48 protein-coding genes (1 of these 48 running past the window's edge) are annotated in these 57,671 nt (G+C 54.0%); 12 read left to right on the forward strand and 36 right to left on the reverse strand.

What is annotated here, in order from left to right:
- Positions 1-49: 49 nt before the first annotated feature.
- From C4520_02760 to C4520_02780, 5 genes are all read right to left on the reverse strand, one after another.
- Positions 50-295, reverse strand: coding sequence for a hypothetical protein (locus C4520_02760; protein ID RJP25056.1), 246 nt, complete (start codon positions 293-295; stop codon positions 50-52).
- A 20-nt stretch (positions 296-315) separates the two neighbouring features.
- The gene (locus C4520_02765) at positions 316-1,722 is read right to left on the reverse strand and encodes an aldolase (GenBank protein RJP25057.1); all 1,407 of its coding nucleotides are present in this window, start codon (positions 1,720-1,722) and stop codon (positions 316-318) included.
- Positions 1,723-2,006: 284 nt separating this feature from the next.
- Entirely contained in the window at positions 2,007-2,753 is a 747-nt protein-coding gene (gene ric, locus C4520_02770) for an iron-sulfur cluster repair di-iron protein (GenBank protein RJP25058.1), read from the reverse strand.
- Positions 2,754-2,824: 71 nt separating this feature from the next.
- Positions 2,825-4,453 carry a hydroxylamine reductase gene (locus C4520_02775; GenBank protein RJP25110.1) on the reverse strand — a complete coding sequence of 543 codons (1,629 nt, stop codon included), beginning with the start codon at positions 4,451-4,453 and terminating at the stop codon, positions 2,825-2,827.
- A 291-nt stretch (positions 4,454-4,744) separates the two neighbouring features.
- The gene (locus C4520_02780) at positions 4,745-5,209 is read right to left on the reverse strand and encodes an N-acetyltransferase (protein RJP25059.1); all 465 of its coding nucleotides are present in this window, start codon (positions 5,207-5,209) and stop codon (positions 4,745-4,747) included.
- A 179-nt stretch (positions 5,210-5,388) separates the two neighbouring features.
- Here C4520_02780 and C4520_02785 point away from each other — a divergent pair, with 179 nt between their 5' ends.
- The 3 genes from C4520_02785 (at position 5,389) to C4520_02795 (ending at position 10,425) form a co-directional block, all read left to right on the forward strand.
- Complete coding sequence (locus C4520_02785; GenBank protein ID RJP25060.1) at positions 5,389-7,104, forward strand: hypothetical protein; 1,716 nt, start codon at positions 5,389-5,391, stop codon at positions 7,102-7,104.
- Between the two features lie 122 nt (positions 7,105-7,226).
- Positions 7,227-8,282: a 4Fe-4S ferredoxin gene (locus C4520_02790; GenBank protein RJP25061.1), complete on the forward strand. Its 1,056-nt coding sequence runs from the start codon at positions 7,227-7,229 to the stop codon at positions 8,280-8,282.
- A gap of 49 nt (positions 8,283-8,331) precedes the next feature.
- Positions 8,332-10,425: a hypothetical protein gene (locus C4520_02795; protein RJP25062.1), complete on the forward strand. Its 2,094-nt coding sequence runs from the start codon at positions 8,332-8,334 to the stop codon at positions 10,423-10,425.
- On the opposite strand, the gene C4520_02800 is transcribed toward C4520_02795, so the two are convergent.
- On the reverse strand, positions 10,422-12,131 hold the full coding sequence (locus C4520_02800; protein RJP25063.1) for a hypothetical protein: 1,710 nt from the start codon (positions 12,129-12,131) through the stop codon (positions 10,422-10,424). The two genes, C4520_02795 and C4520_02800, sit on opposite strands and share 4 nt — an antisense overlap.
- 212 nt (positions 12,132-12,343) lie before the next feature.
- Here C4520_02800 and C4520_02805 point away from each other — a divergent pair, with 212 nt between their 5' ends.
- Positions 12,344-12,970, forward strand: coding sequence for a GNAT family N-acetyltransferase (locus C4520_02805; GenBank protein RJP25064.1), 627 nt, complete (start codon positions 12,344-12,346; stop codon positions 12,968-12,970).
- A 38-nt stretch (positions 12,971-13,008) separates the two neighbouring features.
- Here C4520_02805 and C4520_02810 read toward each other — a convergent pair whose 3' ends face one another.
- The 28 genes from C4520_02810 to C4520_02945 all read right to left on the reverse strand — a co-directional run bounded on the left by C4520_02810 (position 13,009) and on the right by C4520_02945 (position 45,990).
- The gene (locus tag C4520_02810) at positions 13,009-14,112 is read right to left on the reverse strand and encodes a DegT/DnrJ/EryC1/StrS family aminotransferase (GenBank protein ID RJP25065.1); all 1,104 of its coding nucleotides are present in this window, start codon (positions 14,110-14,112) and stop codon (positions 13,009-13,011) included.
- Complete coding sequence (locus tag C4520_02815) at positions 14,109-15,752, reverse strand: hypothetical protein (protein RJP25066.1); 1,644 nt, start codon at positions 15,750-15,752, stop codon at positions 14,109-14,111. Before C4520_02815 ends, C4520_02810 begins: the two co-directional genes overlap by 4 nt.
- A gap of 50 nt (positions 15,753-15,802) precedes the next feature.
- Positions 15,803-17,149 (reverse strand): TldD/PmbA family protein, encoded by a 1,347-nt coding sequence (locus C4520_02820; protein RJP25067.1) that lies wholly within the window; start codon positions 17,147-17,149, stop codon positions 15,803-15,805.
- Positions 17,146-17,946, reverse strand: a complete 801-nt coding sequence (locus tag C4520_02825) for a tryptophan synthase subunit alpha (protein ID RJP25068.1) — start codon at positions 17,944-17,946, stop codon at positions 17,146-17,148. The genes C4520_02820 and C4520_02825 overlap by 4 nt, the downstream gene beginning before the upstream one ends.
- Positions 17,946-19,163 carry a tryptophan synthase subunit beta gene (trpB, locus tag C4520_02830; protein RJP25069.1) on the reverse strand — a complete coding sequence of 406 codons (1,218 nt, stop codon included), beginning with the start codon at positions 19,161-19,163 and terminating at the stop codon, positions 17,946-17,948. The genes C4520_02825 and trpB overlap by 1 nt, the downstream gene beginning before the upstream one ends.
- Positions 19,126-19,749, reverse strand: a complete 624-nt coding sequence (locus tag C4520_02835) for a phosphoribosylanthranilate isomerase (GenBank protein RJP25070.1) — start codon at positions 19,747-19,749, stop codon at positions 19,126-19,128. The genes trpB and C4520_02835 overlap by 38 nt, the downstream gene beginning before the upstream one ends.
- Positions 19,742-20,512, reverse strand: a complete 771-nt coding sequence (gene trpC / locus C4520_02840; GenBank protein ID RJP25111.1) for an indole-3-glycerol phosphate synthase TrpC — start codon at positions 20,510-20,512, stop codon at positions 19,742-19,744. Before trpC ends, C4520_02835 begins: the two co-directional genes overlap by 8 nt.
- Positions 20,512-21,522 (reverse strand): anthranilate phosphoribosyltransferase, encoded by a 1,011-nt coding sequence (gene trpD / locus C4520_02845; GenBank protein RJP25112.1) that lies wholly within the window; start codon positions 21,520-21,522, stop codon positions 20,512-20,514. The genes trpC and trpD overlap by 1 nt, the downstream gene beginning before the upstream one ends.
- 5 nt (positions 21,523-21,527) lie before the next feature.
- Entirely contained in the window at positions 21,528-22,052 is a 525-nt protein-coding gene (purE, locus tag C4520_02850) for a 5-(carboxyamino)imidazole ribonucleotide mutase (protein RJP25071.1), read from the reverse strand.
- Positions 22,053-23,339 (reverse strand): phosphoribosylamine--glycine ligase, encoded by a 1,287-nt coding sequence (purD, locus tag C4520_02855; GenBank protein RJP25072.1) that lies wholly within the window; start codon positions 23,337-23,339, stop codon positions 22,053-22,055.
- 20 nt (positions 23,340-23,359) lie between these two features.
- Positions 23,360-24,937: a bifunctional phosphoribosylaminoimidazolecarboxamide formyltransferase/IMP cyclohydrolase PurH gene (gene purH, locus C4520_02860; protein ID RJP25073.1), complete on the reverse strand. Its 1,578-nt coding sequence runs from the start codon at positions 24,935-24,937 to the stop codon at positions 23,360-23,362.
- Positions 24,938-24,955: 18 nt separating this feature from the next.
- Positions 24,956-25,777: a phosphoribosylformylglycinamidine synthase I gene (gene purQ, locus C4520_02865; protein RJP25074.1), complete on the reverse strand. Its 822-nt coding sequence runs from the start codon at positions 25,775-25,777 to the stop codon at positions 24,956-24,958.
- Positions 25,778-25,812: 35 nt separating this feature from the next.
- The gene (locus C4520_02870) at positions 25,813-27,426 is read right to left on the reverse strand and encodes a hypothetical protein (GenBank protein RJP25075.1); all 1,614 of its coding nucleotides are present in this window, start codon (positions 27,424-27,426) and stop codon (positions 25,813-25,815) included.
- A 119-nt stretch (positions 27,427-27,545) separates the two neighbouring features.
- Positions 27,546-28,367 carry an HAD family hydrolase gene (locus C4520_02875; GenBank protein RJP25076.1) on the reverse strand — a complete coding sequence of 274 codons (822 nt, stop codon included), beginning with the start codon at positions 28,365-28,367 and terminating at the stop codon, positions 27,546-27,548.
- Between the two features lie 20 nt (positions 28,368-28,387).
- Positions 28,388-29,080 (reverse strand): hypothetical protein, encoded by a 693-nt coding sequence (locus C4520_02880; protein ID RJP25077.1) that lies wholly within the window; start codon positions 29,078-29,080, stop codon positions 28,388-28,390.
- Positions 29,081-29,125: 45 nt separating this feature from the next.
- Positions 29,126-30,310 carry a hypothetical protein gene (locus C4520_02885; GenBank protein ID RJP25078.1) on the reverse strand — a complete coding sequence of 395 codons (1,185 nt, stop codon included), beginning with the start codon at positions 30,308-30,310 and terminating at the stop codon, positions 29,126-29,128.
- Between the two features lie 6 nt (positions 30,311-30,316).
- A complete protein-coding gene (locus C4520_02890) occupies positions 30,317-32,665 on the reverse strand; it encodes an ATP-dependent helicase (GenBank protein RJP25079.1) in 2,349 nt (782 codons plus the stop codon).
- A 19-nt stretch (positions 32,666-32,684) separates the two neighbouring features.
- Positions 32,685-35,654 carry a phosphoribosylformylglycinamidine synthase subunit PurL gene (gene purL, locus C4520_02895; protein RJP25113.1) on the reverse strand — a complete coding sequence of 990 codons (2,970 nt, stop codon included), beginning with the start codon at positions 35,652-35,654 and terminating at the stop codon, positions 32,685-32,687.
- 5 nt (positions 35,655-35,659) lie between these two features.
- Positions 35,660-36,700, reverse strand: a complete 1,041-nt coding sequence (locus C4520_02900; GenBank protein RJP25080.1) for a phosphoribosylformylglycinamidine cyclo-ligase — start codon at positions 36,698-36,700, stop codon at positions 35,660-35,662.
- Entirely contained in the window at positions 36,697-38,166 is a 1,470-nt protein-coding gene (locus C4520_02905; protein ID RJP25081.1) for an amidophosphoribosyltransferase, read from the reverse strand. Before C4520_02905 ends, C4520_02900 begins: the two co-directional genes overlap by 4 nt.
- Before the next feature lie 3 nt (positions 38,167-38,169).
- On the reverse strand, positions 38,170-39,072 hold the full coding sequence (locus C4520_02910) for a phosphoribosylaminoimidazolesuccinocarboxamide synthase (protein ID RJP25082.1): 903 nt from the start codon (positions 39,070-39,072) through the stop codon (positions 38,170-38,172).
- On the reverse strand, positions 39,065-40,366 hold the full coding sequence (locus C4520_02915) for an adenylosuccinate lyase (protein RJP25083.1): 1,302 nt from the start codon (positions 40,364-40,366) through the stop codon (positions 39,065-39,067). The genes C4520_02910 and C4520_02915 overlap by 8 nt, the downstream gene beginning before the upstream one ends.
- 111 nt (positions 40,367-40,477) lie before the next feature.
- On the reverse strand, positions 40,478-41,281 hold the full coding sequence (locus C4520_02920) for a 1-acyl-sn-glycerol-3-phosphate acyltransferase (GenBank protein ID RJP25084.1): 804 nt from the start codon (positions 41,279-41,281) through the stop codon (positions 40,478-40,480).
- Positions 41,257-41,742, reverse strand: coding sequence for a hypothetical protein (locus C4520_02925; protein ID RJP25085.1), 486 nt, complete (start codon positions 41,740-41,742; stop codon positions 41,257-41,259). The genes C4520_02920 and C4520_02925 overlap by 25 nt, the downstream gene beginning before the upstream one ends.
- On the reverse strand, positions 41,739-42,440 hold the full coding sequence (locus tag C4520_02930) for a hypothetical protein (protein ID RJP25086.1): 702 nt from the start codon (positions 42,438-42,440) through the stop codon (positions 41,739-41,741). The genes C4520_02925 and C4520_02930 overlap by 4 nt, the downstream gene beginning before the upstream one ends.
- 143 nt (positions 42,441-42,583) lie before the next feature.
- Positions 42,584-43,531, reverse strand: coding sequence for a hypothetical protein (locus tag C4520_02935; protein RJP25087.1), 948 nt, complete (start codon positions 43,529-43,531; stop codon positions 42,584-42,586).
- Positions 43,532-43,723: 192 nt separating this feature from the next.
- Positions 43,724-45,427 (reverse strand): glycosyltransferase family 39 protein, encoded by a 1,704-nt coding sequence (locus C4520_02940; GenBank protein ID RJP25088.1) that lies wholly within the window; start codon positions 45,425-45,427, stop codon positions 43,724-43,726.
- A gap of 98 nt (positions 45,428-45,525) precedes the next feature.
- Positions 45,526-45,990, reverse strand: a complete 465-nt coding sequence (locus tag C4520_02945; protein RJP25089.1) for a DUF3237 domain-containing protein — start codon at positions 45,988-45,990, stop codon at positions 45,526-45,528.
- Between the two features lie 224 nt (positions 45,991-46,214).
- Here C4520_02945 and C4520_02950 point away from each other — a divergent pair, with 224 nt between their 5' ends.
- Positions 46,215-48,329 (forward strand): AsmA family protein, encoded by a 2,115-nt coding sequence (locus C4520_02950; protein ID RJP25090.1) that lies wholly within the window; start codon positions 46,215-46,217, stop codon positions 48,327-48,329.
- On the opposite strand, the gene C4520_02955 is transcribed toward C4520_02950, so the two are convergent.
- Positions 48,315-49,520, reverse strand: coding sequence for a PAS domain S-box protein (locus C4520_02955; protein RJP25091.1), 1,206 nt, complete (start codon positions 49,518-49,520; stop codon positions 48,315-48,317). The two genes, C4520_02950 and C4520_02955, sit on opposite strands and share 15 nt — an antisense overlap.
- A 192-nt stretch (positions 49,521-49,712) precedes the next feature.
- On the opposite strand from C4520_02955, the gene C4520_02960 reads away from it, so the two are divergent.
- Positions 49,713-50,981, forward strand: coding sequence for an MFS transporter (locus tag C4520_02960; protein ID RJP25092.1), 1,269 nt, complete (start codon positions 49,713-49,715; stop codon positions 50,979-50,981).
- 32 nt (positions 50,982-51,013) lie between these two features.
- On the opposite strand, the gene C4520_02965 is transcribed toward C4520_02960, so the two are convergent.
- Positions 51,014-51,784, reverse strand: coding sequence for a ribonuclease Z (locus C4520_02965; protein RJP25093.1), 771 nt, complete (start codon positions 51,782-51,784; stop codon positions 51,014-51,016).
- A gap of 307 nt (positions 51,785-52,091) precedes the next feature.
- Here C4520_02965 and dnaK point away from each other — a divergent pair, with 307 nt between their 5' ends.
- The 6 genes from dnaK to C4520_02995 form a co-directional block, all read left to right on the forward strand.
- Positions 52,092-54,020, forward strand: coding sequence for a molecular chaperone DnaK (gene dnaK / locus C4520_02970; GenBank protein ID RJP25094.1), 1,929 nt, complete (start codon positions 52,092-52,094; stop codon positions 54,018-54,020).
- 22 nt (positions 54,021-54,042) lie between these two features.
- Positions 54,043-54,510 (forward strand): Hsp20/alpha crystallin family protein, encoded by a 468-nt coding sequence (locus tag C4520_02975; protein ID RJP25095.1) that lies wholly within the window; start codon positions 54,043-54,045, stop codon positions 54,508-54,510.
- 198 nt (positions 54,511-54,708) lie between these two features.
- Positions 54,709-55,062 carry an Hsp20/alpha crystallin family protein gene (locus C4520_02980; GenBank protein ID RJP25096.1) on the forward strand — a complete coding sequence of 118 codons (354 nt, stop codon included), beginning with the start codon at positions 54,709-54,711 and terminating at the stop codon, positions 55,060-55,062.
- A gap of 164 nt (positions 55,063-55,226) precedes the next feature.
- Positions 55,227-56,072 (forward strand): zinc metalloprotease HtpX, encoded by an 846-nt coding sequence (gene htpX, locus C4520_02985; GenBank protein ID RJP25097.1) that lies wholly within the window; start codon positions 55,227-55,229, stop codon positions 56,070-56,072.
- A gap of 239 nt (positions 56,073-56,311) precedes the next feature.
- Positions 56,312-57,334 carry a deoxyguanosinetriphosphate triphosphohydrolase gene (locus C4520_02990; protein ID RJP25098.1) on the forward strand — a complete coding sequence of 341 codons (1,023 nt, stop codon included), beginning with the start codon at positions 56,312-56,314 and terminating at the stop codon, positions 57,332-57,334.
- Between the two features lie 53 nt (positions 57,335-57,387).
- Positions 57,388-57,671, forward strand: partial view of a hypothetical protein gene (locus C4520_02995; GenBank protein ID RJP25099.1) — the 5' portion only. It continues 1,027 nt past the right edge of the window; only the first 284 of its 1,311 coding nucleotides appear in the window; the start codon lies at positions 57,388-57,390; its stop codon lies off the right edge, out of view.

Raw genomic sequence — 57,671 nt, forward strand, 5'->3', positions numbered from 1 at the left:
GTCCGAAAATATTGCAAAATGTAGTGGGTAAAATGGCCATCTGAAATCGCTAAGCCATTGATATGTCAGTACTTAATTTTTTGAACTGCGGAAGATGGGCTAATTTCTCAACATCCAGCCTCTCAGAATCGCCGGCCCCAAATTTCTCCTCGACCAGTCTCCAGATGATGCATTGCCGGCGGTGTTTGCAGTGAGTTTTCGGCGAGCGACATTCCATGCACTTCTCGCACATCATGACATCGTATTTCTCACACCGAAATTCGGCGGACGAACCGGGATGCCTGGGGCACTGCATCTGAAAAGCCGCGCCTCCTGCTACTTGACCTGAGCCGCGGCGGCGGGCGCCGAGATTTTTATGGACTGAGGCTTGATATACTTTTTCGCCAGGTCTGCGGTATTCGGCACGCCAAGCTGTTTGAAGAGGAAATCAAATTGCTTTTCCAGCTTTGCGCAGATCTGGTTTTTTATATCGGCTGGCAGATCCCAAATCTGTTTTTTAAACGGACCGAATGCTTTTTTGCGCGTCTTGTAGATAAACTGCTCGTCGGTCTCGCCGGATTTCTTCTCGTCGGCATGTTGCTTGTGAATATGATCGTAAATACTACGCTTCAGGTCGGCAGGGAACGCGGGGTCGTCATAGATCATGTTTTGGAAACCGGTGGCCAAATGGATTTCGGCGGTCTCCTTCTGTCGGAACAGGTGGAAGGCCTCCTCGGGAAGCGTCGAGGCGCCATGCTGGACCGCGCCGGCCATTCCATACCGTTCGCGAGCCACGCGCGAAAGCGTCTCGAGCGTATCGAAATCGACCTTCACTTTTGCGATCGTTCCGTCCGGCAGCGGCACTCCTCCGTGGCTGGTGCCCGTCTGCACGCTGATCTTGCTGATCCCGGTAACGTTGCCGCTGCCGCGCAGCTTCTTATTGTAGTTATCCATGAATCCCTGCAAATCTTCCACCGTGCTGTTCTGGCTGCCGACCTCGCCGATTTCGCCGCCGACCGAAATGGTGACGCCCTTCGGCTGTTTCTCGCGGATGAATAGCGTGAAGTCGTGCGTGAGCGCGGCGTTCGTTTCCTGCTGAACTTCATGTGTCGGCTTGCTCAGGTCTACCAATGTCGAGGCATCAATATCGATGTTGAAGAAACCCGCCTCAATCGATTCGGTTATCAGCCCGCGGAGATAGTTGATTTCTCCTTCGGCTGTCGATTTATATTTTTTCGCGTTCACCTGGTAGTGGTCGCCCTGAAGGAAAACAGGACCGGCGTATCCGGTGGCCAGTGCGGCCCCGAGGACGGCGGTGGCATATTCGACCGGTCGCTGCTCCGTGTAGCCGATTTCCGAGCGCGCAATCTCGAAGATGAACGGGCCGGCTTGGTTGCTGATGGCCGCCTCGAACACCGTGCGCGCAACGTCAAACGTGAGTCCGCGAATATTGATCGCCGGTACCGTGAAGCCGCCGCACTCGCCGCGCCCGCGCGCCATGTACAGATCGTGGATACTCGCGAGGCTGATCCCGCAGGCGTCGGCGCCGGCGCGGATCATCCAGCGACAGAGCTCCTGAATATCTTTATTTGAATTAAAGATGGAATTATATACAAGCGCATATGACAGTTTCCGAAAACTCTCCTGGCTGACGACCTTTAACTGTCCGTCCTTCAGTTCCGCGGCTCCCTGCAGTGCGGATTGCACATCCTTCAGACTTTTGTACAGGGTGACAGCGTTCATTTTCAATCCCCTTTCCGCTTCTCGTTTGTGTCTTCCATTCGCCGGAGGTTCGAGGTGTGACGAAAAATTCGACGACAGCAGCTTCGGAACGGCTCTCAGACTTGTTCCTCCAAATTATATCGCCGAAACCGGTGGGTGTCAATCAGGGAAAGAAAGGTAGTGATCGCGTGGAACCCGCAGCTCAAGCGAGAAGCCCCTCCTGATCGGTCTTGCACGTTTTCCCGACCAGGAGGGAGCTTACTCACTTTACGGGCTCGTGAGGAGGATTTTTTCGGAATCCGCTCTTAGGCAGCCTTGCCGACGCATTCGAGTTCGATCGCTTTCGGAAACAAGATATTGTTTTCCAGGTGGATATGCTCATGCAGGTCCGCCTCGATCGCCTGAAGCCCCTCATAAACCGCGCGGAACGTAGCGCACGCATCTTCCGGAAGCGAGTATTCCTTGGTGAGCTCCCGCATCTTTTCGAGCGCTCCGCCTGCATTCTCATGCTCATGTTCCATCTGGCGGATCGGATTCTGGATCGAACCGCAATGAACAACCGGCTCCTGTCCGCCGTTATGAACGAACGCCTCGATCCGGCGGATGTAGGGGAACAGTATCTGCTCCTCTTTCATGAGGTGCTGTTCGATTTCCCATTGCAGCGAATCATATATGTCCCGCAGCTCGTTCAGCATCCGGCCGTGCCGCTCCGCGTGGGCGCGCTGCACCGCCGCCAACAGGTTGCGAACGCGCGGAAGCTGCGCCTTCATGAAGCCGTGGTGCCGCTGTTCGATATAATCCGCCAATTCGGTGGGCGCCGCCGTTGACCAGTCTCTTGCCTTCCGGTCCCCATTTTCGGGCGTTTTGAGGGCGGCATCAAGCTCCGCGGAAAGCTTTTCAAATGTCACATTCTTTCCACGAAGAGCTTCTTCCAAAGACTCTGCCCCGCCGCAGCAATAATCTATCCTATATTTCTCGAAGACCGCACGCGTCTGCGGATAGTTCACTACCACGTCGCGCACGGTTGTCTTTCTCGTTATGATACCTTCCATGATCCTCCTCCTTCTGTCGGGGGCCGACCCTTTGGTTGGCCCCCCTCTGGGCCGACCCCCAGTACGTCTAATCAGCCAAGGATCGCTTTCAGATCCTGGTCCGGCGTGGCGATCGGCTTGATGTCGAAGTTCTCGACCAGCACGTTGAGCACGTTCGGCGTGATGAACGCCGGCAGGCTCGGACCAAGCCGAATGCCCTTGATGCCGAGGTGCAAAAGCGTCAGCAGAATGGCTACCGCCTTCTGCTCGTACCATGACAGCACCATCGAAAGCGGCAGATCATTGACCCCGACATTGAACGCTTTCGCAAGCGCGACTGCGATTTGGATCGCGGAGTATGCGTCGTTGCATTGCCCGACATCGAGCAGGCGCGGAATGCCGCCGATATCGCCGAGGTCTTTATCGAAGAAGCGGAACTTGCCGCATGCCAGCGTCAGGACCACACAATCCTTCGGCACCTTCTCAACGAATTCCGTGTAGTAATTGCGCCCCGGTTTCGCCCCGTCGCAGCCGGCTACCAGGAAGAAATGACGGATGGCTTTCCCTTTGACCGCCTCGATCACCTTATCGGCGACGCCAAGCACCGCGTTCCGGGCAAAACCGACCATGACCGCTTTGCCGTTAACATCGGCCTGGAACCCGGGCAGCTCGAGCGCTTTCTTGATCACCGGCGCGAAATTGTGATCTGTCACGTGAGCGACTCCCGGCCAGCCCACCAATCCGGTCGTAAAGATGTTGTCTTTATACGTGTCGCGGGGCTTCTGCAGGCAGTTAGTCGTCATCAGGATAGCACCCGGAAAATCGGCAAACTCTCGCTGCTGGTTCTGCCACGCCGTGCCGTAATGCCCGTAAAAATGAGCGTATTTCTTCAGAGCCGGATACGCATGTGTCGGCAGCATCTCTCCGTGGGTATATATGTTGATGCCCTTACCCTCGGTCTGCTTGAGCAACTCCTCGAGGTCTTTCAGGTCGTGCCCGGATATCAGAATAGCCTTTCCCTTCTTCGCGCCGAGCGGCACCTTCGTCGGCACGGGATGGCCATATGCGCCGGTATTCGCAGCGTCAAGAAGTTCCATTGTCCTCAGATTTATCCCGCCGCATTTTAGCGCCATTCCCACCAGATCGTTCGCGCTCAAATCCGTCCGCAAAAGCGCGGCGAGCGCCTCATGAATGAACGCATATACGGCGTCGTCCTCTTGCCCCAGGATGCGCGCATGGTCCGCATAGGCCGCAACGCCTTTTACGCCAAATAGCAGAATATGCTGAAGCGAAACGATATCCGGCGCTACGGCGGGATGTGCTTTCGGACCGACCGCCTCGCCCTGTTTGACCATGCCTTCCAGAGTCGATTCCGGACGGAAATCGGCGGCAACCTCTTTGAAGGCCACTTTGCCGCCAGCCGCCTTTACCTTTCCCTTCAGCCTCTCCCTCAGCTCCACTGCCCGCCGGATCATCCCGACGAACCGCTGAGGATCGAAGTCCACGTTTGTCAGGGTCGAAAAGAGAGCCTGAGCGGTAAATGCATTTACCTCTTGGTCAACAACGCCGGCTTTGCGGCCTTCCACCGCATAAAGGGACAACCCTTTGAGCGCGTGGATCAAAAGGTCTTGCAGATTGGCTACTTCGGGTTGCTTCCCGCAGACGCCCACCTTCGTGCAGCCTTCACCTTTGGCTGTCTGTTCGCACTGGTAGCAGAACATTTGGTTATCCATTTCTTCCTCCTCCATTGTCAATGAAATCATAAGCCCACAGTTATTTTTACATTAGATCCTGTATCCTGCTATCAATATACGCCTCAAACCCCCGCTTTGCTTTGACATAAGTCACATTGGAAGAAAATCCAAAAATTTTTTCGCCATGTCTGGAAGGTGCAGAATTTAACCGATTCCCCCGGGCAATCGCTCCCTTTGGGCTCGGAGAACGGCTGTCCTGTCGCTTGACCGCCGCCATACAACCGCGGCACCAAATAGAAGAATCTACGGCGGGACAATCTATTTGGGTTGCGGATTCGGCGGCACTGGTAGCTTGGCCTTTATGTGCTTCTTGCCTGCATCCGTAAAACCATTGCGAATGTACAGCGGGTACCCCATCTCGCTAGGGGCGTTGACCTGGATTTCGTCGCATCCGCGAGCGGCAGCCTCGGCTATCGCCGCGCGCAGCAGCTTACCGCCGACTCCTTTCCCTCTGAAGCGCTCATCCACGATATTCTCCTCGATGCATGAATACACGCCGTTGCAACGCATTGCCACAGGATACGATAGCGTGGTTGCGCCCGCGATGACGCCCTCTTCCTCAGCCACCAGCACGGCCCCCAGTTCCGGGTTCTCAATGATTCGATCGAATATCCTTGCCTCATCGTTCCAATCACTGTTCACCTCTCCGCTGGGAATGAGGAGTTTCTTCATGAGTGCGATGACTTGGGCCTGGTCTTCGAGTCCGGCTTTGCGTATCTGCATGGCAGTCTCCCGATCCTTTGACGACTTTGAGCAAATCTAAACGTCATTATTATATTACTCCATATCTCTTGTCATCCGCTCACCCGCTTCCGCATTTGCCGCCGCCGGCGAATATCTTGTATACTCTCACCGTTCCTGTAAAGCGATTTCCGGGTAATGTCCTGCAACAGGAGAAAAAAATGCCGAAAGCGGAAAGATTGCCTGTCCAAAGAAAATCAGCGCCTGCCGCCTTGACATTCGGGGTATGCGCCGCATGCGATCCCCGAATCGATCGCGCATCGCGCGAGCGGACCGCCAACATCGTCGAATTGATCGCCGGGATCATTGCACGCCACGTCCGGACTCCCGACCGGACGCCCGTCAAAGTTGTGTGGACACCGCTTTTAATCGATGGAGAACGGCAGGCCGATCTTGTCGCGCGGCAGTTCAAGGAAACCGGCGTCGGCGCGCTCGTCTGTACACCGGACACATGGGCGTTCCCGCAGTTGACTCTCATGAGCCTGCTGGCCCATTTTCCGGCCGATATGCCGGTCAACATCACCTGCGGAAACAGCGCCCCCAAGCCCGGAGTGGTCTACGCTCATGCCGTAAATGGCGCGCTGGCGCAATCCGGCCGCCTTACGCATCTGAACGTCGGCTCCTGGCCCGACGCCGGATCGAAACCGAACCCGTCGGACGCGACAATCAAGGCGCTGATCGATTGGTGCTACGGCGCGCTCGCCTGCGTCGGCCTGAAGGGCAGGCGCGTCGTCGTCTTCGGACACGACTCGATGGGGATGGAAACCGCTCTCGCCCACGTCATTCCCACCCGGAACGTCTTCGGATTGGAAATCACTCGCCTCGACATGAAATTGCTCGCCGACATGTTGAACAAGGACGCCTATGACGCCGCGGAACTGAAGAAACTGAGGTCGTGGCTGAACAGACACGTGGGCAGCCGAATCGACCTCTCGCAGGAGAATGCCGGCAGCAAACTCGATCAGTCGCTGGCGATGTACCTGATCATGCGCGACCTGCTTGCAGATTTGAACGCCGCCGGCGGCGGATTCATGAACCAGCTCGAGTGGGCGAGCGATACCCGCGGAATTCCTCTGCCCGTCTGTGATATCGCCGAATCGCTGATGAACTCAACCTTCGACCATTCCGGCCAAAAACATGTCATGCCGTTCGCCACCGAGGCGGACGTGCAGGGACTGCTTACCATGCTCGTCATGACATGGCTCTCCGGCGGCCATCCGCCGCTGTTCATGGACTTTCGCAAGGTTTGGGAGCCGTGGGAAATCCGGCGTTTGGCGGAAAGTATGAATGTAAAAATCTCTCCGAAAGACATATGGGCGCAGCGCGGTATCGTAGATGGCGATAACTCCGGCTCCGCCAGCTTCGATTGGGCCGGCCGCCCGAAAGAACCGGTTGCCGATATCATGAAAAAAATATCGCTGCCGGGCGCCGAGCCCGATTATTTTCCCGGCGGCGGCAACAGCGTCACGTTCATCACCCCGGGGGGAATCGAGGGAATTGCCGGGCGGCTCGCCTACAGCGCCCTCTCAGGCATGTTCAGCTTCTTCTGGGACGAGGCATTCACAGTCGATCTGCCCGCGAAACTCGCAGGGGCGGTTGCACAAAGCTCGAATGTGACCTGGCCGCACACGTGGGTCGTTCCAAAATACGCGTCCATGCCCGAGTACAAGCAGTACGCCCCGGCCAATCATTTCCACATGACGTGGGACCTTCCGGTCGCGCGACTGCAATTTTGGATGGATATTGCAAACGTGCTGTCGGTCGCTCCGTGGCAGGCGCGGCCGCCGTTTATCGAATCGATTGACCGCCCGGCGCCATTGCTGCACCTGCTGAACGGGGGAGAGGCAACCGCCAAAATGCTGCGGGCAAAGAAATAGAAGTTTTTTGGATAGAAACTGCCCGATTATTATCGATTGCAACTATTACTCGCTTCGGATATAATGCCACGGCCGGGTTATGGGCCGGTTAACACGCCACAACAAGCAGGGAGAAAACATCAATGCACGAGGAACTTTACAAGAATCTGCGCGAATTCCTGGATAAACTGCCGGGAGGTTATCCGGAAACACCAACCGGAGTCGAGATCAAGATACTGAAGAAGCTCTTCACGCCCGAAGACGCAGAGCTGACGCTGAACCTACGACAAACTCCGGAAACTCCTGCAGAAATCTCCAAGCGAACCGGGATTCCCGAAAAGAAACTCGCCGAAAAGCTTGAGGATATGGCCCTCAGGGGGCTTATCTTCCGCGTACGCGAAGGCGACCAAAGGAAATATCAGGCCGTCCAGTTCATTGTCGGCATCTACGAATTTCAACTGGCCACGATCGACCGCGAGTTCTGCGAGTATGTCGAAGAATATTTCCCCTACCTCGGCATGTCCTTCATGCCGCTCGAAACAAAACAACTGCGCGTGGCGCCGATCGACGCCGCAATCGACGCGATGCCTGAAGTCGCCACTTACAACAAGATTCGAGACCTGGTGAAACAGCAGAAACTGATTGCGATGGTCCCATGCATCTGTCGCAAAGAGCAGGGAATCATGGGGAAACCATGTGACCGGCCGAAAGAACTCTGTTTTTCATTCGGGGAATTCGCGCAGTACACTCTCGACAACAAGGTCGGCCGCCAGTTGACAGTGGAAGAGGCGTTGAAGATGCTTGATCTGGCCGAGGAATCCGCGCTTGTGCTGCAACCGAGCAACACACAGGAGCTTTCCTGGATCTGCAGTTGCTGCGGGTGTTGCTGCGGAGGACTCCGACGGATGAAGATGATGGAGAATCCGGCCGATTACGTTCGCTCATATTATACGGCCACAATCGACGCCGATCTTTGTACTGCCTGCGGGACCTGTCTTGACCGCTGCCAGATCGATGCAATCAAGGAGAACGGAGAGGTCATGGAAGTGGATCCGGCCCGGTGCATCGGATGCGGGCTCTGCGTGCCCACCTGCCCCGTCGAAGCCGTTTCGCTATTCGAGAAAGCCGGCGTCGTGACTCCACCGAAAGACTTGAACGAAATGATGGACCGCTTATCAAAGGAACGCGGCCTGGCCTGACGAATCCGACCTGTTCAGGGGACACACTGATCAGTGTGTCCCCCTTTTTTTGATTTTTGCCAAACACGAATGCTATCATGAAAGAAATCTGAATGAGAAGGAAAATCTCTTGCCGCAGCTTGATCTCCATGAAACACATGCCGAATATTCCGCCGAACCTGAAGTAAGAGCCCCACTCTCGCGCCGGCTGATCATATCGTTTCTTTCGATAGCCGCTATCTCGATCCTCTCTTTCCTGTGGTGTCTTCATCTGGTTCAGCAGGCGCGAAGCCAGGGATTTGTCCTGCAAGAGATCAAGCCGCTGATGGACACGCTCATCGGCTGGGGAAAGTCTCTTTATTGGCTTGGGGGCCGGCCGCTTTTCGTTCCGGCGATATTAGGTGTTGCCGCGGCGCTCGCAGTGGCAGCATATGCGGCATTTCGGAAGGACTGCGCCGCTCTTGCCTCCAATCGGCGGCTGCTGATTCTGGCGCTCGCCTTTGCGCTTATGTACATTATCGGCGGCACGTCAAGCTTCGCACTTTATATTGCCGGCATTATCGCCGTCATCCTCTTGGGCTGGTTCAGCGAGTTTCGAAGGGAAAGCGTCGCTGAGCCGGCGCCCATCGAAAGAAAAGAAAAGGCTCTTCTCGGTATGATTCTTCTGCTGGGTCTGCTGCTGCGCATGTATCAGGTGGATGTTTTTCCAAGACTCTACACGGCGGATGAGCAACTGCTCGCGCAGGTGGTGCTTGAACTGGGTGAGCGGCCCTTCGAGTTCTTTTCCGAGCCCCACATCATGAAGCCTCACCTGCTCAGAATTGCAGGGATTCGGCTGGCTTTTATGACACTGGGCACAGGCTTGTTTCAGCAGCGAGCCGTATCAGTTTTCGAGGGGACCACCACAATTCTGCTTGTGTACCTGTTGGGCCGAAGCCTCTGGGGGAACCGGGCCGGCATGTTCTCGGCGTTCCTGCTGGCGATTGATCCCTGGCATATCGGCCACAGCAAAGCCGGTGTGCACAATATCGAGGGCCCTCTGTTTCTTGCGCTGTTGCTGCTGTTGATCATGAGAACCGTACGGCAAGGCAGCATTCGGAATCTCATCTTTCTTGGGGCCGTCGCCGGCGCAACGGTTTACCTCTACCTGTCCTGTGTGATCCTGGCGCCATTCGCTGTAATTGCCGCCATTGCAGGGCGGTATCGCCAGAACAAACTGAAATCGGTCCTCTTGAAAGAAGCCGTCATCATGGTCGCTGCCGCAGTAGTCGTTGCCCTGCCATACTTCACAGTCGGCCGCGAAAATATCCGGGAACTGGAATCGTTCTACACAGCGGGCGGAAATTTTCTGACCGCGGCGAAAGAACACGGGTGGAACCCCCTCTTCGTCCTCTTTGTCAACTCGTGGAATGGCATCGAGCACATAATCAACTGGACGGATCGAAGCATTCACCCTGCGAAAACATTCTATCCGAATCCGGTGGCGGTCGGCCTGGCTCTTTTAGGTGTAGGTACGCTGATTGGCCTGCGAAAGAAGTTTGAACATGTCCTCGTGCTCCTCGTGATTCCAATTGCCTGGCTCCCAATGAGCCTGTCATACGGGTTTGCCGAGCGCCGGCTTTTTTCGGGACTGCTGCCTGTTCCAGCGTTGCTGGGGGGCCTTATCCTGGCGAGGCTGTGGGAGCAGAAGTTCTCAGGATATGCAGCCCGTCGCCTGAGTCGCGCGCTGTTCGTTTCGATTCTCATTGCCGCTGTCCCGCTGACTGCGTTTATTGTGTATTCGGATGCCGATCCGATGTCGGGCGGCCGAGTTCACCCGCGGAAGACGGCAGAGTATATCGGCTCGCTCCCGCCGGAATATTCTGTCTTCGTTTCCAACCCGGTCAAAGACATCCCTTTCCTGGTCTGTCTTGCCAGCTACGATAGATTGAAAGGAAAGGCCGATAATAATGCCTTCAGCTTCGTCTCATTCGAGATGCTCGATGCGATGGCGGAAAAAATAGCGCTGACGCCCAATGTGGCGGTTGTTATGGGTGTCGGCGCGGGAGAGAGAGAATTTCTGCGGAAGGTAAAAGCCCTCAATCCCGATTCGGAGATTGTCGAGGCAGACGAGTTCCTTGCTTGTCTGATTCACAAAAACACACCGGACAGGCGAGAGGATTAGTACAGCTTCAGTACCGCCAGGATATTATCGGCGGACTGATCGATGTCATGGTAGATGACATACCTGAACCCCAACGCCCTCAGCCGCTCCCCCTCCTCAAGTGAAAGCTTTCCCGCTTTCGAGCTCTTGGGAATCAGCTCCCGCCCGTATTCAACCACCTGCGGATCGGTTCGGGAAAGCAGCCCCGCCGGTATCGGCTTCTCATGCAGTGTCTGATAGTACATATACTTCGCCAGCGCCGGATAGCTATCTGAAGGCAAATCCATCACCGCGAATTCCTGTTCGTCTCGTCCAATGTCCATATAAATCTTCGGAACCGCCGGCATCTCCTGCATGAATGGAATATTCCACAACTCGATCAGCAGAAGGACGCTGAAAGCCGCTGCAACCATCGTCCCGGAACGAGCATTGCGTGAACACGCTTGAATTTTGTCAATGAAATGCTTCAGCCCATAGCATGCTAAAACGAATATCCCGATTTGCGCCGGAACAACGAACCGGTAAGGCGTCCTCATCACTCCAAAAAACGGCAAGTACTTGTACAGCGCAAGGTACGGCATCGGGATAGCGAATGACCATTTCCCGAAATGCAGGCGCGTCCCGAGCGAAAGCACCAGGAAGACCAGCAGCATCGCCAGCCAGAATCCGTTTCTGCGCATTGGAGCCTTGACCAGCGCGACAACAGCAAGACCGATAATCGTGAACGTCAGAAATGTGGCATGGCCGGGAACACCGGAAAGATAATAAATGGACTGCGGCATCAGCCGGAAGAGGAACCGGTAGAAAACGTGCTTGTCCGCCGGCAGAATATATCCGAGTGCGTTCGCGGAAAACAGATCGAGCATCTGCTCCGGCTGTGGTTCAGCCGCGCCTGACCTCATCACCGCGATCAAGAACGGCAGGAGCAAGAGCCCGCTTCCGGCAAAAAGAATCGAGAACCTGATGAGACTCTCCCGCCCGAACAACTCGTCCCTCCAGAACAGCGCCGAATAAACGAGGAAAAGCGCAGTCAACAGAGCGAGAAAGTAAACGTACATGTTACAGGTTAGAAAGGTGGCGCCTGCCAGCATCGCGCCGATCAGCGGGTTTCTCCATCTCTTCTCGCGCAACGTCTTGAGCAGAAACATCACGTACAAGGGGATAAACCCGGTGCTTAACAGTGCGATGTGCACGATGTGCATGCTGCGGTAGGGAGCGAACGCGAAGGCCGCTCCCCCGAAAAAAGCAACCAGATTATCCTTTATCAGATATTTCACCAGCGCGAACATCCCCAATCCCGCAATAACAAACGAGAGAAGCGATGCAATATTACATCCCAGAATGATTCCGTGTGGCTTGCTCATGAGGAGTTGGAACGGAATGGTCAACAGGCTGTTCAACAGAGTCAATTCGTGCAGGACCAGACTCGCGCCGTTGGGATAAAAGAGATAGGTTGTACGGAATGGATTCGTCCTCAGGTCGATAAGCGCCTTCTTAACCCACCACGCATCCCACATGACGATGTTATAATCGGAGCTGCTCCCGATAGGACTTACAATGACGCCTGCACTGAGATCGGTAACCTGGGGATAAGTGTAAAGAAGCGTGATCGCCGCATAGAGAAGAGCCGCCGTAAGGTGCGGCGTCCAGCGAAAAGGAGCTCCGGATCGCGAATCTTCCAAAACCTTATCCTGCACTTCTAAACTTGGCTCTTGAGCGCTCTGCACAATCCGGTTTTTCCTCAGATATCCTCAAATCTTGACAGGAAACGCAAGGCTATTATACCATTTTCGTAACATTTGATTGCCATGTTCAGACCGGGCTCCGACGTACGCCTTCGGTCCGTCATATTTCAATAGAACCACCGTCAGCGATTCCCGTCTCTAGCGCAGAACCCGCGTTTGCCAATGGTGAAAGAGAAGCGGCAGGGTCAGGATCAATGGAATTTGTCCCGATAACAGAAAAAGATTACGGCCGGATAGCAGATCTGCACCAAACCTGTTATCCCGGCGACTTTCTGCCCAGCTTCGGGTATCGTTTCCTTGTCGCGCTATACGATGCAATGTTCAAAGCAGACGCTGTCTTCGGATTCGTCGGCAAAGAGGACGGCGAGATAGTAGGCTTCAGCCTGTGTACGGCCGATGCGGATCGATTGTTTCCCGCCACCTTGCGAAAAGGGCTCCTCAAGCTCGCATGGCTTGCCGGACTGAGACTGCTGCAAAAGCCCTCAATCCTGAAAAAACTTTTCGAAACGTTCCTCTACAAGTCGCGCGCAAGCCTTGAAGAGGTAAACGCAGAGATGATGCTCTGGGCGATTGATCCGAAGTGCCGCGGGCGCGGCCTCGGGACGGAACTGTGGGAGGCATGCGAGAGGGAATTATTGAAGAAACGCATAGAACGGTACAAAGTTACCGTCTACGCCGATAACAAACCTGCAAACAGCTTCTATAGAAAAAAGGGCTTCAGGCTGGTGCGCGAATTTGTACTTTACGGCAAGAAGTGGAACCTGTACGTGGGCAGGATTGCGCCCGATAGCTTTCTTCGTCTCACCAAACAAACCAGCTAGTCGAGCCGCCTGCACGAGCTTTCCTGCGGCGCCCTGATTTATCTCCTCGATCTGCGAATCATTTCACAGATGTAATCGATATCGTCTTCAATCAGCGTCGGCGACGACGGCAGGCTGAGTCCGCTCGAAGAAAGCATGTCGGAGACGGGGAACTTTCTGCGCGTGCCGTACATCGGCAGCAAATGCATGGGAATGAAAACCGGCCTCGTATCGATGCCGCCTGCTCTCAGATGCGCCGCGAGGTCGCCAGGGCCGGGCCCGAACGTCTTCTCGATCAGGATCGTGTATAACCAGAATATGCTGCGAGCCCACGGCCGCTCCGGAGGAAGAACGATCCCCTCGATGCCGCCCAGACGCTCCGAATACAGCTTTGCCACGCGCCGCTTCGCCGCCAGAATACCGCCGATCCTCTTCATCTGCGCGCGGCCGACGGCAGCTTGCATGTTTGTCATTCGATAATTATAGCCGATCTCCGGATGAAAATATCTTCTCTTGCCATCCATCGAATGGTCGCGCAGGAAACGAATGCGAGCATCCACTTCCGGATCATTGGTTACAACCATTCCGCCTTCGCCCGTCGTAATAACCTTGTTCCCATAAAAGCTGAAACAACCGATATCGGCAAGCGGGCCGACGCGCTTTCCCTTATACAGCGAGCCGTGCGCCTCGGCGGCGTCCTCGATTACTTTCAGGTCGTGTTCGCGCGCAATCTCCACCACCCGCTCGATATCGAACGGGTGGCCGTACAGATGAACGCCGACGATCGCCTTCGTTCGCCGCGTAATAGCCTTCTTTATCAGTTCCGGATCAATCGTCCAGGTTTCCTTCTCGACATCCACCAGAATCACTTTCGCGCCGGTGTAGGCCACGCTGTTTGCCGTGGCGACAAAGGTGAGATCGGGGACGATTACTTCATCGCCTCTTCCAATTCCCAACGCAACCAGCGCAAGGTGCAGCGCCGCGGTCCCACTCGATGTCGCCGCCGCACATTGACAGCGGCAGAACTTTGCAAACGTACGCTCAAACAGGTCGATGTGTCTTCCCAGCGATGAAATCCAGCACGTGCGGATGCATTCCTCCAGCAGGTCCAGTTCTTCCTGCCCCAGCAATGGCTCATAAACCGGATAATGCTTTTTCTTCATAGCGGTTTCTGCAGTTCTCCCGGCGCGATGGGATCAAGGATGCGTGTACGATAGATACTGACGGAATCGTTCTTGTATATCGACTCCAGGTACGGCGCTTGGTCGGGATCGAAATCGCCCATGGCGCGTTCTTCGCGGCCGTAAAAGATAAAGCCGATGCCGCCGGCCCGGAGGAAATTCTCTCTGTCGCTGTCCGACGTGGTTCCAGTAAAGACCCGATGCGCCGAACGGTACCGCGCATCATGGGTGGGATGGTCATACTGCCCCAGCCACGCAGGTTTTCCGGTCATGCCGGGGATATAGTTGCCAACGACGTCCCCCGAAAGAACCACCCCTTCCCCCGTCTCGCCCTTCAAAAAACGGAGCGCCTCATACTCATCCTCGGTCAGCGAAAATGCTTCCGGATGCGTCTTCAGGCGTGATATCCGATCAATTATATTACAGAACGTACTGGGGAAAGTAAAGGTAACCAACAGCCCGGCCAAAAGAAACGCGGCCGCTTTCCTCTTCTTCTCCGAATCCGTCCACTCGAACCCGAGCGCCGGCAAAACAGCCTGAAAAATGCCGCGTGTCGCCAGAACCGCCAGCGGCAGTTGCAGCCCAAGAACCGCCCGCGCCTCCTGCTGCAGGAGGGGATACGAGTAAAGCAGAACAAAATTTGTCGCCGTCCAGCAAATAAGCATCAGGTCTCCGCTTCTCAGGAGCCGACTCTTCAGGAGGAAGATTATGTAAGCCAAACTCAAAATCAGGAGCGGCGCAAATCCAACAAGATACGTCGCCACACCGGGAGAGCGGACAGGCACTTGCGGCAAGAGAGCCGGATAAAGCAGCGAAAGGCGAAGATAGTATATGACCGGCCATATGGCGACCGCGCCGAAAACGATGGAAACCCGCAGCGGCCGGCTATGCTTCCCCCCAACAAACGAAATTCCCGCATACACCGCAAGCGCCGCCATCACCACAACCAGGTTCACGACGTGAATGAAACCGAGCACCAGTCCGCAGACACCCGCGCCGAAGGCCGGCGCCAGCTTATCGCCTGAGACAGCCTTCTCAATAAGAGCGAAGCATGCCGCGATCAGGATAAGCGCAAGCGCGAGGTGCGGAAACGACATGTGGGTAAAGAACGAGGTCGCTTCGGGCGTCGCGATGTCCGCCGGAGCGAATGGCATGCTTCCGGTGCGGTAGTACGTAATCATCTGGATCCAGCCGGCCCCCGCCCCGAAACAAATCATAAGCAGACCCGCGATTCGCTCGCGCGTCGATTCGACAAAACGGCCAATAAAATACCACGCAACCGGCACGAAAAGAAAAATCGCGGCCGCCCTGGCCGCATGAAAAGCCGCCACATGGCTGAGCCCGAAAACATGTGCAGCTCGTCCGAGCAGCGCCCAGAAGAAACCGTGGTAAATCCTGTCAAGCTCTCCGCCGGCGAATTTATTCTGCAGCAGCAGCTTCCAATCATCGGCCTGCTCCATCATCATGAAATAGAAATTCGAGTCGCGGACGCCGGCCGCGATGCCCATGAACCTGCGGCCGGGCACGTGGTGGAGCCAGCCGTACAGCAGGGGGACGTTGGACAGCGCCAGGAGTGCGGCGGCTACGGCCACGAGCAGGATTGCTTGTTTTCTGGAAGACACGAGGGTTACGTCAGTTTCTCTTTAATAGACACTTTTCTCATTCGGAAAGTTCATTTCCCGCTGACGACTACATCGGTGACGAGAAACGAGGGCGAGCCGTATCGGCTGTAGAATTTCAGGTTTCGCGCGACCGCCTCGATATTCATCAGGACATCCCTTACGTTGCCCGCAATGGTCGTCTCTCGCACGGGGAATGCAGGTTTTCCGTTCTCGATCCACAGCCCGCTTGCGCCGACTGAGAAATCGCCTGAGACCATGTCTATCGTGTGCATGCCCATCGCATCGGTCACTAAAAAACCGCGCGAGCAGTTATCGCACAGATTGTCAGGATCGGTGTCGCCCGGAACAAGATAAAAATTCGTCGCGCCGACTTCGGGCGTCGATGCATATGAGGAGCGGACGCCGTTGCCGGTTGATTCGGTGCCGCCTTTTGCCGCCGTATACGTGTCGTAGAGGAAGCCCTGCAGGACACCCGCCTCAACCAGAACCGTCCGCTTCGAAGCTACTCCCTCTCCATCGGCCGGCGCGGGATACAGCCCGCGTTCAAACATGCCGTCATCTATAATCGTGACGTTCCGGTTTGCCATTTGCCTGCCGACTTTATCGGCGAACAGCGACTTGCCTTTCTGCACCTGGTCCGCCATGAGCGCGTGCCCGATTGCCGCAACGAACTCGGCCGCGACCGGAGCATCAAGGATAATCGGAACCTTCGCCGTCTCGATTTGCCGCGCCCCGAGCAGACTGAGCGCGCGCCTGCTTGCATTCCTGCCGACAGGCGCGACATCGAGCGCGCTGAAATAGAAGGAGTGATCGAAATCCCACCCCATTTGGGCGTCTCCTCCTTCTTCAGCGACCACCATCACGCTCGCGGCGCATGAGGTGCCCCGACTCCACAGCGATATCCCCTTGCTGTTCGCCAGGTGCGCCTCATAGCTTGCATCTGAAGCGGTCGCCTGCCGGACCTTCGTTATCCGCTTGTCGACTGCCCGCGCGGCGCCTTCGAGATTGAGCGCGCGCTCGATCCGGTCATCAAGTCCCACGTCTTTAAGCTGCTCGTCAAACTTCTCTATTTCTATATACCGCGGAGATGGCCTCGGAAGCACGTTGAATTCATCCGGAGAACTCGATTCCGCATTCGCCAGGGCTTGCCTGGCCGCCGATTCTATAGCGGAATTACCCAGATCGGACGTATACGCAAACCCCAGCCGATTCGCGACAAGCACGCGCACTCCAATGCCCGAGCCTTCGCGCACCTTCTGGCTTTCAACCTTGCCGCCGCTCACTTCGACCGAGACCGAGCTTGTCCGGTTGAAGAATCCTTCGGCCTCCGTGGCGCCGGCCGAAAGCGCCGCTTCAATGGCCAGCTTTACCTTTCGCTCATCCGATTTTCTCGTCATTGTTTCACCGCCTTCACGAGCTGCGAAACGAAGTGGGAAACCCGCTCGATAAGATCAGGGGCGGCCGCGTTCTCTTCGATTTTCTTCACTATCGCAGAGCCGACGACAACCGCATCGGCATACCCGGCAACCTCCGCCGCCAGCGCCGGATTCGAAATGCCGAACCCGACGGCGACGGGCATTCCCGAGCGGGTGCGAATTCTTTCGACCATCGAGGAAATGCCGCCGGCCATTTTCTCTTGAAAGCCGGTGACGCCCTCGCGCGAAACGTAATAGATGAATCCGCTGCTGAAGCGCGAGATCAGATCGATTCGCTCATCGGTGCTGGTCGGCGCGAGCAGATACACGGTGCTCAAGTCCTTCATATCCATGAGCGCCTTGTAATCCTTCGATTCCTCCGGCGGCAGGTCAAGCACCAGCGCGCCGTCAACTCCCGCATCCGCCGCCTGCGCCACAAATGTCTCGATCCCGAGATGGTGAATCGGATTGAAGTAGCTGAAGAAGATGATCGGTATCTGCGACTCCGCGCGGATCTGCTTGACCGTCTCCAGCACCTTTTTCAGCGTTGTCCCGCGATGGAGCGCTCGCTCGGCCGCCCGCTGATTAACCGCTCCATCGGCGAGCGGATCGGAAAACGGTATCCCCAACTCGACCAAATCCACTCCGATACGATCGAACTCGATAACCAGCCTGCGCGTCGCCTCGAGCGTCGGGTCACCCGCAGTAATATACGCGATAAAGCCGCTCCGCCCGCTTCGCTTCAAAGCTTCAAATGTTTGCGCAACGCGATTCTGCATTACCTGTCCTTGTTCGCGAGGATTTCAGAAACCACCTGCACGTCCTTATCGCCGCGGCCGCTGAGGTTTATGATGACGCTGTCCGCACGGTTCATTTGCTGCGCGATTTTAACGGCATGTGCGACTGCATGCGAGCTTTCGAGCGCAGGAATAATGCCCTCGACCCTGCCCAGCAACTGAAAGGCGGCAAGCGCCTCTTCATCCGTGACCGCCGTATAGTCGATCCGTTTCCGGTCGCGCAGATAACTGTGTTCGGGTCCGACACTGGCATAGTCCAGGCCCGCAGAGACTGAATGTGTCAACCCGATCTGGCCGTCGGCGGTCTGCAAAACGTAGCTCATGCAGCCTTGCAGAACCCCCAACTCGCCGCTCGCAAAACGAGCGGCATGCTTTCCCGTGTCGATGCCGAGGCCGCCCGCCTCGACGCCGATCATCTTTACCTGTTCATCCTGCAGGAAATCGTAAAACAGACCGATCGAGTTGCTGCCACCCCCAACGCACGCGATCAGCAGGGCCGGCAGCCTTCCTTCTTTCTCGAGAATCTGCCGGCGCGCCTCTTGCCCGATTACGCGCTGAAAATCGCGCACCATCATCGGATACGGGTGCGCACCGAGAACTGAGCCGAGTATGTAATGAGTGGTGCGTACGTTCGTCACCCAGTCGCGCATGGCCTCGTTGATGGCATCCTTCAACGTCTTGCTGCCCGAATCGACCGGTGTCACTTTCGATCCGAGAAGACGCATGCGAAATACATTGAGCGCCTGGCGGCGCATATCTTCTTCGCCCATGTAGATCTCGCATTCGAATCCGAAGAGGGCGGCAACCGTCGCCGTCGCGACTCCGTGCTGCCCGGCCCCCGTCTCCGCAATAATACGCGTCTTACCCATGCGCTTCGCCAGGAGCGCCTGCCCTACGGTGTTGTTGATCTTGTGAGCCCCCGTGTGACACAGGTCTTCGCGCTTCAAATATATTTTTGCGCCGCCGAGCCGTTCCGTCAAGCGGCGGGCGAAAAACAGAGGAGTGGGCCGACCGGCATACTCCGTTAGGTAGTACGAAAGTTCGCGCTGAAAATCCGGGTCTTCCTTGTGCGCTCGATACGCGTCTTCCAGTTCTTTGAGCGGCGACATCAGGGTCTCCGGAACATATTTGCCGCCATAGGGACCGAAGTGACCGCCGCTGTCAGGCAACATAGGATTTTGCCCTCCGAATGAAATCATGCACTTTCTGGGGATCTTTCCAACCGGGTGAAGCCTCGATGCCGCTGGAGACGTCGACGGCGTCCGGCGAAGCGACTTTAATGGCTTCGGCCACGTTTTCCGGAGTCAGACCCCCCGAAAGAATGATCGGGCGCCCAAGCGTCTTCGCTTTCGTTGCGAGGGTCCAGTCAAAAACTTTCCCGGTGCCACCCGCCATTCCCGGCACTTTCGTATCAAGCAAAATATAAGCTGCCGAGGAGCGCTCAATGAGCTCCAAGTCCGCCTCCTTCGCCACCGAAACAACCCGGATGAATTGCGCCGGATGGAATCCGGCATACCAGATGCGCTCTTCGTCATCTCCATGATACTGAATGTAGTCGAGGCCGACCAGGTCGAATATGTCGCGGGCATAAGAAGGATCGGGCTCGACAAATACCCCCACCACCGATACGAACGGCGGCAGACGCCGCCGAATGGCTACTGCAGTCTCCGGCGCTACCTGTCGCGGGCTTGGGGCGAAGATAAGACCAACGGCGTCCGCTCCGTTTGCAGCGGCCCACAGAGCGTCCTCAAGATGGGTAACGCCGCAAATCTTTACCCTAACCATCAAGCAGCTCCCGCATTTTTCGCTGAATATCCGGACTGGTCACCAGCGCCTCTCCCACGAGAATGGCGTCGACGCCGGCGTCCCGCAACATCCTCACGTCGCCTGCCGTACTTATCCCGCTTTCACTCACTAAAATTATGCCGTCGGGAACTCGCGGCGCGAGTTCGAGCGTTGTGGCAAGCCTTGTTTCGAAGGTGCGAAGATCCCTGTTGTTGATTCCGATAATGCCGGCCTTCGCTTCGAGCGCCGCATCGAGTTGCTCCGCGTCGTGAGCTTCAACCAGCGCGTCCAGTCCCAACTCCGAAGAGAGCGCCACAAAGTTGCGCAACGACTTCCGGTCAAGGGCCGCGACAATCAGCAAAACCGCGTCGCCCCCAATCACCAGGCTCTCCCACAACTGGTATTCATCGATCACAAAATCTTTTCTAAGCACCGGCAGCCGGGATACCCGCTTTGCAATGCGCAAATAGGAGGGATCGCCCTGGAAATATTTCCGATCGGTCAGAACCGATAACGCGGACGCTCCCCCGCAGGCATAGACATCTGCAAGACGCGCCGGATCGAAATCCGCGCTCAACAGCCCTTTCGAAGGCGACGCCTTCTTTATCTCCGCGATCAGCTTGATGCCGTCTACGGAACGAATCGCGCCGGCAAAAAAACCGCCTGGCCCTCTCTCGGCTTTTTTCTTCAGTTCAGGCAGGGGCGTCCGCTCTTTGGCCTCGGCGACTTCTCGGCGTTTATGCGCAAGGATGTCATCGAGTATCACCGCGCCGATACCTCGCGCAGCCGCCGCAGTTTTTCCAATGCGGCGCCGGAATCAATTGAGCTTGCGGCCGCTTCGATACCGTCGGCCACAGATTCGACTTTCCCGGCGGCAATAAGAGCGAAGGCAACGTTCAGGAGGACGATGTCGCGGCGGGCGCCTTCTTCGCCTTTCAATATAGCTTCGATGATTCTCGCGTTGGCGGCCGGATCTCCTCCGGACAGCGCCTCCCTCCGCGATCGCTTGATTCCCAATTCGGCGGGATCGAATTCATAGGTCGTCACCTTTCCATCTCTGACTTCCGCTATGAACGAGGTGGAAGTGACGGTTATCTCATCAAGCCCGTCGGCCCCGCAAACCACAAACGCATGACGGGTGCCCAGATTTCTGAGTACATGAGCCAACGGCTCAAGAAAGCTGCGATCGCACACCCCGATTACCTGCGCATCGGCAAACGCGGGATTGGAGATGGGTCCGAGAATGTTGAAAACGGTTCGAATGCCGATCTCGCGCCTCGGCCCGACGGCATATTTCATGGCGCCGTGGTATAGAGGTGCAAACATGAACCCAAAACCCACTTCGTCAATCGACTGCTCGACTGCAGAGGGTTCGGCCTCGATTCGGATGCCCAGTTGCTCAAGGACGTCGGCGCTCCCGCAGAGGCTGGACATGCCGCGATTGCCATGCTTCGCAACCGCCACCCCCGCTCCCGCCGCAACAAATGCGGCAGCTGTCGAAACATTGAAGGTGCCCGCCCCGTCTCCGCCGGTACCGCAAGTATCCACCAGCGGTCGGCGCTTCGGGTTCAAGCGGATGACTTTGTCGCGCATCACCTGCGCGCAGCCGGTGATTTCCTCAACCGTCTCGCCCTTCATCCGCAGCGACACGAGAAAAGCCGCGATTTGTGCGGGAGTCGCTCTGCCACTCATGATTTCGTCCATTGCAGCGGCAGCCTCGCCGGTTGATAGATTCTTCCTGTCGCACGTTTTCTTGAGGAATTCCTTGAACATGACGATCACCCGGCGTGTTTGGAAATTTCCCGCTGCAGCGCTTTCTCTTTCTGTTCGACGGATCCAGCGAGATGAGCTTTATAAGCGGTGAGTTTCTTGCGGAGACGACCATCGCCAAGCGCCAGTATCTGGACAGCCAACAATCCTGCGTTGCGCGCACCGGCCTTGCCAACCGCCATAGTCGCTACCGGCACTCCGGCAGGCATTTGTATTGTTGAGAGGAGAGCGTCGAGCCCTTTCAATGGGGAAGAATCTATCGGCACCCCGATAACGGGAAGCGTCGTATGAGCGGCTATCATGCCGGCAAGATGCGCAGCGGCGCCCGCCCCGGCAATTATCACCTTTATCCCGTTTTCGGCCGCGCCTTCAGTGAGCGCAATGGTTCGTTTCGGCGAACGGTGCGCCGAAGACACCTTCATGTCGTAGCCGACACCGAATTCATCAAGTATGTCGGCCGTTTCGCGCATGATCGCATGGTCGCTTTCGCTTCCCATGAAGATGTAAACCATCTTTTTTACCGCCTTCGGCATTTATGAATCCCTTTCGAGACGCGCCAGAGCTTTCTTGCCGATGTCGGAGCGGAAATATCTGCCCTCGAATCGGATTGTTTCGGCGCACTGGTATGCGCGCTCGATGGCGGAGGGGATGTCCTCGCCAAGGGCCGTAGCTCCGATCACGCGCCCACCGTCGGTGACAACCTGGCCGTCTTTCAATTCCGTGCCGGCATGAAAAACAATGGCGCCGGCCACTTTTCGCGCGTTTTCCAATCCTGTGATTCGCATCCCCTTCTTGTATTTTCCCGGATATCCGCCGGATGCCAGGACAACACAAACTGCGGCATCGTCTGTCCATTCGGCCTGCATGTCGCTCAGCGTGCCGTCCGCACATGCGAGCATGAGAGGAACGAGATCGCTCTTGAGACGCGGAATGACGACCTGCGCTTCAGGATCGCCGAAGCGAACGTTATATTCAAGCACTTTCGGACCGGCTTCGGTCATCATGATTCCACAATAAATCACGCCACGATATTCGCAACCCTCGTGCCGGAGAGCATCGATGGTAGGTCGAATTATCTGATTCTCAATATGTTCGAGAAGCGTCGGACTGACGACGGGGGCCGGCGAATACGCGCCCATTCCGCCCGTGTTCGGCCCTTTGTCGCCGTCGTAGATGGCCTTGTGGTCCTGCGACGCGGGCATTGTCAGAATGTTCCTGCCGTCGGTAAAAGCGAGCACCGACGCCTCTTCGCCCTGCAGAAACTCCTCGATCACGATCCTGCTGCCGGCGCGCCCGAAAGCCCCCTCAACCAGGCACTGATTGACCGCCGAAAGGGCGACTTTCTCATCAAAGGCAACAATGACTCCTTTTCCGGCGGCCAAACCGTCTGCCTTTATCACAACCGGCGTTCCGATCTCATGCACGAATTCGGCCGCCTCTTCGGCCTCGCAGAACGTGTGAAAAGTCCCGGTGGGGATGTTGTATTTCGCCATCAGCTTCTTCGCGAAAATCTTGCTCCCCTCCAGCAGCGCAGCCTCTGCCCGCGGCCCAAAAGCCCTTAGGCCGCGCTCGCTCAGCTTATCAACCACTCCCTCGACAAGCGGCGCCTCGGGACCAACCACCGTGAGGTCTATCTTCTCCTTTTCCGCAAAGGCGACGAGCTTCTCCGTATCGGTCGCCTTGACATTCACGCATTCCCCAAGCTCGGCTATTCCTGCATTTCCGGGAGCACAAAATATCTTTTTCACAAGAGGGCTCTGGCTTATCTTCCAGACGAGGGCGTGCTCTCTTCCGCCCCCTCCGATAACCAATATTTTCATGGCGAGCCTCCTTGCTATTCCTAATGCTTGAAATGCCGCATGCCGGTGATGATCATCGCAATATCATGTTCATTGGCGGCGGCAATGACCTCATCGTCTTTTTTTGAGCCGCCGGTCTGGATGATCGCCCTGATGCCGGCCTCGGCGGCCGCATCAACGCCGTCACGGAACGGGAAGAACGCATCGGAAGCAAGCACTCCGCCCTTGGCGCGCCCGGCGGACTTGTGAGCGGCAATCATACTGGAATCAACGCGGCTCATCTGGCCGGCGCCGACCCCGAAGACCGTGAAATCCTTTGCATACACAATCGCGTTCGATTTCACGTGCTTGCAAATGACCCACGCGAAAAGCAGGTCCTTCATTTCCTTTTCCGTCGGCTTGCGCTTCGTGACGAGCTTGAACTGCGACTGGTCGTACGTCGCCCGATCGAAATCCTGCAGCAGCATACCGCCGACTACGCGCCGCATGTTCGGCGCGCTGTCACGAGCGCCGCCCAACTCGCCGACGGCAAGAACCCTGAGGCTCTCGCCCCACCATTGCCGCGTTTTCAGCACCTCGAGCGCCTCCTTGGCAAACGAGGGAGCGATGATCGCTTCAATAAACGTGTTCGGCTTCGCCATCAACTCCGCCGCCTTGAGATCGATGTGGCGGTTCGCGCCGACGATGCTGCCGAACGCTGACACCGGATCCCCAAGCAGCGCGCGCGAATACGCCTCATGGATGTCATTGCCGACGCCGGCGCCGCATGGATTCGTATGCTTGATAATCACCGCAGTCGGCTCCTGGAAATCCTTAACGATTTCCAGAGCGGCGTCCAGATCAAGAATATTATTGTAGGAGAGCGTCTTGCCATGCAGCATCTCGGCCGTGGACACGCTCGGCTCCTTCGCATTCGGATCGACATAGAAAGCGGCCGACTGGTGCGGGTTCTCACCATACCGCAGGTCCGCCTGTTTCCGGAATTGGATGTTGAGCATTGCAGGATATTTGCCGCCCTTCTTGTCCACAGCGGCAAGATAATCGGCAATCGCGCGATCATATGTGGCCGTATGTTCGAAGACCTCGCACGCCAGATCAAATTTCAGCTTCTCCGGAACTTTGCCGCCTCCCCTTTTCATCTCCTCGATGATCTGCCCATATCGCGCCGGATTCACCACCACCACCACATCGCGATAATTTTTTGCCGCCGCTCGCAGCATCGTGGGCCCGCCGATGTCAATCTGCTCGATCGCGTCTTCCAGTTCGACGTTCGGCTTCGAAATCGTCTCCTGGAATGGATACAGGTTGACGACTACCATGTCGATCAGCTCGATACCGTGCCGGTCAACCTGCTGCATGTGCTCGAGGTTGTCCCTGAGCGCAAGCAGCCCGGCGTGAATCTTGGGGTGCAGCGTTTTCACGCGCCCATCCATCATCTCGGGGAATCCCGTGTAATCGGAAACCGAACGAACCGGCACTCCGGCCTGGTCAAGAGTCCGCTGAGTACCGCCGGTTGAAAGAATTTCAACCCCCACTCCGGCCAGGAATCTGGCAAACTCGACAATCCCGGCTTTGTTGGAAACGCTCAAAAGCGCGCGTTGTATCTTATTGGCAGGCATATATTCACCTCGCTGAGATCAGCTTGAACGAGAAAAATCCGGTAACGAGCATCCGTTCTTGATGTAATTCACCGCATTCCGAAATACCGCCACGCCCATTCCCTCGCGCGGGGTTTTTTCGCGGGTCCAGCGTGGATGATTGGTCTGAAAAAGGTACGCCTCCGGATGAGGCATCAGGCCGAAAATCCGGCCCGTCAAATCGCAGATGCCCGCAATGCCGTCTTGCGAGCCGTTGGGATTGTACGGGTATCCGTCTGCTTTCCCCTCTTCATCCACATATTGAAGCACGACGTGTCCGCCCGCGTGCAGCCGTTCGAGCACGGTTTCACTCGAAGTAACGAGCTTGCCCTCGCCATGACGGACGGGCAGGTACATTCTATCAATCCCTTTTGTGAAAATGCAACGCGAATTCGGGTTCGCCGCCAGATAGACCCAGCGGTCTTCAAACTTGCTCGAATCGTTAAACGTCAGCGTCACCTGCTGATCGCCGTATTTCCGGTCGAGCGCCGGCAAGAATCCCATCTTGACAAGAACCTGGAAACCGTTGCAGATGCCGATGATCAATTTTCCGTCTTCAATAAAACGGAGCAACTGATCCCGCAGATGCTGTATCAGCTTGTTGGCGAGCACCTTGCCCGCGGCGATATCATCTCCGTATGAGAATCCGCCGGGAATCGCGAGAATGTCATAATCGCTTAATGATTTCCCGCCCGGCTCGATCAGGTCGTTCACGTGCACCCGCTCGGCGCGACCGCCGACCCGACGCATGTTAAAGGCATACTCGGTCTCATAATCGCAGTTGATGCCGTAGCCGGTAAGCACTAATACGCTTGGTTTCATAATTCTAATTCAAAGATTTGATATAACCTTGAAAGCTAACTCTTAATAAATCTTTTGTAAAAGACCCAAGTGTTGTGAAAACCTCTCCGTTTATTACGATTTGCGCCTCTGAAAATGACAACATTGATTCCAATTTTTCGGCAGATAGGGCAATTACATCTTTCCCAAGGCTTCTCAGATAGAAGTTTTTCATATTTTTCAGCAAAATGATTGTCTTCACTTTGACGTTCTAACAAAGGTCCGTATCTATTTAATGCAATAAGAGTTTCTTCTGCTCCTTTTGGATTGTCTCCAAAAACACCCAAGGAGCGAAGACAATTTTCTTCAAGTATACGAGCTTTCTCTTTGGAAAGTTTCTTATCTGCTACGGCTTCCTGTATCGCTTTGGAATCACTAAACGGTACCCGAACGGCCGCATACCATGTTCCGTCAACCGCCAAATAATTTTGATCCGATCTTAGCCAAGCCTTCCGAAAATATGAGGCAGAATCAAAGCTAGATACTCCCAATGTGCGAAAAAATGGTTGTAGCTTGGGCCGAAGGATCCCAAATAGATGCAGCCATAAGTTTTCTTCGTGCCCTCTTGTTCGCTCTTGCAGAGCTTTCCTGACTGCGCCCACAATCTCGATTATTTCTGAATCAGAGCGTGGTACTAATCCACCCAAAGCTATATGCCGATATCCCATATCTATGTACTGATGCAAGCAGGATATATAGGAGCGGACACCAACGCCCTGAATGACGCCCATAGGTATAAAAGAATAGTTCTTTTTCTTCCATAGTCCAATGAATTCAGCAGCGTTTTCTGTTGTCAGTTTTACTCTTTCGTACCTGGCAGATAGACTCAATATGCGCTTACGTGAACTTCCATCTTTATGTTTTTTTACTATTTCTTGCAATGGTATATGGTCTACTGACGCGCCTATATCAAAGCCGTATTTGTGGTACATATCTAAAGCTTCCATTGTGGAAAAAGGAGGTTTACTCTCCGCTGTATATGAAAATGCCCCACAATCTCCAAACAGAAGCATGTTATCCGGGAGTTGTAGCACCTCTCTGAGGTTTCCAGATGAGCACCTCCCCTTGGCCATTCTATAAATTGCACCTTTACCCATATTCATGTGAGATAAACTTAAAAGCACGCCATCATAAGGGGCATCTTTGCCGTATATTTCATGGGCGTATGCTTTACGAGACTCACCAGCCTTTATGGGTTCTTTGCCTTCGTCTGGAATAAATGGCTCATCAACGTAATCGTCCCAATCAGGAAAAAAATAAATATATGAGCGGATGCTTTTACCTTTTTTTTCGATAGATGCTGTCTTAGATGGCAGTTTTTCAAGCCATGATTTCATGGCTTTCATTTTCATGCCGATGGGTCCTTTTGCGTAAGTAAACTTCGCTTTTGGGAAGATTTTCTCAATCCCCCTGACCGCATTAAGATAATCTGCACCTAAATTCAGGAATATACCCTCCGGCTGTGATAGCTTTTGAAGCGCTGATAGGACCCTTTTGTTAAATGATGTGGCAGAATGCGAGTCAAAACGCTGGTCGTATTGACTTATTATAGTTGTAGCATCGATCAATCCATATTTGGCTGAGAGAATCTTAATCTGTAATCCCGGAGGCCAGCCTTTAACGAGAAGCATTTTTCTTAGAACTCGAAAGTTAACTCCATCATACAAGCACATGGCCGGAGCTTTTATTACCTGCGGTAATTTAGTTTTTGAACAGGCCACTATCAATAAGTGACCTTCGAGGTGAGTTGTCATTTTTTGTAAATGAATTTGCGCTTGTAATTGTTGGTTAAGTTAAATTGATTATTCGCTAAAATTAAATGTGGAAGTTCCTCAAAGGATGATATTGTAAAATGTGGACAAATATCCCTTACCGCCGGCATCCAAAATGGCTGAAAGCCACCAGCGAAATAGATAGTGTAGAATCCAGCTTCCTTAGCAGGCGCTATATCTCGATCAAGCTGGTCTCCGACCATGTAATTTGACTGAGATGCAACATCAAATTCTGCAAGGATCTCTTGATATATCCTCACTTCTTTCCTTGCAACTAGGATTTTGTGGATGTAATTAGAAAGCTCATACTTATTCAGTAATAATTTGCACTTATCCCGGTTACCTTCCGTTAGGATAACCAGAAGCCCACCTCGCTGGTGTAATTTCTTTACGCCCTGACGCACCCCAATCCGTAATGGCGGAATTTCCGATTTCAGTTTTTTAATGAACAGCATCTCCATTTCGTTAATAAAATCTCGGCCCAGCACATCTGTTCCTGTTCTTACTGCTTCTCTCACCGACACGAGGGGAGAATGTCCCGTCAGAGCTAGGGCTAGGGCATTTATTAGCAATCGCGCAGGATATTCCAAATTATAATTATGCAGTCGCGCTAAATTTTGATCCATCCTTCTCAGAAACGAAAGCTTATCATCCGAGGGAGCAGTAACCTTCAAATGCTTTTCGATCTCGGAAAGCAAAATCAATTGGCTTTTCGCATACACCAAATCAGTATCCCATAATGTATTATCTGCATCCAAGACCACTAGCACTTCTCGGTTCCTTTTAGATTTTGCCTTCATATGAACCCTACTTGAAAAAGCTACAATGTCTCTGGGAAAACAAACATCAATCCACAAATGACTATCCACAAAACAAAAACGATTGTACTTAGCCACAACATAAAAACCCCCAGTTGAAGGGTTTGCAGCTTAATTCGAATTTTATAAGCTATTAAATAAGCCTCATGAATGTAATGCTTTATATACAGCAATTGAAGTTGATTACTGCAATTGTCGCAAAATGCTGCTGCCCAACCTCTGGGGGTAGCCTCAATTATCTTTGGAAAGAACAGGAAGGAGGCTGGATTTTTCAAGTCTGCACTTTTCGGAGGTGAACCTTTCGACCAATCATGAGGTACGTTAAATCGTGGTCTAACTGACCAAATTATGAAAGAAGCTCCTGAAACTACCAACAGACAGAAGAGACCGAATACGGAATAGAAAAGCCACAATGTCCAACTCCACATTTGATAATTCATCAATGACCCATTGTCGTCTTTGGGAAGAAGAGCCACAAAAATTGCTCCTGCGAGAGCGCTTAAGAACGCGGTTGCTGTCAATATCCGGTTGGCCTTTTCGTCTTCATATTCCGTAAGGTGCTTTACCTCCTCGAAAGAGGTTTTCGCAAAACTTAGCAGAGCACCAAGGTCTTCTCTTGCAGGATCAAGATTCTTCAGTTCTGAAAATATGGGCTCTGAAATCTTCCGGCTTTCAGAAGGGCTAGCCTTAGCCATTGATCTCTTTGTCCCTCCCTTGTCTTCCGTTATTCCTTCTCATTATTATGGGACTGTTGGCTTGGATTGCTTTTGAGCAGGACAAAAATTCTTGAAATCACATGCTGTGCAGGTTCTAATATTCTGATTAGTCTTCCAGCATTTTCTGATAGCTACTCCAGCAATTTCTGCAAGCACGGAAGCCTCAATTTCTTCAACAGTTTGATCAAATCTGGATAAACTAGCTCCTATCGCACTTTTATTCACGGGAATAATTCTTATTGAGCGATTTTCTTTGAACGTCCTAGAAAGACTAGGTAAATTGCTGCGTCGGTTCCAGCGTTGGATATTTTCTAGGTCCTTGCCTGTTGCCATTATATCAGTTTGGCCTTGGTTGATATCGTTCTTAAGTGCTAGCATATCTTCAATTGATAAAGCTAATTCATTTATATATATGAGTATACCCGCTATTATTTGCTTTGCGCCCACCTGTTGTGATCGTAGCCAGGAATAGGTGAGAATCTGCCATTCGTGATGTTTCCACGTTTCGTCAACAAAAGAAGGGCGGCGCATGCCTTTGTAATCGACAATGATTTCATATTCATCAAGGGAAGAAACTTTGAAGTAATGCTGAACATCTGAATGCTGATTCAAATAATGCAGAAGCAGACTTCCAGATGGAGCATTTACAATGCTAACAGAGCTTATGACATCAATAACGCCCTTCATTCCATAATAATTTGATCTGCTAAGATTGGGATGATAACTTGGCATGTCTCGACTGCACTTCAATTTCACTTCTGCCTCGGCAATTATTGGAAACAGATGCATTCCCCATGTGTTTATGGCCATTTCTGCTCGCTGGCTAGCAATAAGTTTATGTGGATGATTGGCGTCGGGACAAAACCCTGGTGTCGTTGCAGAAGAATCAAATGGACAAAAAAGATTTGGCGGAGGTGGAAGACCTCTCGCGATCAATCTATCATTAATTTGCGCTTCGACATTACGGATGTCTGATTCCCATAGCCACGGAAATCTTCTCTTTTTTGGCTCGTCACGCCATTCACGATACGCCTCTTCCATCAATCCATGGATAAATTCACCAAACCACAACTGAACCGGAGTCGATGGTGGGAGGGACCCTTTATTGTAATATCTATACTGAAGGCCGCATGTTAAGAATGCCAACAAGTCACCCGTCAAGCTGTATTCAGGAATACTATACGGTTTTGGTCGTACAGAAAGAAACATTTGCTCCTACCTCAAATGTGTCAGGTTTTGTAGTCCCCTGCCCCAATGCCAGGTATTACCTCTATCCCATCCGGTGCCGATATTGCGGATTCTATTTTTGACGGCATTCAGCCCAACTAGCAAGAGGACATCCTGAGCTCTACTGAAGGCAACAAAGTAATGTCTAATAAGATCGTCAAATGCTCTATCAAGGGATGAACGTGTTGACGTTCCCAAGGGAGAAAACTGCCTCAATTCATCTTCAATCTTACATGTTTTGCCGCCATCTCTTGGGAATCTCTTAAAAGCCTGTCGCCAGTGATTTATCCTAAAATCACTTCCTACATCTACAATTACAAATGGGAATTCCAGTCCTTTTGCCTGATGAATTGACATGATATTAACTCTGTCGCTAGGAAGCGTATCAAGTAGGTCCTCATTGACTTCTATGGCTCCGCTGGCTAATGGAACAAAGATGTTCCAAAGCGCCTCTTTAACAAAAGCGTGCTCTAGACGGATATCGGCCTTATTTGGGTCGAATAGGATTTCTGCTCCGAAGCTTCCAAACAAACCACTCTGATTGATGGATCTAGTTATAGCTTCAAGATAAACCAATCCTTCTATGTCGTCTTGCATGCTAGGTATCCAAGTCACAAGCTTATAAACTAGATCATTCAGTGGGACTCTCTCCTTTTTCTGAATTCTTCTCCCCAGAGGAATTCGAGATTGCCAAGATTGAACGAACTGTTGAAGATGTTCCTTGTTTGCGAGGTGGTTATTATTGACATAACCCATGGCATGGTCACGCCACGAGTTGAATGTGTTGGCCGCTGTCGTCGGCAGATTTGTTAAACTCTTTTGAACGGAACTCCATGGATCAACACATTCCAGAATTAGACCACAAAGCACTTGCACTTCTGGAATTTGTTGAAGGGGACATCCGCGTGGATTAAAAACTTCAATTCGGGGCGATGCTTCATGTAGTTCAGTTCGTAGGAGAAAGGGAAGTCGCGGTCTATCAGAGTAATCAAATTCTTGCGGAGAAGAACATAACAAGGCAATATCACCGAGAGAGCCATCTTTGTTCAGCTTAATCGTAGCTGCCTGTCCTTTTTGGGGGATCCGCAGACCTTGTCCTCTCGACACTTCTTCAATGAGTACAGCCAAATCATGAGCTAACGATCCGACGTCGTCTCTAAACATACCTAGAATTGGACATTCTTGTGGTTCTGGAATTTGCCGTACGTGTTTAATTTTAGGTTTAGAGTTTACGCGAGCTTTCTGAAATTGCTGATCCAAGCCAATGAAGTTATTTATAAATTCTACGATAGTCGGAGTCGACCGATAATTTAAAGAAAGATATTTTGGAACTGGTTTGAGATTTAAACATTTGGCCATTCTCTTTTCGAACGACCGAAATAATTCTACTGTTGCACCGCGAAAGCGGTAAAGCGATTGATCGTCATCTCCGACAACAGTAATGCTTCCCTTGTTAATTAAGGCAGCACGTGTCAATTCAAAGTATATCTTCTCTTGAAGTAGGTTTGTGTCCTGATATTCATCTATTAGGACGAACTTTATATTTTGAAGAAAGGAGTTTAACTTTTGGGAAAGAATTTGTTGAAAAAACTCTGCTTCTAATTTTGCAAAATCGTACAAAAGCTTCTTCTGTAATTCTTGATTATATGCAGTGATGGCATCACACGCAATTTGTGCTCCCAAATGCTGAGCCTTCCGTTGGAATGCAGAAATATCTATTTGGTCATGAAAGAAACGGTCTTTAATTTCTCTTAAAGTAGAACTTAACTCAGGAACATTTAACCCGAAGGTTCCACCTCTTAAAGAAGCAACATAATTCAGCAGATTTGGGTCCTTGTATCTGCCATTGGAAAAAAGGCCAGTCCGCATCATCAAGGCATTTGAAACAAAATCTTGGACTACGATTGGCGCAGGAGCACCAGGAGCGCGATAATTTCCTAAAGTCTCTTCAGCTATGCTGTCCAGAGTTCCTGTAATAATCCTGTTGAAATCTAGTGACTTCAACCTTGATCTTAACTTCTCGTATGATGAATCCTTTAGGAAAGCAGCACGAAGTTGGTCTCCCCATCCTAGAATCCTTGACCTAAGTTCAGCGGCAGCTTTACGGGTAAAGGTGGTAACCAATACATTCGAGGGGTCCATTTCATCAAGATATATTAACTTCAGCACTCTAAGTGTAATGACAGTTGTCTTACCACTGCCCGGTCCCGCGATAAGATAAAGCGAGGAACCTTGAGCAGCCTTAATCGCTTCATATTGGCTAAGATTTTTTTCTTTTCGTATGTCTCTCTGAATGAAGGTCAATACGGCTTTTTCAAAATCGGGCCAACTAATCATAGATGCACTTTTTACAACCTCACCAGTTCAGCGGCTGCTGCCATGCCCGCTTCAATTGGAATATATCGGCTGAAAGGATCTTTTGTCTGCCATTTTTCAAGACCAGGAGTGGAGATCGTGTTACTTTTCCCGCTCTGGCAAATGGGACTCCATCCATCATTTGTTCAAACTCTTTCGCTTTTCGAGGAGGAACAGTTATCACGAACCGGCTCTGGGACTCGGAGAATAGCAGGTAATCGGCGCGCAGAGGTTCAGGCTGCGGAACGGCGGACAGATCGGCCGTGATGCCGAATCCGCCGGCAAAGGCGCTTTCCGCAAGCGCGACTCCGAGACCGCCGTCGGAGCAGTCGTGGCACGAGGCGATCAGGCGGCGATCGATCGCATCCGATACTCTTGAATAAATCTGTCTTGCAAGCTGAGAATTCACCCGCGGTACTGAATTCCCGATGAACCCGTGGTGCGCGAAGTATTCGCTGCCGCCCAGTTCATTCTTCGTCACGCCGACCACGTATACGAGGTGGCTTGGCCGCTTCACGTCCATCGAAACGACTTTGCGCACGTCCTCGATCCGCCCGAGCACCGAGAACAGGAGCGTGGGCGGCACCGATATCTTGATGTCGCCGATCATGTAATCGTTCTTCATGCTGTCCTTGCCCGAGATGCAGGGAACATCGTACGCCGTACAATAGTCGTAAAGCGCCATGTTCGAACGGACAAGCTGCGCGAGTTTGTAGTACCCGTCGGGCGTCTTCTCCGATTGCACAGGATCGGGCCAGCAGAAGTTGTCGAGTCCGGCCAGATACCCAAGCCGGCCGCCGACAGAAATCGCATTTCTCACCGCCTCGTCGATAGCGCAGGCGGTCATGTGATATGTGTCGAGGTCGCTGTAGCGCGGGCAGATGCCGCTCGCAACGACCACGCCTTCATATGAATCATACAGAGGCTTCAGGACGGCTGCATCGCCGGGCCCGTCATTGGAGCTGCCGATAAACGGCTTGAGCGCGCTCAAGCCCTGGACCTCATGATCGTATTGCCGTACAAACGACTCTTTGCTGCACACGTTCAGCCGCGCCAGCATCTGCTCCAGCAAACGGTTGTAGTCCTGCGGCTCGGGAAGGTCCGGCTCTTCGTGCTTCGGCGCCTTCCAGCGCGCCTGCAAATTCATTCTCGGCACGCCCTCATGCAGGAAATCCATGTCGAGGTGAGCAACCACCTTACTTTCGTACAGAACCTCAAATTTGCCGGAATCGGCAAATGTTCCAAGCACCGTCGCTTCGACGTCGCGCCTCCTGGCCAGTTCGAGAAAGCGATCGATCTTTTCGGGATCAACCGCGAGCGTCATTCGCTCCTGCGCTTCCGATAGCAGGATTTCCCACGGCTGCAGGCCCTTATATTTCAAGGGCGCCTTCTCAAGTTCGATCCGGCATCCGTTGGAGAAGCGCGCCATTTCGCCGACCGACGACGAAAGGCCGCCGGCGCCGTTGTCCGTGATCGCGCGGTACAATCCCAGATCGCGGGCCTCAAGCAGGAAATCGGTCATCTTCTTCTGCGTGATCGCGTCGCCGATCTGAACCGCCGACGTCGGCGACTCGCTGTGAAGTTCTTCGGATGAAAAGGTGGCGCCGTGAATGCCGTCCTTGCCGATCCGACCGCCGGTCATCACGATCAGGTCGCCCGGCAAAGCGGTCTTTTCATGCGCCGGCTCGCCGAGTATCTCCTTCGGCATGAGCCCGCCTGTCCCGCAGAACACGAGCGGCTTGCCCGCGTAACGGTCGTCAAAGAGGATGCTGCCGTTGACATCCGGAATCCCGCTCTGGTTTGCGCCGTCGCGCACGCCACGGTGCACGCCCTTGAAGATGCGCTTCGGATGGAGCAGGCGGGGCGGGAGAGGCTTGTCATAATCCGGTGGAGCGAAACAGAACGTGTCCACATTGAAAATCAGACGACACCCCTTGCCGGTGCCGAAAGGATCACGGTTGACGCCGACGATGCCGGTTACCGCGCCGCCGTATGGATCGAGAGCTGACGGGCTGTTGTGCGTTTCCACCTTCATGACCAGGTTCCACCTGTCATTGAAGCGGATGACTCCGGCATTGTCGTGGAAAACCGATACCAGCCACGGAACCCGCTTGGAAATCTCGTCGGTCGAACGTCTGATATACGTCTTGAACAGGCCGTTGATTTGGCGCCGGCCCTGTTCGTCCTCATAATCGATGAAGGCGTTGAATATCTTGTGCTTGCAATGTTCCGACCACGTCTGCGCAATGCATTCCAGTTCGACGTCTGTCGGCTGATTCGAAAGTCCGTACCTGCTGCGATCGCGAATCGCGTTTTCGCTGCGAAAATAATTGCGGATCACCCGCATCTCATCGAGACTGAGCGAAAGGATCCCCTCGCGGCTGATGCGTATCAGCTCCTGGTCGGACACAGCAAGATCGAAAGCCTTGACATGGACTGGCTGCGGTGTCCCTGCCAACGGAAGCGGGAGTGAGATGCCGCCGGAACGGCGGAATTCATCGGCGTCGGCGATGCGCCACTGTTCGATCAGGCCGTTGGCCAGCAGCCCGCCGGCGATTCTCTCAACCTGAGCCCGCTCCAGGCGGCCCCGCAAAACATATTGTTTGGCGGTGAAGACGGTGCTCCCGTCCGCGCGCTCTCCAAAGATATCGATCATCGCCTCGCGCGAAGTCTTGCCTACATTATCGGTGACTCCGGGTTTGAAGCCGATTTCGATGACCCACGAGAAATCAGAGGCCAGAGGCTGGTCGAGCGTGGACACATCGATGACGGGATCGGCGAACAGGTGCGTGCGAAGCATGTCGGCGTCGTCGCATCTCAGGCTGGTCAACAGCGTGTATACCCGTATTAGCCGCGCGTCGTCGACGGCGATATGCAGGTCTTCCACGATATTTTTTCGAATGGCGTCGCCCGCGGCATCGAATTGATCGCGCCGCAGCCCGACTTCTATTCTGTAGGTATTAAGATCAATCACGGTTACCGCCGGTACTTTACCTTCCCTGTCCCCGAAACTATTCGCCCGATAGTCCAAACGGTCTCGCCTTGTGCGTCCAGATATGAAAGCGTTTCTTCCTCGTCGGCGGGCGATACAATAACGACCATGCCGACGCCCATGTTGAACGTGCGCAGCATTTCGCCCTCATCGATATCGCCTTCCTGCTGGATGAATTGAAATATCGAGAGCGGCCTCAACGATGCCATATTTATTTCCGCATCGACCGCCTTCGGCAGCACCCGAGGCACATTATCGGTCAATCCGCCGCCGGTGATATGCGCCATCCCTCGAATCAGATTCTTATCGAGAAGCCCGCGCACCGCCCGCGCATAACAGCGGTGGGGCTCGAGCAACTCGTCCGCCAGCGTCTTCCCGAGCGCATCCACTCTTTGATCCAGTCGATACCTTCCCGAATCCACCAGCAGCTTGCGCACCAGCGAATATCCGTTGGTATGGAGGCCCGAAGACTGCACTGCAACTATCACGTCGTCCTTTCGGATGGCTGAGCCGTCAATGATCTTATGCTTATCGACAACCCCAATGATCGTTCCGGCCAGGTCATACTCGCCCGGCTGGTAAAAATCGGGCATCTCGGCTGTCTCGCCGCCGATCAGCGAACATCCCGCCGCCCGGCAGCCTTCCGCCAACCCTGAGATCACCTGCTCGGCAATATCGACATCGAGCTTGCCCATCGCGAGGTAATCCAGGAAAAATAAGGCCTCCGCCCCCTGCATCAAAATGTCGTTCACGCAATGAGAAACCAGATCGATTCCGACAGTATTATGCCGGCCGGTCACAAATGCGATCTTCAGCTTTGTGCCGACTCCGTCAACACTCGAAACAAGAATGGGCTCCCGATAGCGCGCGCTGTCAAACCGGAACAGGCCGCCGAACAATCCGATATCCTGCACCACGTTCGCGGAAAACGTCGAGCGCGCAAGCGGAACGATACGCCGCTTCAGCGAGCTTGCGGCTTCGATGTCGACTCCGGCTTGCTTATAGGTGAACGGTTCTTGTGTCATGTCAGGTTGATGGTTACCGGATTCCGCTTGCGGTCGAGATAATATTTGTCAAAGTCCACCTTCAGGCTGATCGGATATCGGCCGGAAAAGCAGGCGATGCAGTATTTGTTCCAGTCGCCGCCCGCAGCCTCTATCAGGCCTTCCTTGCTGAGGTAGTGAAGCGAGTCCACACGGAGATACTTCCGAATTTCTTCAAGGTTGTGGCTGGAAGCTATCAGTTCCTTCCGGGTAGGCGTATCGATCCCGTAAAAGCAGGGATGCGTAATCGGGGGCGAGCTGATACGCATATGAATCTCTTTTGCGCCCGCATTGCGGATCATCTTGACGATCTTTCGACTGGTGGTCCCGCGCACGATGGAATCGTCCACGACGACCACGCGCTTTCCTCTCAGCGCCCCTTTGAGCGCATTATATTTGATCTTGGCGCCGAAATCGCGGATCGTCTGCGACGGCTCGATAAAGGTGCGCCCGATATAATGATTCCGTATCAAACCCATGACAAACGGGATACCCGATTCATGCGAGTAGCCGATGGCGGCGGCATTGGAAGAGTCAGGCACCGGCAGAACCAGGTCGGCCTCGATCGGGTTTTCCCGATACAATGTTGCGCCAAGAGCGTGGCGTACGCGTTCAACGTCGTATCCGAATATGACGCTGTCGGGACGAGAAAAATAAATCAGCTCAAAGATGCATAGACCGGTCCGAGCGGGTTTCGTTCCACCGATACTCATCGAATGAACACCCGAACGATTGATCAGAAGCATCTCTCCCGGCTCGATATCGCGGATATATTTGGCGTCGACAATATCGAATGCGCAGCTCTCCGAGGCAACCACATGGGCGCCCTTTAGAATGCCGAGACACAGAGGCCTGAACCCATAGGCATCGCGCGCAGCTATCAGGTTTTCCGTGTCCATCGCAAGAATCGAATAGGCCCCTTTGACCCGCCGCAATGCCTCCGCAAAAGCCGATGGTAAATCATGCTTTCTCGAGCGCGCCACCAGATGTACAATCACTTCACTGTCGCTCGTGGATTGAAAGATCGAGCCCTTCCCTTCAAGTTCCGAACGCAAAACGCGCGCATTCACAAGATTGCCATTATGCGCAACCGCTAGCGGGCCTTTCGCGTAATCCACCAGTATCGGTTGCGCATTTTTCAGAAGGCTTGAGCCGGCAGTGGAATAACGTACGTGGCCGATGGCTGTGTCGCCGGGAAGGCTGTCCAGGGTGTCTTTCTTGAAAACATCATAAACCATTCCCATTGCGCGGTGACTGTGGAGGCGATGTTCATGCGCCGAAACGATGCCGGCGCTTTCCTGACCGCGATGCTGCAGCGCGTACAGCCCGAGATAAGCAATTCTCGCGGCTTCCGGATGGCCGAAAACGCCGAAGATGCCGCACTCATGCTTCAAAAACTCGGCTTCCGACGCCGCATCAAAGTCACGGGAATCGCGAGAATGTTTCATGTGCTACACGTTCCTTCCCGTCAGCAGCTTAAATGCCTGTTTGTATTTTTCTTCCGTTCGCGCCACAACGTCCGGCGGCAACTCCGGCGCCGGCGGAGTCTTGTCCCAATCGAGTGTCTCAAGATAATCACGCACGTATTGCTTGTCGAAATTCATCTGCGGTTTCCCCACCTCGTAGCTCTCCGCGAGCCAATACCGGGAGGAATCCGGCGTCAGCAGCTCATCGATCAGCAAAACGGCGCCGTCATACTCGCCGAACTCGAATTTTGTGTCCGACAGGATTAATCCTCGAGACGCGGCGAACTCGCTTGCCTTCTTGTAAATCAGCACGCTCTTCTCAGCAAGCAAATTTGCCTTTTCCGGCCCGATTATCTTCTTGGTCTCCGCAAATGAAATGTTGACATCATGACCGCTTTCCGCTTTCGTTGCGGGCGTGAAAATCGGCTCGGGCAGCTTCTCCGATTCCCGCAATCCGGCGGGGAGCGTGATGCCGCACACGCACTTGCTTTGCTGGTACTCTTTCACCGCCGAACCCGCCAAATAGCCCCGCACCACGCATTCTATGGGAAAAGGTTTGCTCTTCTTGACGAGCATCGATCGGCCCCGAAGAACATCTGCGTATGGCCGCGTGGCACGCGGATATTCATCCACATCGACTGAAAGAACCTGGTTCGGAATGATGTCCTGCACAAAGTCAAACCAGAACTTGGATAACGCGGTCAGCACCTTCCCTTTATTTGGAATCCCATTGGGAAGAATACAGTCAAACGCCGAAATGCGGTCGGTTGCAACCAGCAGCAGGTGGCCGTCCACCTCGTAGACGTCGCGCACCTTCCCGCGCCGGTGCAGTTTAAGACCGCTGAAGTCCGTCCGAAGCACAACGGATGAATTCGATTTCTTACGCACTGTTCAAGCCCGCCCTTTGAAAGATTTGATCAACGAACCGAAGGTGATGCTGCAAATCAAAGCACTCGTCCAATTCTTGCTCCGAAAGGCGCGACATGATATCGCGGTCCGCAAGGAGCGCCCGGCGGAAATCCATGCCCTCCGCCCATACCTTCATCGCGTTCCGCTGGACCAATCCGTACGCCTCTTCCCGCGTCAGCCCCTTCCCCACCAGTTCCAGAAGGATGCGTTCGGAAAAAAACATTCCCTTGGTCTTCTCAAGATTCGCGCGCATGTTGTCGGGATAAACCAGCAGCTTTTTTATGATGCCTGTGAACCGCGCAAGCAGATAGTCAATCAGGATGCAGCTGTCCGGAATGATGACGCGCTCGACCGAAGAATGCGAGATGTCGCGCTCGTGCCAGAGCGCTATGTTTTCAAGCGCCGCCATCGCATTGGCGCGGACGACGCGAGCCAGCCCCGAAATCTGCTCGCACCGGATCGGGTTGCGCTTGTGCGGCATCGCAGATGACCCTTTCTGGCCCTTCTCGAAATACTCTTCCGCCTCCAGAATCTCCGTACGCTGAAGACTCCTGACCTCGGTGGCGAATTTATCGAGAGAACTTGCAATCAAAGCGAGAGCCGTCATGAAGTCCGCATGCCGGTCGCGTTGAATGATCTGCGTGCTCACCTGCGCCGCTTTCAATCCCAGCTTGTCGCAGACATATTGCTCGACGCGCGGGTCCGAATGAGCGAACGTGCCGACCGCGCCGGATACCTTCCCGACGCTAATGACCTGCTTCGCCCGCTCCATCCGCTCGAGATTCCGCTGAGTCTCGGTGTACCAGAGCGCCATCTTGAGGCCGAACGTGATCGGCTCCGCGTGCACGCCATGCGATCGCCCGATCATAACCGTATTCTTGTGCTCGAGCGCTCGTTCCTTCAGTACGCCGAGCAGATCGTTCAAATCGCGGATGACGAGGTCGCTCGCCTCGCGCAGGTTCACCGCGAGCGCCGTATCCAGCATGTCGGAGGACGTGAGCCCGAAGTGCATGAACCTTGAATCCGGCCCGACATGCTCTCCAACAGCGGTGAGAAACGCAATGACGTCATGCTTCGTTACATCCTCAATCTCGGCCACTCGCTCAGCCGAAAAATTCGCTTTCTCTTTTATGGTCGCCAGCGCCTGGGCCGGTATCTTGCCAAGCTGCGCCCACGCCTCGCACGCCAGAAGCTCCACCCGGAGCCACGTGCGCAGCTTGTGCTCTTCAGTCCAAATGCCGGCCATCTCCGGCCGGGAATACCGTGGTATCATCGGTTCAAAAACCTCATCCGTTCACGGATTGCAACTTGCTGGGATTGGTAGGTTTGCATACGGCCTGAACGGGAATGACATCTGTATGATAACAGGTTCGTTCTTCCTGAGTCAAGCTTCTTTCAGGGGCGGGTTCCCCTTGGCTTCCTTCATCTCCAGCATCGCGCGGCGAACCCGTTCCATCAATTCATTTCTGCTCTCATACGTGTATTGTGACGCGTCAATCGGTTCGCCAAAGATCACCCTCACGCGCCCCGGACGAATGCGCCACGTCGTCTTCGGCAGTACATGGTACGTCCCCTCGATGACAACCGGAATCACCGAGACCCCCGCTTTCACTGCAAGCACGAACCCGCCTTTCTTGTATGAACCGAGGCTGCCGTCTGGGCTGCGGGTGCCTTCCGGAAAAATGAGGAGCGGCATTCCCGCCCGTACCATTTCTGCTGCGCGATCAAGGCTGCTGAACGCCTGGGCCCGGTCGCCGCGGTCAATGCTGACATACCCGGCCGCACTCATAATCCAGCCGAAGATCGGGATTTTAAACAGGCTTTTTTTGGCGACGATCCGGAATTGCTGCCGGACTTCCTTTATCAGGACGGGAATATCAAAGTGGCTGTTATGGGTGGACATGATGATAAAGGAGCCGCCGGGCGGGATGTTCTCGCCCCCCCTTGTGTCTACTTTGACGCCGCATGTCCATAACAATAGCCGCGCCCACGTCGCGATGAACCAGTAGCTGGCGTTGCCTTTCGGGTTGATTAGAGCGAAAAGCAGGCAAGGAATTCCGAGTATTGTTGTATACAGGCCGATGAGGAAGACATACATCGCGGCCTGCGCGATTCCGGTGCGCATACCCCGATCCACATCTGCGGCAGCGCCTGCGGAATGACTCAATAGACCTCCTTCTTCCTCCATGATCCTCCGGCGAAAGCGTAAACGATCTCGCGTTTTGATGAATCCGAGAGAAGGAAATGGCTGTCCTTCCTGCAGTCTTCCCTCGTCGCGCTCTTTCGGGTCAGGTAAATGTTCTCTTTGAAACTGACGGTCGCAATATACGGCGTATCGACCGAGTTCGTCCGGCGCATGTTGACCGTCGGCTCCTCGCGCTCATGATACACCCGATAATATCTGCCGCCGCTCTCATACACTTTTACTTTGATCTCGCGCTGATGATACTTGTTGAATTGATTGATTTCCTCGCGGAGCACCTGATCCAATGCTCGTTTGGCGCGGTCCTCCTCGCTGCACGCGGAAAAGGAAAGCAGGAAATGAATCGCAAGAAGCGAAGGAACAACGACAAAAAACCGTCTTCGCAATTTTTGAAGGGCGTGCTCCAGCATGCCTGCTTTAACTTCGCTACTGTCTTTCCGCCTCATTTCCCCTCGTCTCCACTCACCAGAATTTCAATCCGCTCATAGAACCGGGTCTTCTTCAATTGGAAAGTGCTGGTCTTCTGGGGGTCCGCGCCATAATGTTCCCCGAGATATCCGAGCCGCGCCGTGCCAAAATCTATCTGCTCATCAAACGGGTCCCATGCCTTGAAATCCACCCGCACGTTTCCATTCCAATCACGGGAAAATACCGTGAAAAAGAGCTGGTCGTCTTTGACATACACATCTTTAAAAGTGAGCATCTGGCTCGAACTGCGCATGATGATCTTCGGCTGGGGAGCGGTTATCGCAGTGGCCTTGTCATACACGTAATACAACACGATGATTGCGAGAACGGCGATAATTATTCCAAACCCGATGTTTTCCCGGCGCCTCCGCTTCTTTACCTTCGCGATAACATCCGCCCGCCGCCACTCGTCCTCCTCCGCCGCCTCCTCAGTCGCCGGCTCGGATACCTCGATGAGGCCGTCAACCATCTTCTGGACGTAGTCGTCTCCCAGCTTGCCCGGCGAAGATCCCGAGCTTTCCGCGGAAACAGGTTCCGTACCGCCTTCGCGAATGTTGATCTTGCTGAATCCGAATTTCTGCAGTTGCGCCTTTACTTCCGCTGCGCTTTCAGCCGACGTCGTCCCGCTTACAGATCGGCCTTTCCGGTCGACTCCCTCATAAGAAAACTCTTTCACAATCGCACTCCGGGACTGCTGGCACGGTCATCATTCGGGCTGGCTTGCTGGATGATACCACAACGCTGGAAGGCTGTCAACGAAAGGACGATTTGCCGCGAGATCATGTGCAATTGATTGATATCGCCCGCATTACGGCTCGGTCACTGCGTCGTAGAAACGGCGAGCATCGGAACAATCCGCGCCTCGTCTACCGGCTTGCCATCCGCAGTATAAGCCAGGGAGCGGCACGAGTTGGCCGAGAATTCCAACACGAGAACGACATTGTCCTGATCGTTTCCTCCGGCTAGCATAGGATCGTTCTTCTTCAGATCGCCTTTGTTCAGTTTTCCGCCGCTGCCAGCGGTGAGATAGGTAATGCCTTTAACCGGATGAAGCCGCTCGTAGATATGATTATGCCCGGATATGACCATGGTTACACCCTGTTCGAGCAGGATGGGTTCGAGCAACGCGGTCAACACGGGATCGGCCGGATGGTGCTTCGCGGCCGTGTAAAGTGGATGATGCATCGCAACGACTTTCCACCGCGCGTTGCTTTGGCCGAGCGCCTGCTCGAGCCACTGGATCTGTGGGGCATCGTTTTCAATTCCATTGGAATTCAGGAAGAATACTTCTACAAGATTCTCGCCGAACACCTTCGAGTAATACGGGCGGCCGTTCATATTGTACTGAGGAAAATACAGCTGATGCTCCTTCATCCCGCGACGCAGGTCATGGTTCCCGAGAATTGCGAAAAATTGCGCGCCTCGCCCGATCAGGGAAGCGTACGGTATGGTGAATGTCTTCCGGAGGGAGCGGGAAGGCGACCCCCACAGTGGAGTGTTGTCGCCAAGCAAAATGATTCCCTCAAGCGATACCGCCTGATGTACGCGGTCGAGAAGATGCGCGATTTTCGCCTGGCGCCCGACGCCCGAGCGTACATCTCCCAGCGCCGCTAAATGGATTACTGATTCTCCGGCCGGCGCCAATTCTTCAATCTCAAATTCTGCAACCGATGACTCCGCGGAGAATCGATCCGATTCGATGACCCCAAAAACAAAGCCAACAACTATCATGAAAAACACGAGACACCTCAGAAAACGCTTTTTCATCAGAAACTCTTTTCCTTCTGGCGCTGTAAGTGCTTGAACGCGAGAATGAGCGACGGGGAATCTGGATGCGCCGGATAACCTTTGCGAATGGCTTCGCACCTGACATATGCTGAATGGCGTGCAGCAGATATGGCTACATAGTCTCCATGTTATCACAGTTCACGGAATGATGACAATGGGGTGTCGCCGAATTCATCCGGCGTGGTGGACGAGAACACAAACCAGGTCGCGGCTGCCGACCTGCCCGCGCGCGATCTGGTCGAGGATGAGAAAATCACCGGCCTCAAGCAACTGCAGGCGCTTGTGTTCGAGCACCACGTAAATATTCTCGTCCTTCCCGAGCGCCTGCATGACTTCCTCATTCGAATTGAGCCTCGTCATATTTCGGCCCATGTAATAATTGATGTTCGGCCGATACGTCTGATAGAAGTAAAGAGAATCCCCTTCCTCTATTGCGCCCCTGACAGCGGTGCAAAATGAACGGGCCGAAAGATATTTATCGGCGGCCGGAGCTACATACCCGAAAAGGGCCGCCGATATCAGGATGGTCGCCACAGCGACGCCCAGCAAAGCGGATAGAGGGGGGATATTCATCAGGCGGCGCGCTACAAGAAACAGACCCGTTTCTCCCACAATCGCCGCTGCCAGCGCAAACCAGAAAATCTCGCGCAGGTAGACGTACGAGATTATCGTAAACACCGGCAACGCGACCGCAGAGGCGAGCGCGAGACCTGCGCATGGAACCCAATATTCGTTGCGCTCTCTGAGCCGACCTTCGAAAGGATTCCGCTTGATCAAGGCCCAGCTCATAAGCAGGCTCGCCGCCGGGAATAGCGGCAAAATGTATTGGCTGCGCTTGCCGGAGATCAAAGTGAAAAAGACGATGATAGCGGCGAACCAGACGAACAGAAAACGAAGCCCCTGATGCGCTCGCAGGTTGGCTTCTCTTTTCAGCGTTCGCACGGTCAGCGGAATAAAAAACGTCCAGGGCAACAACTGCCACGGGATGTTGTACAAATAGTAGAAAAACGGCCGTCGATGCGAATACGAGTCAAACATACGCCCGCCGGTTTGCTTCGCCAAAACCGAAATCGAGCCGTATACCCCCTCGCTTTGCACATAGGCCGCCCGCCACCACGGCGCTACAACAAGAGCAACCAACGCAAGCCCCGCGACAAGGCAGAGCGTAAAGCGCAGAGATTCCCGCCAGGCCCCCTCCCGCCGCAAGACAATCTCCGAGCCGATAAAAACGAACATTACAGCCACCGGCACGACCAACCCCACCGGCCCCTTCGCCAGCGCTGCCGGCGCCAGACTCGCAAACCCCGCAAGATAGAAGGCGACAGCGCGCCGTGCATAAGCAGCGCAAAACAGACAGAGGGCCGCGCTGATGCTGAGCGCAAGCAGCATGTCGATGACGCCGATACGCCCGATCCCTACGAATTGTGCGCTCGTCGCCATGATCAATGTCCCCAAGAGCGCCTCGCGCCGCCCAAGAAGCCAACTACCGAAGAAATACGTCAAGAGCATCAGGAGCAATGAGGCCGTCGCCGACGGAAATCGCGCGGTCAGTTCGTTTACGTCACCGAGAGGCTTTGAGAGAGCGGCCACAAGCCAAAAATACAAGGGGGGCTTCTCTGTATAAATTTGGCCGTTCAGATGCGGGACGATCCAATCGCCCGAGCGAAGCATTTCACGCGCCACCTGCGCGTAGCGAGGCTCGTCAGGGCTCCACAAGTCATACGAACTCATCCGAAAGAAAAACAGGAAGTATGCGCTCAATAAAATTATGAGCAGGTGCTTCAGCGGAATGCGCCACCAAGGTCCGCCCTCTTCCACCGTTGCAGAAAACCCGTTGACAGGCCAATTGGCTCGCCATTTTGATTCAGTTGTCACCCTTTATCTCACCCAGGCGAGCCCCTTCGCACGATCATTCCGCACCGTGAGAACGACCCGGTGGGTCGCCCGCTTATAAATTCTTCGCAGATTTGGCCTCATTTGATCTTGTATATGCTGTACTTGACTTTGTTTTCTCCTGAAGAGCCCACCCCCACCGCAAATGTTCCATTGAGCCATGAATACTTCGGAGAAGAGGTGCGGAAGGTGGGATTCGTGAGGATTCTGAACTCACCGCCTTGCGGTAGACCACCCTGCGCCAGCTCCTTCTTCACGTCTTCCGGAAAATCGATCAGGCCCTTGTAATAGACATAAATAGCTGCGCCGTCGTCCGTTTCCAGCGTCGCCCGCACATCGAGCTGGCCGATGCCATCCGGCCGGATAACAAACCAATCCGCTCCCACAGGTTTCAGGGTCCCCCTCAGCTTCGGCCCCTCAAATTTGCCTCCCTGGATGTAGAAATGAATCCGCAGGCCCTCCGGCACCTGCCCTATCAATTCGGGCAAGCTCAACTCCGCTTCAATGTCAAATAAGTATTCGGTATCAAATTGGTACGCAGGCATGTGTTTCCTCCCTGTTTCGAGGCGCTCCCTTCGATTCGTTTCCTGCGAGGCAGGCGTTACCTGAGCCAAGTATATAGCACTGTCCAAACCATTATCAACGGCAAATCCCGACGGTAAAGGCAAAATTCCAGACTTGCGCTCGCTATCGGCTAGTCGCAGTTGAATTTTGGGACTATAATTTGATCTAATATAAGTGGAGAAAGTGTCAATCAAGGAGGAAGCGCATGCGAACAAAATATATTCTTATCGCCGCAGGAGCGCTGATCTTGATTGTGGCGATTGTGATCAGCGTGGTCCTGATCCGGTTTGACTACAATACGCTCAAGCCCAGAGCGGAGCGCGCGGTTTATCAGGCGACCGGCCGCGAACTGAATCTTGAGGGCGATGTCAAACTCCATCTGGGTCTTTCGCCCATACTTGCCGTTGAAAGTGTCACCTTCGAGAACGCCGAGTGGGGTTCTCAACCCAATATGGCGACGATGGAACGCCTCGAAGTGCAGGTCGCCCTTATCCCGCTCCTTCGCAGAGACATCCAGGTCAAGAATCTGGTGCTCGTCGGGCCCGATATCCTTGTCGAAACCAGCAAAACCGGCGAATCAAATATATCCTTTGGTCAAAAACCGAAAAAGGAGGAGCAGCCTCCTGAGCCCAAACCCGGCGAGGATGGGGATGGACTGAAGTCATTCACTTTCGAGGAGGTACGAATAGAAAACGGGCGGCTGACTTACAAGGATCAGAGAAAGGATACTACCCACACTGCCACTCTCCTGAGCTTTCAAGCCACTGAAAAAAGCGGTGGTTTAATTCAAATGGAGGCCGAAGGCGCTTATAACGAGAATCCGTTTGAAATGGAAGGTACAGTGGGCTCCCTTGCGGCAATCACCGATCCGCAGGATCCGTGGCCGGTGAAATTGAGGGCCAAGACGCTGGGAACCGATGTACATTTGAATGGAGCCGTTCAGGATGTGCTTGGGGCAAAGGGTATTGATTTGAATCTTATAGCAGAAGGGCAGTCCCTGACTGAAGTTGCGACATTGGCGGGTGTGAAAGAGGTTCCGGATCTTGGGAAGTTTGACTTGTCAGCCAGATTGACCGATCCCGCAGAAAACACCTATAAGTTGTCTGATATCAAAGCGCACCTGTCTAATAGCGATATCTCCGGTACAGCGGAGTTTTCAATGGAGGGTGAACGACCTCGGTTTTCAGCGGCTTTTGAGTCGCAAGTCCTTGACCTTCGCTCAATCATGGCGGAGGAGAAGAACAATTCAAAGAAAACCGAGCCCGCCGGTCAGACCCAATCCACGAAACAGAAGGTTTTCTCAGAAAATGAATTGCCCCTGGATATCGTTAAAAAGGTGGATGGAGAGGCCAACCTGCAGGCTAAACACATCCTCTTGCCACGGCTCGCACTCACCGATTTGGCAACCAAGATCACCCTGAACAATGGAACACTTGCGATACAGCCGATACAGGCTTCAGCCGGCGGCGGGTCCTTCGCCGGCCAATTGAATCTGTCAGCAAAAGCCGAGACAGCCGATCTGAATGTTAATCTGAAAATCGATCAACTCGACCTCGAGCGCATGCTGAGCGAGTTGGGAATTGTGGACCGCATCTACGGTAAGCTCGATGCCGATATCGAATTGACGGGAAACGGTGATTCAGTTGCCGAATTGATGGCCGGGTTGGACGGGAAGACCGTGATGAGCATGGGCGGCGGGCGAATCAATAACAAATATCTATCACTGCTTGAAGGAGATTTTGGATCGGGACTCTTCCGCCTGCTGTACTCGCCGTCGGAAGGAATGGATTATACCGAACTGCAGTGCTTTGTCAGCCGGTTCGACATCAAGAACGGGCTCGCAAAGAGCACCGTCCTCCTCATCGCCACCGAAAGCATAACCGTGGCCGGCGAGGGAATCATTGATTTGCGAACCGAGGAACTCGATCTCGCAATTGTGCCTGCCGCTAAAGAAGGAGTGCTCGCCGAAGCCGGCGCCAGGACGGGAGTTGATATCGGCGAATTGAGCAAATCCTTCAGACTCGGAGGCACTCTGGCGAATCCAAGGCTGGCGATCGATCCCCGGCAACCGGTGACGATCATCAGTCAGCTTTTGGGCGGTAAACAGGAGCCTTCCGGCATCGCCGCAGTTCTCGCCGGCGAATCGGAGGGCGACGATCCCTGCTCAATTGCTATGAACATTGCAGAAACAGGTGAGGTGCCACAGGCAGCCCCCAAAAAAGAAGAAGGGACAATCACGGAGCAACTGCCTGCCGATATGCCGGGCAAAGATGTTCTGGGCGAGGCGGAACAGCAGTTGAGGAAACTATTCGGGAAATGATAACGCTGAGGTCGGCGCGAGAAGGCTTTGTTCTGCAGGCAAACTTATCCTGACAGTCGTCCCTCTATTCTTCTTGCTTCTGATGATCATGCTTCCCTTGTGCGCCCGCACAATCTTTCTCGAAATACTGAGCCCAAGCCCTACGCCACCCGGTTTCGTACTGAAAAAGGGCTCGATGACGCGTGGAAGGTTCTCCGGAGAAATTCCGCATCCGCGGTCGGCGATTCTCAGTATCACCCGCTTCGGGTTTTGATATGGAAAATTTCGCGACCGGATCGCGAGTAAGCCACCACGGGGCATTGCTTCAATAGAGTTGGTGATGATATTGGAAAGACCTTGCGCAAGTTTTTCCTTGTCTCCCATCACTCTTACCGAATCGACATCCAGCTCTTTTCTCACTTTGGTATTCTTGAGCTTGTAGCTTACCTTGTCCAGGGCCTCGTCTACCACCTCGCTGACGGTTAACGATGAAATCTGTAGATGCAAAGGAAGTGCATAATCCACCAGATAATTGATGACTTCGGCCAGAGCATTGACTCCGTAATGAAGCTCCCCCAGTATTTCGATCGTATTCCGCTGCCCTTTCACTTCCTTTGCCAACATCTCGATTCCCATTTCAATCACCTGCAGCGGATTTCGCACTTCATGAGCCACAAAAGCCACTGCACGCTCCAGGGCCGCCAGCCTCTCCGCGCGACTGAACAATTCATGTTTACTTCTTAACAAAGTGATGTCACTGGCAACCCCCGCAAATTTCACCACCTTCCCGTCCTTGTCGGTAATGGGAAAACCCCGGTCTCGAATCCAGCGGATGGAAGCATCCGGCCGCACAATCCTGTATTCCATTTCTTCCTGATATCCACCCTTCATCCAATTAAAAACCCGCGGACGGTCGCGCGGATGAATGGCTTCCAGGAAAGAATAAGGCTCCTTGTGCAGGCTTTCGCGGGAGCGCCCCCAGATCGTCTCATACGCCGGACTCACATAAATCATCTTCTTCGGATATGGCGTGCTCATCCAGAAAACATCCTGAATCGTCTCCGTCACCAATCGAAACTTCTCCTCGCTCTCTTTCAACTCCTTGACGGCTAGCTCGCATTTGGTTGAGATTTTTTGCAGTTTATCCAGTTCCGCTTCGAGGTGAGCAACACTTTCCAGCAGTTGCTCCTTTGTTTTCGCCGTGCGCACCATCGCGTTCTCAACAAATGCGTCTCTCGCTGGGAGAGCACGCAGGTCGTTACGTAAAATATCCTGTCCCTATTTTTGCACGAATGAGCCATTATTGCCACCGAAGCAAAGATCAATATGCCGATTTACTGAACCGCCCGCATTGCTTCTCGTATGCTATAATGACAAAAATCTCACGGTCCCGGCCCGGCAGATATGAAAAATTCTTCGAGAGCACCTCAAAACTGGCTGTATCTCGCTCAACTCAGCGTCAATTACCTCGGCTGGGTGTTCTGCTGGAACGTCGCCACTACCTACATGTCCCCAAACATCTTGCTCGGACTCGTAGACGATTCAGTAAAAAACACCCGTCTCGGACTGATGAGCGGCGCAGGGAATATCATGGTGATCATCCTGATTCCGCTCATTGGCGCCCTCAGCGACCGAACAACCAGCGAGATGGGCCGCAGAAGACCCTATTACATCGCTGCCGCATCCATGATGGCCGTCTTCATCATGCTGATGGTCTACTCGGGAAACTATCTGTTCCTGCTCGCCCTGATAGTGCTCATGCATGCCGCGGCCGCGCTGTGGTTTCCCAACCGCGCGCTCGTCCGCGACATCGTCCCCATCGAGCGCCGCGGCCGTGTCTCCGGCTTGATCCAGATAGCCAATCTGATCGGGATGATGTCTGCCCATGTTCTCGCACCACGGCTGGTGGAGGCCGGACGGCTGCTGCTTCTTGCCATTATCGCGGGCGCTGTCAACGTTGTCTCCAATCTCTGGGTCGCACTCGCCATAAGAGAGCCTGCTCCGGCCTTTCGGTCGGCGCGGCCGGCGGATTCATGGAAGGAAATCTATTTCCCGAAACTCGAAAGCGGCGACGGCCTGAAGAGACTGGCCGCCTTTAACCTCCTGACGCAGATGGGAATGGTGGCTATGGTATGTTTCCTGCTCTACTTCATCAAGGACCAGGTCGACCCGGTCCACTTCAACAAGACTTTCGGTACCGTCGTCCTCATCGCGATGACTGCGGCCATCCCGTCTTCGTTTGGCTCGGGTGTCATCGCCGACCGATTGGGACGCAAACGAGTGTTGCTTATCGGTTGCTTGCTCCAACTGGCTTGTATCCTCAACTTCCTCATTTCTCCGCGTCTGCACTCCACACTCTATATCAGCGGACTCCTTTACGGCCTGGGCAATGGCGCATACCTGAGCATGTATTGGACGCTTGTTTCAGATCTGGTTCCCGAGGCCGATGCGGGAAAGTATATGGGATTGATGCAGTACACGTTCCTCATTCCGTGGGCCATTGTTCCCCCTGCTCTGGGTCCGATGGTCGACAGATTCGGCGCCTCGTCAGGACCTGGATACAACATTCTGTTCGTCGTGATCGTTTTCTTGCTGGCAGGAGGACTGATCATGATCCGAAAAATCCCGGAAACATTTAAAACCGCACCAGCCCCTGTCGCTGATTTTTCTTGATTCCCGCCGATCTTCTGTGAAAGTTTGACTTCTTACCGCGAGCGGCTTCTACCCAGCTCAAAAGACATCCCGTCTTCAGCTACGACCACTTCACCGTGATACGCCCTTCGGCACTGGCCGGCCAAATCGTAACCGGCGGCAACCGGATATATATGCGTCAGCGCCAATTTCCTGCAAGCTGCGCGCTCCGCCATCTCGCCCGCTTTCTCCGGAGTTAAATGGCCGGGAACCGCTATCTCATTTGGATAAGAGCATTCCAGTATGAGCAAATCGCTTCCGTCCGCCAATCGAATTATGTTTTCACTGTAATCAGTGTCTCCTGAATACACCAGAGCGGCGCCGTCAGCCTCAAGACGATACGAATATGCCGGCTGCGTATGCTCGGCCTTTGTCAGATCCAGCCGCCATGTCGCCCCCTCGAGCGGCTCTCCATGCAGCTCCTCGATGAAGAGTTCGTATCGTTTCGGAGTAAGCCAGTCTCCGTAAGCTGTCACAAGATTCTCATAAAGCCTCTGAATGCCGGGCGGCCCAAAGAGCGCCAATGAATTCGTGCGGTTGACATCCGGAATGTTCAGCGCAAACAGAAGCGCCGCCAGATCGCCCACGTGGTCGGTGTGAAAATGGGTGAAAAACAGCATGTCCAATGCCGCCCAATGAATCCCGGCATGCGCCATTGCCCTTACGGCGCCAGGACCGCAGTCGAAAACCAGCAATTCTTTCCCCACATTCACCGCAATACAGGGCGAACCGCGGTCTGGATTCGGTATCCCGCAGCCTGACCCCACGATGGTTACTTTCACAATGGCTCCTCCATCTCTCCTTCTATCACCCTATTCAGAATTTATCAAGATATTATAGCTCTCCCAGCCTCTTGCGATTCCGATTTCCTGCCATTAATTTGTCATTTTCCCACATTTATCATGTTTCAATACGAAACAACAAGCGGCCTCACTCTCGACGATCTTACCATTCAGCGCCCCCATGAACAGATATAACCACCTGACAAGCAAAGAGTTACAAATAAATAATATAGTTGGCACACCGGTTGCAATCAATACAGTCGAGAAAATAACTCTGAACATGGACTCTTAAACTAAGGAGATGATTTTAATGGCAAAAGTTATCGGCATAGATTTGGGTACCACGAACTCGTGTGTTGCAGTGCTCGAAGGCGGGGAATCCGTGGTCATCCCGAACAGTGAGGGCGGCAGGACAACGCCGTCTGTAGTCGCTTTCACAAAGACCGGCGAACGACTGGTCGGCACAGTGGCAAAGCGACAGGCAATCACCAATCCCGAAAACACGGTTTTCTCGATAAAACGCTTCATGGGCCGCAAATACGGGGAAGTAAGCAGCGAGATCAAGCTGGTGCCTTATAAAGTGAGCGCCGCGCCAAATGGCGATTGTCAGGTGGCGGCAGGCGGAAAGACTTACCGGCCGCCGGAGATCTCGGCGATGATTCTGCAGAAAATGAAACAGAGCGCCGAGGATTATCTCGGGCAGAAAGTGACTCAGGCTGTCATTACCGTTCCGGCCTATTTCAACGACTCTCAGCGCCAGGCCACAAAGGATGCGGGAAGGATTGCCGGTCTGGAGGTTCTTCGGATCATCAATGAACCCACGGCGGCATCGCTGGCGTATGGTTTGGACAAAAAGAAGGACGAGAAAATCGCCGTTTATGACCTTGGCGGCGGCACATTCGATATCTCCATCCTCCAATTGGGTGAGGGCGTTTTCGAAGTGCTTTCGACCAACGGTGACACTCATCTAGGCGGCGACGATTTCGACCAAAGGGTCATCGACTGGCTGGCCGACGAGTTCAAGAAGGAACAGGGAATCGACCTGCGGAAAGACCGGATGGCCCTGCAACGGCTGAAGGAAGCTGCGGAGAAGGCAAAGATCGAGCTTTCGAGCTCGCAGACAACCGATATCAATCTCCCATTCATTACAGCCGATGCGGCAGGCCCGAAGCACCTGAATATCACGCTGACTCGTTCGAAACTCGAGCAACTCGTTGACGATCTGGTCGAGCGAACGCGCGGACCTGTCATGCGGGCCCTCCAGGACGCCGGATTGAACCCCGAACAGGTCGATGAGGTTGTCCTTGTCGGCGGGCAAACCCGCATGCCGAAGGTGCAGGACCTGGTAAAGGGCATCTTCAAGAAGGACCCGCACAAGGGAGTGAACCCCGACGAGGTTGTCGCCATAGGGGCGGCGATCCAGGCGGGTGTTCTCGCCGGCGAGGTCAAGGACGTGTTGCTGCTCGACGTGACTCCGCTCTCGCTCGGCATCGAGACCAAAGGCGGCGTCTTCACGAAACTGATCGAGCGCAATACTACCATCCCGACCCGCAAGAGCGAGATATTCACCACCGCGGAAGACAACCAGACCAGTGTCGAGATTCACGTGCTGCAGGGTGAGCGCGAAATGGCCTCCAACAACAAGACCATCGGCCGGTTCCACCTGACAGGACTGCCGCCGGCGCCGCGCGGCCTGCCGCAGATCGAGGTGACCTTCGATATCGACGCAAACGGGATCTTGCACGTGTCTGCGAAGGACCTTGCGACCAGCCGCGAGCAGAAAATCCGCATCGAGGCGTCCAGCGGCTTGAACGAACAGGAGATAGACCGCATGGTAAAAGACGCTCAGGTGCATGCGGGCGAAGACCGTCAGCGTCGCGAAAAAGCCGATGCCACCAACCGGGCGGAATCGTTGGTCTACGAGACCGAGAAAAACCTCAGGGAGCTCGGAGACAAGTTGTCTCCTGATGCCAGAAGCAGCATCGAGACTGCCGTCGGGCGCGTTAACGAGGCAATCAAGTCCGGCGAAGTCGGCGAGATTAAATCTTCGACCGATGCCCTGCAACAAACCTGGCAACAGGTGTCGAGTGAAATCTATCAGAAAGCCGGCGCACAGGCCGGGCCTCAGTCCGGCGCGGCGGGCGGACCGAGCGGAAACGGCTCGCGCAAGGAGGAAAGAGGCGGCGGCGAAGACGTAATCGACGCCGATTATGAAGTGGTAGATGAGGACAAAAAGTAGAAAATGAAAGGAGGAAACGAATATGGCCATCATGAGATGGAGACCAAGAGCTGAAATGGATCCCTTCAGAGACCTGATGGGGATCCAGGATGAAATTAACCGCCTGTTCGACTGGACTCTGAGCAGACGGCCGTCCGAGGGCGCCGGCCTGCTCCAGGGCGAATGGGCGCCGGCTATCGATGTGGCCGAAAATGAGAACTCGGTCTTTGTGAAGGCGGAACTTCCGGGAATGAGCGAGAAGGACATTGACGTCAACATTTTGGGCAACACCTTGACGATCAAAGGCGAGAAAAAGAAGGAAGAGGAGAAAAAGGAACACAGCTACTACCGGCTCGAACGCTCGTACGGCTCATTCCAGCGCTCAATCACGCTCCCGACCGTGGTGGATTCCGCCAAATGCAAGGCCTCTTTCAAGAATGGCGTTCTCGAAATCGAGATGCCCAAGAAAGAAGAGGCCAAGCCGAAACAGATCAAGGTGAACATCGACTGATTTCCGAATGGCCACGGAGACTGTCCGACAAGGTGCGACGGAGAATGTCCAGGCGAAGGGGACGGGCTCCATGTAGGGAAATGGCGCCTGTCCCCGAAGCAAGAATCAATCGATCATCGAACTGTCTCATAGATCCAGTGCAAAAAACCGGCGTAAACAAAGCCGCGATAACCATACCTGATAAAGGAGGAAAAATAGATGAATATCCCGAGGCCGGAAAAACAACGCTTTCGCATCCCTGCCGTCGAAATACGGGAGACGCCGACAGCCGTTATTCTCCAGGCCGAGATGCCGGGAGTCGACAAGGAAGATTTCGACATCCAAATCGACGGCGATGAATTGACCGTAAAGGGAAAACGCAAGCAACTGAAATCCGATCTGAGAGTGATCCACCAGGAAAGCGATTCCGCCGAATACCTGCGAAGCTTTATCCTGGGCGATGAACTCGATACCTCAGCGGTCGACGCAAAGACGGAAAACGGTATCCTCACGCTGACACTCCATAAGAAGAAAGAAGCGGCGCCCCAAAAAATCGCCATAAAAAGTGCATGAGAGGACAGATACCCCGCCGGCATCGCGCCCACACCTGTTCGCGAGTGTCTGCGGGGTTTGCTCTGTGTCAAACCGTTTGATGTGAATGAAGATATGTGGTAAAATATTGATGAGTCTGATGATAAAGCCGGGCTTCCCCAAAGGCCCAAGGAGGAATATTATTGATGAATACTCTTCGGACAGCGTTCCTGCTGACAGCGCTCACGCTCCTGCTCATATTCGTCGGGCAGGCCGTCGGCGGCAGGGACGGCGCAATGATCGCGTTCTTTTTCGCGCTGATCATGAATGTCGGCTCTTACTGGTTCAGCGATAAACTCGTTTTGAAAATGTACCGCGCGCAGCCGGTCTCGCCGAACGAGGCGCCAAGACTCTATTCGATGGTGCAGGAGTTGGCGCTCAGTGCGGGATTGCCGATGCCGCGCGTGTATATTATCCCGAGCCAATCGCCGAATGCCTTCGCGACCGGCAGAAACAAGAACCACGCCGTCGTGGCCGTGACACAGGGCATACTGAGTCTGCTTGACGAAAACGAGCTTCGCGGTGTGCTCGCTCACGAACTCGCGCATGTGCGAAACCGCGACATGCTGGTCGGCTCGATAGCGGCCACGCTCGCCGGCGCCATCTCGATGCTGGGAATCATGATCCGCTGGGGCGCGATGTTCGGCGGCTTCGGCGGCAGAGACGACCGAGACAACGGCGGCGTATTCGGCCTGCTCGCCGCTGCAATATTGGCCCCAATCGCGGCAACGATCATCCAACTCGCCGTTTCGCGCTCGCGCGAATATGGCGCTGATGATTCAGGCGCTCGAATCGCCGGAAGCCCGTACGGACTCGCCGATGCATTGGCAAAGCTCGAGCGCGGCGCGCAGGCAAGACCGCTTCAGGCCAACCCGGCCTCGGCTCACCTGTTCATCGTCAATCCGCTGCGCGGTAAAAGCATCTGGAACCTGTTGAGCACGCACCCGCCAATCGAGGAACGCATCCGCCGATTGCGCGCGATGAGGCCGTAACGTAAAGGAGAAATTCTTACGGGGTCGTGTCATCACATGACCCCGTTTCTTGTGTTTTCTTGCCACGACTCGATATTGGAGCGGCTGTTTCTTCTTGTTCTTGACAAAGTTCCGAGTGGTCCATATAATACCGCGTGAAACCTCCATCTTTGCCGCGAACTATCGAGAAATCAAACATTAACCCGCGACGGGTGAAATCTTTTTCCATGAAATCAGAAAACGACTTCTGCGTACGAGGAATGATTATCCGCAAGATGCTTGAGAAGCGCGAGCACGAATATCTCTCGCAGCGGGCTTCGTTCAGCGACGAGAGCAGAGGGAGAGCCAGGCCGATCGACGAGTGCCCGTACCGGACCAGCTATCAGCGCGACCGGGACCGCATTATCCACTCAAAATCGTTCCGCCGCTTGAAGCATAAAACGCAGGTTTTCCTCTCGCCGACCGGCGACCATTTTCGCACGCGCCTCACTCATACCCTCGAGGTCGCCCAGATAGCCCGCACAATCTCGCGCGCCCTCTGCCTCAATGAAGACCTGACCGAGGCAATCGCCCTCGGGCACGACCTCGGACATACTCCGTTCGGACATGCGGGTGAAACGGTCCTCAATGAGCTTCATAGCGGCGGGTTCTCTCACAACGAGCAGAGCCTGAGGATCGTGGAGAAACTGGAGAACGGCAAGGGCTTGAACCTCACCTTCGAGGTGCGCGACGGAATTCTCAACCATTCAAAGGGGCCGATTGACATATTTGAGGGCGCCAACGGCGAAGGCCCAACAACGCTTGAAGGGCAGGTCGTGCGAATTTCGGACGGGATCGCCTATATTAACCACGACATAGACGACGCCATCCGGAGCGGATTGATCGGCAACCACGATCTTCCCCCGGAATGTGTGAGAGTCCTCGGAAACACTTCTTCTTCCCGGATCGACCGAATGGTGGCCGACGTTATTCTCAACAGCCAGGAGGCCTGCATCCAGATGAGCCCGGACATATTGCGGGCGACAAATCGCTTGCGTGCTTATCTGTTCCAAAACTTGTATCCGCGCCCGGAAATCCAGGACCCAATCAACAGGACCAAGAGAATTTTGAAAGAGATCTTCTACCTGCTCATCGAAAATCCGAATATCTTTCTGAATGAAATAAAAATCGCCGAGCCCGAAGAGCCGCTCGAGCGCCTGGCAGTGGATTTCATAGCGGGCATGACCGACCGCTACGCTCTCGATTTCTATAGGTCTCATTTCCTGCCTCAATTTGGAGTCTGAAAATTTTTTCTTGAATTGCGTCTGACTTCAACAAGTGGGGATCACATCGAGCCATGGGCCTTTTAGAAGAAAAAAACGCCGCTGCTGCTCACGCTCCCGCCGACCGCGAAAAAACCTCGCATCGAGGAACGCTCAAAATAACCGCTGTAAAAGGAATGACCATAGGCAAGCCCGCTGTCAAAATTGCGGCCATTATTTTTCTCCTTTACCTGTTTCTGGTGAGTATCGGCCTGATGGAAAGCGCGTTCAGGTTCTTTGGGCAGGACTCGGCCGAAAAGCTGTTCGCTCTGGCGAGCAACCGGTTTGTCGGCCTCTTCATCGGGATACTGACGACCGC

This window comes from Candidatus Abyssobacteria bacterium SURF_5 (genome assembly GCA_003598085.1).
In the GTDB taxonomy this organism is placed as follows: Bacteria; Abyssobacteria; SURF-5; order SURF-5; family SURF-5; genus SURF-5.

Coding starts and splice junctions, on each gene's coding strand:
- C4520_02760 (RJP25056.1), bottom strand. CDS start 295: ATGCAGTGCCCCAGGCATCCCGGTTCGTCCGCCGAATTTCGGTGTGAG.
- C4520_02765 (RJP25057.1), bottom strand. CDS start 1,722: ATGAACGCTGTCACCCTGTACAAAAGTCTGAAGGATGTGCAATCCGCA.
- ric (RJP25058.1), bottom strand. CDS start 2,753: ATGGAAGGTATCATAACGAGAAAGACAACCGTGCGCGACGTGGTAGTG.
- C4520_02775 (RJP25110.1), bottom strand. CDS start 4,453: ATGTTCTGCTACCAGTGCGAACAGACAGCCAAAGGTGAAGGCTGCACG.
- C4520_02780 (RJP25059.1), bottom strand. CDS start 5,209: ATGCAGATACGCAAAGCCGGACTCGAAGACCAGGCCCAAGTCATCGCA.
- C4520_02785 (RJP25060.1), top strand. CDS start 5,389: ATGCCGAAAGCGGAAAGATTGCCTGTCCAAAGAAAATCAGCGCCTGCC.
- C4520_02790 (RJP25061.1), top strand. CDS start 7,227: ATGCACGAGGAACTTTACAAGAATCTGCGCGAATTCCTGGATAAACTG.
- C4520_02805 (RJP25064.1), top strand. CDS start 12,344: ATGGAATTTGTCCCGATAACAGAAAAAGATTACGGCCGGATAGCAGAT.
- C4520_02810 (RJP25065.1), bottom strand. CDS start 14,112: ATGAAGAAAAAGCATTATCCGGTTTATGAGCCATTGCTGGGGCAGGAA.
- C4520_02820 (RJP25067.1), bottom strand. CDS start 17,149: ATGACGAGAAAATCGGATGAGCGAAAGGTAAAGCTGGCCATTGAAGCG.
- C4520_02825 (RJP25068.1), bottom strand. CDS start 17,946: ATGCAGAATCGCGTTGCGCAAACATTTGAAGCTTTGAAGCGAAGCGGG.
- trpB (RJP25069.1), bottom strand. CDS start 19,163: ATGATTTCATTCGGAGGGCAAAATCCTATGTTGCCTGACAGCGGCGGT.
- C4520_02835 (RJP25070.1), bottom strand. CDS start 19,749: ATGGTTAGGGTAAAGATTTGCGGCGTTACCCATCTTGAGGACGCTCTG.
- trpD (RJP25112.1), bottom strand. CDS start 21,522: ATGTTCAAGGAATTCCTCAAGAAAACGTGCGACAGGAAGAATCTATCA.
- purE (RJP25071.1), bottom strand. CDS start 22,052: ATGCCGAAGGCGGTAAAAAAGATGGTTTACATCTTCATGGGAAGCGAA.
- purD (RJP25072.1), bottom strand. CDS start 23,339: ATGAAAATATTGGTTATCGGAGGGGGCGGAAGAGAGCACGCCCTCGTC.
- purH (RJP25073.1), bottom strand. CDS start 24,937: ATGCCTGCCAATAAGATACAACGCGCGCTTTTGAGCGTTTCCAACAAA.
- purQ (RJP25074.1), bottom strand. CDS start 25,777: ATGAAACCAAGCGTATTAGTGCTTACCGGCTACGGCATCAACTGCGAT.
- C4520_02870 (RJP25075.1), bottom strand. CDS start 27,426: ATGCTTCTCGTTAAAGGCTGGCCTCCGGGATTACAGATTAAGATTCTC.
- C4520_02875 (RJP25076.1), bottom strand. CDS start 28,367: ATGAAGGCAAAATCTAAAAGGAACCGAGAAGTGCTAGTGGTCTTGGAT.
- C4520_02880 (RJP25077.1), bottom strand. CDS start 29,080: ATGGCTAAGGCTAGCCCTTCTGAAAGCCGGAAGATTTCAGAGCCCATA.
- C4520_02885 (RJP25078.1), bottom strand. CDS start 30,310: ATGTTTCTTTCTGTACGACCAAAACCGTATAGTATTCCTGAATACAGC.
- C4520_02890 (RJP25079.1), bottom strand. CDS start 32,665: ATGATTAGTTGGCCCGATTTTGAAAAAGCCGTATTGACCTTCATTCAG.
- C4520_02900 (RJP25080.1), bottom strand. CDS start 36,700: ATGACACAAGAACCGTTCACCTATAAGCAAGCCGGAGTCGACATCGAA.
- C4520_02905 (RJP25081.1), bottom strand. CDS start 38,166: ATGAAACATTCTCGCGATTCCCGTGACTTTGATGCGGCGTCGGAAGCC.
- C4520_02915 (RJP25083.1), bottom strand. CDS start 40,366: ATGATACCACGGTATTCCCGGCCGGAGATGGCCGGCATTTGGACTGAA.
- C4520_02920 (RJP25084.1), bottom strand. CDS start 41,281: ATGGAGGAAGAAGGAGGTCTATTGAGTCATTCCGCAGGCGCTGCCGCA.
- C4520_02925 (RJP25085.1), bottom strand. CDS start 41,742: ATGAGGCGGAAAGACAGTAGCGAAGTTAAAGCAGGCATGCTGGAGCAC.
- C4520_02935 (RJP25087.1), bottom strand. CDS start 43,531: ATGAAAAAGCGTTTTCTGAGGTGTCTCGTGTTTTTCATGATAGTTGTT.
- C4520_02945 (RJP25089.1), bottom strand. CDS start 45,990: ATGCCTGCGTACCAATTTGATACCGAATACTTATTTGACATTGAAGCG.
- C4520_02950 (RJP25090.1), top strand. CDS start 46,215: ATGCGAACAAAATATATTCTTATCGCCGCAGGAGCGCTGATCTTGATT.
- C4520_02955 (RJP25091.1), bottom strand. CDS start 49,520: ATGGTGCGCACGGCGAAAACAAAGGAGCAACTGCTGGAAAGTGTTGCT.
- C4520_02960 (RJP25092.1), top strand. CDS start 49,713: ATGAAAAATTCTTCGAGAGCACCTCAAAACTGGCTGTATCTCGCTCAA.
- dnaK (RJP25094.1), top strand. CDS start 52,092: ATGGCAAAAGTTATCGGCATAGATTTGGGTACCACGAACTCGTGTGTT.
- C4520_02975 (RJP25095.1), top strand. CDS start 54,043: ATGGCCATCATGAGATGGAGACCAAGAGCTGAAATGGATCCCTTCAGA.
- C4520_02980 (RJP25096.1), top strand. CDS start 54,709: ATGAATATCCCGAGGCCGGAAAAACAACGCTTTCGCATCCCTGCCGTC.
- htpX (RJP25097.1), top strand. CDS start 55,227: ATGAATACTCTTCGGACAGCGTTCCTGCTGACAGCGCTCACGCTCCTG.
- C4520_02990 (RJP25098.1), top strand. CDS start 56,312: ATGATTATCCGCAAGATGCTTGAGAAGCGCGAGCACGAATATCTCTCG.